Annotated in this window: 54 protein-coding genes (2 of these 54 only partly in view); 23 read left to right on the plus strand and 31 right to left on the minus strand. The window is 41.3% G+C overall.

The window, feature by feature from the left end:
* The 3 genes from BWD47_RS06370 to apbC form a co-directional block, all read right to left on the minus strand.
* Positions 1 to 2,263, minus strand: the 5' portion of a protein-coding gene (locus tag BWD47_RS06370) for a TonB-dependent receptor (protein WP_371915638.1). The gene continues 644 nt to the left of window position 1, outside the view; only the first 2,263 of its 2,907 coding nucleotides appear in the window; the start codon lies at positions 2,261 to 2,263; its stop codon lies off the left edge, out of view.
* Positions 2,264 to 2,389: 126 nt separating this feature from the next.
* Entirely contained in the window at positions 2,390 to 5,032 is a 2,643-nt protein-coding gene (locus tag BWD47_RS06375; RefSeq protein ID WP_075593656.1) for a glycoside hydrolase family 16 protein, read from the minus strand.
* Positions 5,033 to 5,342: 310 nt separating this feature from the next.
* The gene (gene apbC, locus BWD47_RS06380; RefSeq protein WP_075593657.1) at positions 5,343 to 6,431 is read right to left on the minus strand and encodes an iron-sulfur cluster carrier protein ApbC; all 1,089 of its coding nucleotides are present in this window, start codon (positions 6,429 to 6,431) and stop codon (positions 5,343 to 5,345) included.
* A gap of 178 nt (positions 6,432 to 6,609) precedes the next feature.
* Between apbC and metG the strand changes: the two genes are divergently transcribed.
* Positions 6,610 to 8,634 (plus strand): methionine--tRNA ligase, encoded by a 2,025-nt coding sequence (gene metG, locus BWD47_RS06385; protein WP_075593658.1) that lies wholly within the window; start codon positions 6,610 to 6,612, stop codon positions 8,632 to 8,634.
* 63 nt (positions 8,635 to 8,697) lie between these two features.
* Here the strand turns inward: metG and BWD47_RS06390 are convergent, their stop codons facing one another.
* A complete protein-coding gene (locus BWD47_RS06390) occupies positions 8,698 to 9,513 on the minus strand; it encodes a hypothetical protein (RefSeq protein WP_256719242.1) in 816 nt (271 codons plus the stop codon).
* 110 nt (positions 9,514 to 9,623) lie between these two features.
* Complete coding sequence (lepB, locus tag BWD47_RS06395) at positions 9,624 to 10,283, minus strand: signal peptidase I (protein ID WP_075593659.1); 660 nt, start codon at positions 10,281 to 10,283, stop codon at positions 9,624 to 9,626.
* Positions 10,284 to 10,467: 184 nt separating this feature from the next.
* On the opposite strand from lepB, the gene BWD47_RS06400 reads away from it, so the two are divergent.
* Together BWD47_RS06400 and BWD47_RS06405 are read left to right on the plus strand one after the other, a co-directional pair.
* The gene (locus BWD47_RS06400; RefSeq protein WP_036968948.1) at positions 10,468 to 10,926 is read left to right on the plus strand and encodes a hypothetical protein; all 459 of its coding nucleotides are present in this window, start codon (positions 10,468 to 10,470) and stop codon (positions 10,924 to 10,926) included.
* Positions 10,926 to 11,132 carry a helix-turn-helix transcriptional regulator gene (locus tag BWD47_RS06405; RefSeq protein WP_075593660.1) on the plus strand — a complete coding sequence of 69 codons (207 nt, stop codon included), beginning with the start codon at positions 10,926 to 10,928 and terminating at the stop codon, positions 11,130 to 11,132. Before BWD47_RS06400 ends, BWD47_RS06405 begins: the two co-directional genes overlap by 1 nt.
* 50 nt (positions 11,133 to 11,182) lie before the next feature.
* Here BWD47_RS06405 and BWD47_RS06410 read toward each other — a convergent pair whose 3' ends face one another.
* The 4 genes from BWD47_RS06410 to aceK all read right to left on the minus strand — a co-directional run bounded on the left by BWD47_RS06410 (position 11,183) and on the right by aceK (position 14,747).
* Positions 11,183 to 11,443 (minus strand): DUF2999 family protein, encoded by a 261-nt coding sequence (locus BWD47_RS06410; protein ID WP_036968953.1) that lies wholly within the window; start codon positions 11,441 to 11,443, stop codon positions 11,183 to 11,185.
* A 54-nt stretch (positions 11,444 to 11,497) separates the two neighbouring features.
* Positions 11,498 to 12,460, minus strand: coding sequence for a zinc-binding dehydrogenase (locus BWD47_RS06415; protein WP_036968955.1), 963 nt, complete (start codon positions 12,458 to 12,460; stop codon positions 11,498 to 11,500).
* Between the two features lie 8 nt (positions 12,461 to 12,468).
* Positions 12,469 to 12,861 (minus strand): hypothetical protein, encoded by a 393-nt coding sequence (locus tag BWD47_RS06420; protein ID WP_036968957.1) that lies wholly within the window; start codon positions 12,859 to 12,861, stop codon positions 12,469 to 12,471.
* Between the two features lie 77 nt (positions 12,862 to 12,938).
* Positions 12,939 to 14,747: a bifunctional isocitrate dehydrogenase kinase/phosphatase gene (gene aceK / locus BWD47_RS06425; RefSeq protein ID WP_075593661.1), complete on the minus strand. Its 1,809-nt coding sequence runs from the start codon at positions 14,745 to 14,747 to the stop codon at positions 12,939 to 12,941.
* Positions 14,748 to 14,852: 105 nt separating this feature from the next.
* On the opposite strand from aceK, the gene BWD47_RS06430 reads away from it, so the two are divergent.
* On the plus strand, positions 14,853 to 15,800 hold the full coding sequence (locus BWD47_RS06430; RefSeq protein ID WP_074988326.1) for a LysR family transcriptional regulator: 948 nt from the start codon (positions 14,853 to 14,855) through the stop codon (positions 15,798 to 15,800).
* Positions 15,801 to 15,910: 110 nt separating this feature from the next.
* Positions 15,911 to 16,354 (plus strand): hypothetical protein, encoded by a 444-nt coding sequence (locus BWD47_RS06435; protein WP_074988328.1) that lies wholly within the window; start codon positions 15,911 to 15,913, stop codon positions 16,352 to 16,354.
* 8 nt (positions 16,355 to 16,362) lie between these two features.
* On the opposite strand, the gene icd is transcribed toward BWD47_RS06435, so the two are convergent.
* The 6 genes from icd to BWD47_RS06465 form a co-directional block, all read right to left on the minus strand.
* On the minus strand, positions 16,363 to 17,625 hold the full coding sequence (gene icd, locus BWD47_RS06440) for an NADP-dependent isocitrate dehydrogenase (RefSeq protein WP_074988384.1): 1,263 nt from the start codon (positions 17,623 to 17,625) through the stop codon (positions 16,363 to 16,365).
* Positions 17,626 to 17,734: 109 nt separating this feature from the next.
* Positions 17,735 to 20,416 carry a 7TM diverse intracellular signaling domain-containing protein gene (locus BWD47_RS06445; protein ID WP_074988330.1) on the minus strand — a complete coding sequence of 894 codons (2,682 nt, stop codon included), beginning with the start codon at positions 20,414 to 20,416 and terminating at the stop codon, positions 17,735 to 17,737.
* Between the two features lie 35 nt (positions 20,417 to 20,451).
* On the minus strand, positions 20,452 to 22,716 hold the full coding sequence (locus tag BWD47_RS06450; RefSeq protein ID WP_083422848.1) for a TonB-dependent receptor: 2,265 nt from the start codon (positions 22,714 to 22,716) through the stop codon (positions 20,452 to 20,454).
* A gap of 143 nt (positions 22,717 to 22,859) precedes the next feature.
* Positions 22,860 to 25,088, minus strand: coding sequence for an NAD(P)-binding protein (locus tag BWD47_RS06455; protein ID WP_075593662.1), 2,229 nt, complete (start codon positions 25,086 to 25,088; stop codon positions 22,860 to 22,862).
* Positions 25,089 to 25,097: 9 nt separating this feature from the next.
* Positions 25,098 to 26,039 carry an acetoacetate decarboxylase gene (locus tag BWD47_RS06460; protein ID WP_143474478.1) on the minus strand — a complete coding sequence of 314 codons (942 nt, stop codon included), beginning with the start codon at positions 26,037 to 26,039 and terminating at the stop codon, positions 25,098 to 25,100.
* A gap of 47 nt (positions 26,040 to 26,086) precedes the next feature.
* Positions 26,087 to 26,659, minus strand: a complete 573-nt coding sequence (locus BWD47_RS06465; RefSeq protein ID WP_075593664.1) for a dienelactone hydrolase family protein — start codon at positions 26,657 to 26,659, stop codon at positions 26,087 to 26,089.
* Positions 26,660 to 27,288: 629 nt separating this feature from the next.
* On the opposite strand from BWD47_RS06465, the gene BWD47_RS20325 reads away from it, so the two are divergent.
* Positions 27,289 to 27,690 carry a hypothetical protein gene (locus BWD47_RS20325; RefSeq protein WP_305954738.1) on the plus strand — a complete coding sequence of 134 codons (402 nt, stop codon included), beginning with the start codon at positions 27,289 to 27,291 and terminating at the stop codon, positions 27,688 to 27,690.
* A gap of 45 nt (positions 27,691 to 27,735) precedes the next feature.
* Positions 27,736 to 28,152 carry a hypothetical protein gene (locus tag BWD47_RS20330; RefSeq protein WP_305954739.1) on the plus strand — a complete coding sequence of 139 codons (417 nt, stop codon included), beginning with the start codon at positions 27,736 to 27,738 and terminating at the stop codon, positions 28,150 to 28,152.
* Positions 28,153 to 28,173: 21 nt separating this feature from the next.
* Here the strand turns inward: BWD47_RS20330 and BWD47_RS06475 are convergent, their stop codons facing one another.
* The 5 genes from BWD47_RS06475 to BWD47_RS06495 form a co-directional block, all read right to left on the minus strand.
* The gene (locus BWD47_RS06475) at positions 28,174 to 28,752 is read right to left on the minus strand and encodes a YceI family protein (RefSeq protein ID WP_036968973.1); all 579 of its coding nucleotides are present in this window, start codon (positions 28,750 to 28,752) and stop codon (positions 28,174 to 28,176) included.
* Position 28,753: 1 nt separating this feature from the next.
* On the minus strand, positions 28,754 to 29,308 hold the full coding sequence (locus BWD47_RS06480) for a cytochrome b (RefSeq protein WP_036968975.1): 555 nt from the start codon (positions 29,306 to 29,308) through the stop codon (positions 28,754 to 28,756).
* Between the two features lie 183 nt (positions 29,309 to 29,491).
* On the minus strand, positions 29,492 to 30,325 hold the full coding sequence (locus BWD47_RS06485; RefSeq protein WP_268260788.1) for a segregation/condensation protein A: 834 nt from the start codon (positions 30,323 to 30,325) through the stop codon (positions 29,492 to 29,494).
* An 8-nt stretch (positions 30,326 to 30,333) separates the two neighbouring features.
* On the minus strand, positions 30,334 to 30,957 hold the full coding sequence (locus BWD47_RS06490) for an L-threonylcarbamoyladenylate synthase (protein WP_036968977.1): 624 nt from the start codon (positions 30,955 to 30,957) through the stop codon (positions 30,334 to 30,336).
* Between the two features lie 9 nt (positions 30,958 to 30,966).
* The gene (locus BWD47_RS06495; protein ID WP_075593665.1) at positions 30,967 to 31,806 is read right to left on the minus strand and encodes a PHP domain-containing protein; all 840 of its coding nucleotides are present in this window, start codon (positions 31,804 to 31,806) and stop codon (positions 30,967 to 30,969) included.
* A 437-nt stretch (positions 31,807 to 32,243) separates the two neighbouring features.
* On the opposite strand from BWD47_RS06495, the gene BWD47_RS06500 reads away from it, so the two are divergent.
* From BWD47_RS06500 to trpA, 6 genes are read left to right on the plus strand one after another with little or no spacing between them, the layout of a single operon-like run.
* Entirely contained in the window at positions 32,244 to 33,812 is a 1,569-nt protein-coding gene (locus BWD47_RS06500; protein WP_075593666.1) for an anthranilate synthase component 1, read from the plus strand.
* Positions 33,812 to 34,417: an aminodeoxychorismate/anthranilate synthase component II gene (locus BWD47_RS06505; RefSeq protein ID WP_075593667.1), complete on the plus strand. Its 606-nt coding sequence runs from the start codon at positions 33,812 to 33,814 to the stop codon at positions 34,415 to 34,417. The genes BWD47_RS06500 and BWD47_RS06505 overlap by 1 nt, the downstream gene beginning before the upstream one ends.
* A gap of 9 nt (positions 34,418 to 34,426) precedes the next feature.
* The gene (trpD, locus tag BWD47_RS06510; RefSeq protein ID WP_074988339.1) at positions 34,427 to 35,446 is read left to right on the plus strand and encodes an anthranilate phosphoribosyltransferase; all 1,020 of its coding nucleotides are present in this window, start codon (positions 34,427 to 34,429) and stop codon (positions 35,444 to 35,446) included.
* On the plus strand, positions 35,439 to 36,803 hold the full coding sequence (trpCF, locus tag BWD47_RS06515; RefSeq protein ID WP_075593668.1) for a bifunctional indole-3-glycerol-phosphate synthase TrpC/phosphoribosylanthranilate isomerase TrpF: 1,365 nt from the start codon (positions 35,439 to 35,441) through the stop codon (positions 36,801 to 36,803). The genes trpD and trpCF overlap by 8 nt, the downstream gene beginning before the upstream one ends.
* A 7-nt stretch (positions 36,804 to 36,810) precedes the next feature.
* Positions 36,811 to 37,995, plus strand: coding sequence for a tryptophan synthase subunit beta (gene trpB, locus BWD47_RS06520; RefSeq protein WP_036969276.1), 1,185 nt, complete (start codon positions 36,811 to 36,813; stop codon positions 37,993 to 37,995).
* Complete coding sequence (gene trpA / locus BWD47_RS06525; protein WP_036968988.1) at positions 37,992 to 38,804, plus strand: tryptophan synthase subunit alpha; 813 nt, start codon at positions 37,992 to 37,994, stop codon at positions 38,802 to 38,804. The genes trpB and trpA overlap by 4 nt, the downstream gene beginning before the upstream one ends.
* Before the next feature lie 215 nt (positions 38,805 to 39,019).
* Here trpA and BWD47_RS06530 read toward each other — a convergent pair whose 3' ends face one another.
* Positions 39,020 to 39,592, minus strand: a complete 573-nt coding sequence (locus BWD47_RS06530) for a type 1 glutamine amidotransferase domain-containing protein (protein WP_036968990.1) — start codon at positions 39,590 to 39,592, stop codon at positions 39,020 to 39,022.
* Between the two features lie 137 nt (positions 39,593 to 39,729).
* Positions 39,730 to 39,999 (minus strand): HU family DNA-binding protein, encoded by a 270-nt coding sequence (locus BWD47_RS06535; RefSeq protein ID WP_065979805.1) that lies wholly within the window; start codon positions 39,997 to 39,999, stop codon positions 39,730 to 39,732.
* Positions 40,000 to 40,191: 192 nt separating this feature from the next.
* Here BWD47_RS06535 and BWD47_RS06540 point away from each other — a divergent pair, with 192 nt between their 5' ends.
* Both BWD47_RS06540 and BWD47_RS06545 read left to right on the plus strand, forming a co-directional pair.
* Positions 40,192 to 40,779, plus strand: coding sequence for an inner membrane-spanning protein YciB (locus BWD47_RS06540; protein WP_036969278.1), 588 nt, complete (start codon positions 40,192 to 40,194; stop codon positions 40,777 to 40,779).
* Between the two features lie 58 nt (positions 40,780 to 40,837).
* On the plus strand, positions 40,838 to 41,476 hold the full coding sequence (locus BWD47_RS06545) for a CPBP family intramembrane glutamic endopeptidase (RefSeq protein ID WP_036968994.1): 639 nt from the start codon (positions 40,838 to 40,840) through the stop codon (positions 41,474 to 41,476).
* Between the two features lie 50 nt (positions 41,477 to 41,526).
* Here BWD47_RS06545 and BWD47_RS06550 read toward each other — a convergent pair whose 3' ends face one another.
* A complete protein-coding gene (locus BWD47_RS06550) occupies positions 41,527 to 42,951 on the minus strand; it encodes a sodium-dependent transporter (RefSeq protein ID WP_036968996.1) in 1,425 nt (474 codons plus the stop codon).
* Positions 42,952 to 43,126: 175 nt separating this feature from the next.
* Here BWD47_RS06550 and BWD47_RS06555 point away from each other — a divergent pair, with 175 nt between their 5' ends.
* The 5 genes from BWD47_RS06555 to BWD47_RS06575 all read left to right on the plus strand — a co-directional run bounded on the left by BWD47_RS06555 (position 43,127) and on the right by BWD47_RS06575 (position 46,249).
* A complete protein-coding gene (locus BWD47_RS06555) occupies positions 43,127 to 43,426 on the plus strand; it encodes a YciI family protein (RefSeq protein ID WP_075593669.1) in 300 nt (99 codons plus the stop codon).
* A 160-nt stretch (positions 43,427 to 43,586) separates the two neighbouring features.
* The gene (locus tag BWD47_RS06560; protein ID WP_036969000.1) at positions 43,587 to 43,838 is read left to right on the plus strand and encodes a PepSY domain-containing protein; all 252 of its coding nucleotides are present in this window, start codon (positions 43,587 to 43,589) and stop codon (positions 43,836 to 43,838) included.
* A gap of 2 nt (positions 43,839 to 43,840) precedes the next feature.
* Positions 43,841 to 44,515, plus strand: a complete 675-nt coding sequence (locus BWD47_RS06565) for a response regulator transcription factor (protein WP_036969002.1) — start codon at positions 43,841 to 43,843, stop codon at positions 44,513 to 44,515.
* On the plus strand, positions 44,509 to 45,846 hold the full coding sequence (locus BWD47_RS06570) for an ATP-binding protein (protein WP_036969003.1): 1,338 nt from the start codon (positions 44,509 to 44,511) through the stop codon (positions 45,844 to 45,846). Before BWD47_RS06565 ends, BWD47_RS06570 begins: the two co-directional genes overlap by 7 nt.
* The gene (locus BWD47_RS06575) at positions 45,833 to 46,249 is read left to right on the plus strand and encodes a hypothetical protein (RefSeq protein WP_075593670.1); all 417 of its coding nucleotides are present in this window, start codon (positions 45,833 to 45,835) and stop codon (positions 46,247 to 46,249) included. The genes BWD47_RS06570 and BWD47_RS06575 overlap by 14 nt, the downstream gene beginning before the upstream one ends.
* A 22-nt stretch (positions 46,250 to 46,271) precedes the next feature.
* Here BWD47_RS06575 and BWD47_RS06580 read toward each other — a convergent pair whose 3' ends face one another.
* On the minus strand, positions 46,272 to 47,309 hold the full coding sequence (locus tag BWD47_RS06580) for an AI-2E family transporter (protein ID WP_036969008.1): 1,038 nt from the start codon (positions 47,307 to 47,309) through the stop codon (positions 46,272 to 46,274).
* 160 nt (positions 47,310 to 47,469) lie between these two features.
* Between BWD47_RS06580 and BWD47_RS06585 the strand changes: the two genes are divergently transcribed.
* The 3 genes from BWD47_RS06585 to BWD47_RS06595 all read left to right on the plus strand — a co-directional run bounded on the left by BWD47_RS06585 (position 47,470) and on the right by BWD47_RS06595 (position 49,633).
* The gene (locus tag BWD47_RS06585) at positions 47,470 to 48,063 is read left to right on the plus strand and encodes a hypothetical protein (RefSeq protein WP_065979804.1); all 594 of its coding nucleotides are present in this window, start codon (positions 47,470 to 47,472) and stop codon (positions 48,061 to 48,063) included.
* A gap of 64 nt (positions 48,064 to 48,127) precedes the next feature.
* A complete protein-coding gene (locus BWD47_RS06590; RefSeq protein WP_065979803.1) occupies positions 48,128 to 49,033 on the plus strand; it encodes a M14 family metallocarboxypeptidase in 906 nt (301 codons plus the stop codon).
* A 183-nt stretch (positions 49,034 to 49,216) separates the two neighbouring features.
* Complete coding sequence (locus tag BWD47_RS06595; protein ID WP_036969014.1) at positions 49,217 to 49,633, plus strand: hypothetical protein; 417 nt, start codon at positions 49,217 to 49,219, stop codon at positions 49,631 to 49,633.
* 189 nt (positions 49,634 to 49,822) lie between these two features.
* On the opposite strand, the gene ccoG is transcribed toward BWD47_RS06595, so the two are convergent.
* The 7 genes from ccoG to BWD47_RS06635 form a co-directional block, all read right to left on the minus strand.
* The gene (ccoG, locus tag BWD47_RS06600) at positions 49,823 to 51,205 is read right to left on the minus strand and encodes a cytochrome c oxidase accessory protein CcoG (protein ID WP_036969016.1); all 1,383 of its coding nucleotides are present in this window, start codon (positions 51,203 to 51,205) and stop codon (positions 49,823 to 49,825) included.
* Positions 51,206 to 51,358: 153 nt separating this feature from the next.
* Entirely contained in the window at positions 51,359 to 52,768 is a 1,410-nt protein-coding gene (locus tag BWD47_RS06605; RefSeq protein ID WP_036969017.1) for a sigma-54-dependent Fis family transcriptional regulator, read from the minus strand.
* A 433-nt stretch (positions 52,769 to 53,201) separates the two neighbouring features.
* Positions 53,202 to 53,759, minus strand: coding sequence for a DUF1439 domain-containing protein (locus tag BWD47_RS06615; RefSeq protein WP_036969019.1), 558 nt, complete (start codon positions 53,757 to 53,759; stop codon positions 53,202 to 53,204).
* A 145-nt stretch (positions 53,760 to 53,904) separates the two neighbouring features.
* Positions 53,905 to 56,586 carry a DUF349 domain-containing protein gene (locus tag BWD47_RS06620; protein WP_075593671.1) on the minus strand — a complete coding sequence of 894 codons (2,682 nt, stop codon included), beginning with the start codon at positions 56,584 to 56,586 and terminating at the stop codon, positions 53,905 to 53,907.
* Positions 56,576 to 56,857: a YeaC family protein gene (locus BWD47_RS06625; protein WP_036969024.1), complete on the minus strand. Its 282-nt coding sequence runs from the start codon at positions 56,855 to 56,857 to the stop codon at positions 56,576 to 56,578. The genes BWD47_RS06620 and BWD47_RS06625 overlap by 11 nt, the downstream gene beginning before the upstream one ends.
* Position 56,858: 1 nt before the next feature.
* Entirely contained in the window at positions 56,859 to 57,185 is a 327-nt protein-coding gene (locus BWD47_RS06630) for a hypothetical protein (protein WP_036969280.1), read from the minus strand.
* A gap of 163 nt (positions 57,186 to 57,348) precedes the next feature.
* On the minus strand, positions 57,349 to 57,671 hold the 3' end of the coding sequence (locus BWD47_RS06635) for a sodium:alanine symporter family protein (protein ID WP_036969026.1). Its footprint extends 1,180 nt past the window's final position; the window shows 323 of its 1,503 coding nt (coding positions 1,181-1,503); its start codon lies off the right edge, out of view; the stop codon is at positions 57,349 to 57,351.

Below are 57,671 nucleotides of genomic sequence, written 5' to 3' on the forward strand. Positions count from 1 at the left end.
CTAAAATATCGTAAAGGCCATCGATTGTCGTTTCAGTGATTTGACGTTGAATAAAGTTATCCACGTCTTTTTTAAAGTAACCTACAGACGCATAACTGCCTTCGCCGTAGTAATATTCAATAGACACATCCAAGTTTGTAGACTCAAATGGCAACAGGTTCGTGTTACCTTGCCCACCCGTGCGAGCACCCGGTTTTGGACTGCCGGTCAGGCTTCGTCCACCCGCTAAATCGCCCAAAGGAGCTCGAGCCATCGTTTTACCCCACGAGACACGGCCAACGAGTTCATCGGTTAACTCTACTTTTACATCAATGTTAGGTAACCAAATATCATAATTGCCTTGTTCTTGGTAAAAGTTATCGGTGCCGCCAGCTTCATATTGCATGATCCACTCTGATTCACTCACCCAATTCACTTGTTGTTCAACACGTTGGCGTACCGTGCTGGTGACATCCGTTTCTTCATAGCGAAGCCCAGCATTAATTTGTACAAAGTGATTAGCGACATCAAATTCCCACAACGTATTCACGTAGACGCTTTGCGTTTTCTCTTCAACATAGCTTTCACTGTCAATGCCATCGAAAAAGGGATCGATTGAATAGTAGTTATCACCTAAAAGATCTTCGTTTAAGTAAGCGAGTTGACGGGCTAAAGCCTCTTCAAAACTGTAGGTATAGTAATAGTTCGGTTGTAAATCACTGCCTCCCCCCTCAAATTGATCTAACATGTCACCCGTTTCCTTGTAGGTGAACATGCCATCAGGAAAGATTTCTGTGAATGATGGGTTAAAGCCAGGACCCCCTCGCAAACCACTCCATGCAGTGAACCCACCCATGGTTTGTTTTGTATGTGCAGCACCAAATTTCACTTTTACCAATGGGATTTCAAAACGCTCATTAAACCAATGTGTATGCAACTGCGCTTGCTCAACGTTTGACTCACCCGGAGAGTAAATAAACTGGCTGAAATTTGAGTCAATCTCGCTTGGGTCTAGTACCGTAGTCCCGTTGTTCCAATTAACGTAAGCATGCGGGATCTCACCTGTACGGTAATCGTAAACCTTACTACGCAATTGATCTGAACCGAGGATGATTTGCCCCGATGAACCTAATCCGTCATCAGCACCGTTGTCTATTTCATTTTTAGAGTCGTGGTAGTCGAACTCTACTTCCCATTCATTGTTAATTTGCCACTCTAGGTTTAAACCAATTGAGCGTGCTTTAACTTCAGTGGTTTCTCGATTTGCTGTGAATGAGCCATCGTTGCCACTAATATCAGCGAATAATGCAGTACCGTTTTCATCCAGCTCATAGCGATTGATGTTACCACCGAACTCGTTCCAGATACCCCAACCAACGGTATTAACGCCTGTGATTGCTCGGCTTGCTGTGTAATCAAGCGTAGCAACAAAGTTATCAATGGGCGCATACTGCAAAGTCACTTGACCATTTGTACGTTCACGTTCGGCATCCGCAATGCTGTAGTTCATATCTTTCGGGAAGAAATGATTACCAACACGCTTACCTTCGCTGTCGACTGCACGCGGGTCGATAAATGCCCCCTCATCTAACGTCGGTAAATCGACATTGGCTTGCCAACCCTGAATATTGGCATTTTGCTGTTGAAAATCACGCTCTTGATGAGAAAACGATACCGCAAAACCAACAGAATCTTCAGCGTAGGTATTACTGTACATGGCAGAAAACTCAGGGGTTACATCATCACCTGCCTCGTTTGACGAATCGTGAATAGCCTTAATTGAGGAACTAAATTTTTCACCAGGGCTATTCAATGGGCGAGTCGTGATAATATTGACCGTCGCCCCCAAGCCACCACTTGGCACATCAGCTTGACCAGACTTAGCCACTTCAAGCGCACTGACTCCATCTGCGGCAATATTTTCAAGTGCGTAAGAGCGGGTATAACCCGTCCCCGGCATTTGACGTCCGTTTAACATGATAAGATTAAACTCAGGGCCAAACCCCCGTACTGTGATTTCACTCCCCTCGCCATTCGAGCGGCTGACAGAGACACCCGTTATACGTTGTAATGACTCGGCCAAATTGGTGTCGGGAAATTTACCCATTTCTTCTGCTGAGATGGCATCAATCACTCCCGTTGCGTCTCGTTTCATGTCCATGGCACGGATCATACTGCCACGAATACCTTTAATCTCGATGACTTCGATTTCTTTATCTACTTGCTGTTGCTCATCTTGAGCATACGCCATTGAGAGATTGCCAAACCCTGTTGTCAGGATCATTGCGATTGATACTGCAAGAGGTGTTTTAATTAATTTTGTGCTTTTCATGATTACCTGCTTTTGCAAAAAATTGTCATGTAAAATGGGTGCTGTTTTGTGTGCACCCTAGCCTGTTGTCAGATGAAATTATGGGTTTGTAATCACGGCATTATCGATACGATAGACCGCACCTTCTCCCATGCCCCACGAGGGAAATACCATGACAACGTCTATTGCACTAATATCAAGACCTGCACTGAGCAAGTCAGACAATGTATAGGTGTAAGTTTGCCATTCCCCGACCACAGGCTCGACGCCTTCTTGGCTAGCACTTAGCGCAAGCTCAACAGCTTGACCTGCATCATTCGATTCGATTTTGAACAACCACTGCGCATCTTGATTGCTGGCATTTGAAACCAGTTTCATTTCAAAACGAACAACCCCTTCAGAAACCATATGAGAAGCATCAAAACTCACGCCATCAGCAGCTAAAAAGCCCATAACAGTAGCTGTTGCACCTATTTTAAACTCAGCCACAGCACCATGCGCTTCATCATCCGTTTCAACTGTTGGTGTACTGCCTGCGCAGCAATCCCAAACACTCCATTGCTCAGCGACATTATCAGCAAATAATGTGAGATCAGACTGTGGTTCTGGTGCATAAATACGTGCATTATCTACACGATATACAGCCCCTTCACCTTGACCCCAAGCAGGGAAAATCATGATCACATCAATAGCGCTGACATCTAAGCCTGCTTGCAGCAACGTACTAATAGGGAAAGTATAGGTTTGCCATTCACCCGCAACAGGGTCAACCCCCTCAACACTGGTGTTCAGATTAACCTCCACAGCGGTTGTACCGTTGTCTGATTCAACTTTTAGCAACCACGCTGCCTCTGGTGTGCTCGACAGAGATATCACTTTCATTTCGAACTGCAACATCCCCTCGTCCACAAGCGCTGTCGCATCAAATTGTGAACCACTACCACCTGATGATGTCCGGTTGATAAAGCCCATAACTGTCGGTTGAGCACCGATAGAAAACTCTGCTGTTACCCCGTGAGCCTCATCATCCATGACTTCAATTGGCGTTGAGCCACCACAACAATCCCACAACGGCCAGTCAATGTTCGTTTCATCTGTGAATAACGTTAATGAAGGTAAAGAGGTCGATGCGCCGTTTGTAATTTCAACATTATCAACACGATAAACTGCACCCTCACCTTGACCCCATGCAGGGAAGATCATGATGACATCAATAAGTGACACATTTAATCCTGCATCTGCAAGTGCTTGCAGTGGAAAGGTGAAGGTTTGCCATTCACCGACAACTGGTTCAACACCTTCAGCACTCATGTTAAGGTTCATTTCGACTGCAGAACTGCCCTCGTCACTTTCTATTTTAAAAAGCCAAGGAGCATTTGGCGTGGCAGGTAATGACATGATTTGCATATCAAATCGTACGTAACCATCCTCCAACATAGCACTTGCATCATAAGGTGAAGCAACACCATTTTCGTCAGTGGTAAAGGCTTCACGACTAATAAATCCATTCACTGTTGGCTGCGCACCAATATTAAACTCAACTACTTCGCCACGCTCTACATCTTCAACAAGGGCGGGTGTAGAACCACCACAGCAATCCCATGCCGGCCAATTTGGATTGAAGCTACCATCAAAAATGGTCAGCGGCGTAACCGTGCCATCGCTTGGCGGCGTCGGGGCTGGTGCAGCACCTTCTACCAGTGCATCTTCTACGCTGTCATACCCTGGGCGGACAGTTTCACAGCCTTTACCCGTGTCTGGATTTTGAGCACACTCATAAACTCGTACATAATCAATTTCGAACGCTTGACCATTTTCGAATGCACTCGTATCTATGCCCGTCGCATTAACGTTTTCTGGCCAATCACCACCGACTGCAAAGTTTAATATCAAGTAAAACTCTTGATCATAGGGTGAAGCATCCCAAAATGTCGTTAGTTCACCCGTTGTTTGGTCGAAATATTCTGAATACCATCCTTTATGCTTTAGCGCTAGCGCTTCGCCGCTGGCGTTATAAAGCAGTTCAGACTTTCGCTGAGTCGCGTAGAGGTAGTCATCAACATACCAGCGAATTTCTCCCTCTTGCCATTCTATTGCATAGGTATGGAAATCATCTGCAGGGTTTGACGCCTGATCAAAGGTATACGCTTTGCCGCTTTGATCGTTATTTGGCCACTCTTTACCATAATGCAATGTTCCGTAGATGTTTGATTCTAGACCATCATCGGTAGGCACTTTAAGGTTCACGGCTTCAACAATGTCAATTTCACCAGAGCGGGGCCAACCGCCGTATACTTCGTCTGTGGGCATCATCCAAAAGGCAGGCCATGCACCTTGACCACTTGGCAGTTTAGCGCGCATTTCAAAGCGTCCGTATTTAAAATCAGCTTTATAGCGAGTATTTAGACGTGCTGAGGTATACGGTTTAGTCGCACCTTCCTCTGCGGGCAGTGCAACAATATTTAGAATGCCATTTTCAACAAAAGCATTATCTTTGCTGTCGGTGTAACATTGTTTTTCGTTATTACCCCCACCGGCACAATCAACTTCGAAGTTCCATTTACCATCGTCAATTGAATCGCCATTAAAGTCATCCTCCCATATCATCACCCAATCAGAAGTGGGTTCACTTGGGTTGATAGTGTCGATTTTTGTTTCTGTGGCAGAGCCACCGCAGCCAGCTAATGTCGCTACAGAAAGCGCCATCGCAAGTTGTGTTATGTGTGTTTTAATTCTGTTCATTACATTGAACCCTAACATGAGTGTTTGTTAGTACTCAGCTGATCGGTATAAGTATTTTTTTAATCAGCCAATTGTAAGCGCTTACATTTAAGAGCCAATAAAAAGCCAAGCAATGTAAGCGCTTACAAAAGCGTATGTCAGGGTTGTGAAAAGGTCAATAAAATATTAACAAAAATCGAACATTTGTGTCTTTTAAGTAGACAAAAAACACTCTAAAGGGCAGTGAATGCACTGATTAAGCACAAAAACACAAATACCTCATTGTCACAATGAGTAATAAACAACAAGAAATTAACATTTTTTTCTGTGTTTAATCTTCTGTTATCAGTATTTCTACCGAACTATTTTGTGTTTGCTGGTAATGCAAGCTGCTGGCTAGGACACGTGCAGCATTTTTGTAGGTAGCGCTAATTGATGCTGCATTATCTCGAGAAATTACCTGCCCCTGCTCCGAGCTTTCACGTATTTCAATCGCAAGAGGGATGTTGGCTAATACAGGCACACCATGGCGGTGGGCTAATTTTACAGCGCCATCTTTGCCAAATACATGATTGGGTTCGCCGCAATGACCACATAAAAAGTAACTCATGTTCTCAATAAGACCCAATACTGGAATATTGACCTTATTAAACATAGCAATCCCCTTTTGTGCATCAGCTAGGGCTAAATCTTGCGGTGTTGTAATAATTACAGCGCCACTAGCAGGTACTTTTTGACTCATGGTTAGTTGAATATCACCGGTGCCGGGCGGCATATCAACGATGAGGTAATCAAGTTCACCCCAATCGGTCTCATTCATAAGTTGATTAAGCGCCCCCGATGCCATGGGGCCTCGCCACACTGTTGCATCATCACTCGGCACTAAGAAACCAATTGATTGCGCTTTCAAATTATGTGCTTCAAATGGTAATAAGTTTTTATTATCCAGTGTTTTAGGCTCAGCACCCTGCAGACCTAAAAGTAAAGGGATCGATGGGCCATAAATGTCAGCATCTAAAATCCCCACTTTAGCTCCCTCTTGCTCAAGTGCTGAGGCAAGATTCACAGCCGTTGTCGACTTACCCACTCCCCCTTTGCCAGATGCAACAAGTACAATCTGCTTAATCTGCTTAATCTGCTTAAAGCAGCATTGGTTGGGTAATGACACCTCGGCGTCGATGCTCACCGATACTGAGAGCTTATTGCTAACAAACTCTTCGATTTGTGCTAATTCTCCCTTGCCAGCAAAGGGTAATTCCAGCTTAACCTTAAAGCTTTTGTCGGTATTTATTGTTATTTCTTTTACCCATTGGGCTTCAATCCCAATCGCAAATGCGCTGCTTCTATAAGCAGCTAACGCATCAAGTAGCGGTTCTTTTTCAGCCGATTTACCAGAGAATAATTTTGACAGTCCAAACATAGCAATAAAATAGCGTTTCTTTGATGAAAAGTGCTTCGGAATTATGTAACATTCAAGGCATTAAAACCAGACAATTAGATAATATCATTGCGTTGTTTTGTATATAGGCAACTCGCAATGAATTAAATAATGATATTCATGCATTTTTGCAACGAACTATCCTCAATTCGGAATGATTATGGCACAGCGAAAGATCCTGATTACTAGCGCATTACCTTATGCCAATGGCCCGACTCACTTAGGTCATTTATTAGAATACATCCAAACTGATATTTGGGCGCGTTTTCAAAAGCAACAAGGTCATGAGACCTATTACGTGTGCGCAGATGATGCTCACGGCACCCCCATTATGCTTAATGCGCAGAAACAAGGGATCACGCCAGAGGAAATGGTTAAAAATGTCAGTGTAGAACGCCAACGCGACTTTGCTGATTTCAACATAGAATTTGATAACTATCACAGTACCCACAGCGAAGAAAACAAGCAGTTAAGCGAGCTTATTTATAACCGCTTAAATGATGCGGGCCACATTAAGAAGCACACTATTTCTCAGCTTTTTGATCCAGAAAAAGGCATTTTCTTACCTGACCGTTTTGTAACAGGTACTTGCCCAACGTGTAAGTCTGAAGATCAAAACGGTGATAGCTGTGACGCATGCGGTGCAACATACAGCCCAACTGAACTTATCAATCCACGTTCTGTCATGTCGGGTGCGGAGCCTGTGTTAAAAGACTCTGAGCACTACTTCTTTGACTTGCCAGCCTTTGAAGACATGCTAAAAGAGTGGTTACACTCTGGCACTATCCAACAAGAAATGGCTAACAAGTTAGACGAATGGTTTGCAGATGGCCTGCAGCAGTGGGATATCAGTCGTGATGCACCTTACTTTGGCTTTGAAATCCCAGGTGCTCCAGGTAAATACTTCTACGTATGGCTAGATGCACCCATCGGTTACATGGCCAGCTTTAAGAACCTATGTGACAAGAAAGGCATCGACTTTGATGCGTTCTGGCGTGAAGACTCAGAAGCCGAACTTTACCACTTTATCGGTAAAGACATCATTTACTTCCACAGTTTATTCTGGCCTGCCATGTTAGAAGGGGCAAACTTCAGAAAACCAACGAATGTATTCGCTCACGGCTTTGTCACCGTAAATGGCGCAAAAATGTCTAAATCTAAAGGCACTTTTGTAAAGGCACGTACTTATCTAGATAATTTAGACCCTGAATACCTACGCTACTATTACGCGGCAAAACTTAACAACGGTATTACTGATTTAGATTTAAACCTTGAAGATTTTGCCCTGCGTGTAAATTCAGATCTGGTTGGTAAAGTGGTCAATATTGCAAGCCGTTGTGCTAGTTTCATCACCAAGAAATTTGACGGGAAACTAAGCGACACAGTGATGGATGAAGCGTTACTAAGTGAATTCCAAGCGGCATCAGACAGCATTGCTAATCATTACGAGAATCGTGACTATAGCCGTGCTATTCGTGAAATTATGGCGCTTGCAGACAAAGCCAACCAATTTATTGATGCTAAAGCTCCTTGGGTGTTAATTAAAGACGAAGCAAAACAACAAGAAGCGCATGACGTGTGCTCACTTGGTCTTAATATGTTCCGTGTGCTTATCACCTACTTAAAGCCTGTTTTACCAGGAATGGCTGCCAATGTTGAAACCTTTTTAAATGACGCATTAACATGGCAAGGTGTGCAAACAGCACTTGTGGGTCATGCTATTAATAAATTTAAACCGTTAATGCAACGCGTTGAAATGGATAAAGTAAATAAAATGATTGAAGAATCAAAAGAAAGCCTCGTCGCTGAAAAAGACAAGATTGATCCTAATAGCCCATTAGCGAAAGAGCCAATCAGCCCTGAAATCGAATTTGATGATTTTGCTAAAGTTGATTTACGTGTAGCGAAAATTGCAAAAGCAGAACACGTTGAAGGTGCTGATAAGTTATTAAAATTGACGTTAGATTTAGGTGGCGAAACTCGCCAGGTATTCGCCGGTATTAAATCTGCGTATGCGCCTGAAGACATCGAAGGCAAGCTGACCGTTATGGTAGCGAACCTTAAACCACGTAAGATGCGTTTTGGTATGTCTGAAGGCATGGTGTTAGCAGCAGGCCCTGGCGGCAAAGAAATCTATATTCTTAACCCTGATGAGGGTTCAGAGCCAGGCATGCGTGTCATGTAAGGTAAAACCTTATTGTAAAAAAACCGTTGTGTGCAAACACAACGGTTTTTTTATATTCGGCATTTATGTTGTTGGGCACGCGGGGTGTTCGGTTAATACTTGGGTAATAATTTGGCCAAATACTTGGTGCTGTTGCTCAGTAATAGGGAAAGAGGCGCTGTAAGAAAGCGTATCGGCAAGCTCTCCGGTAATAATTTCATAAAAGGTCATCGCAGTTAGCAAATGCCCAGCATCCGAGGCATGATTACCGTCACTATGGTATAGATTCACTTCTGGTAATCTTGCTATCGCGTTGTCCCACACTAAACCGATGGGCGCAACACAGCTCGTTTCTTTATCACTAATGGATAAATGTAACTTATAAACCGCTTCACCTTCTTTACTATCCCCCCTTTGTGGGTGTTCAGGGAATAGAATTGGCGTGATTCCCAGCACTTTTGCATTCGCAATTAGACGCTCGGTTTCTGCCGTAGAATAATTTACAGATCCCGATTGAGAATACTTTTGCCCTTGAAAAATCGCATGACTCCACTTGTTTTGTTTTAGCTTTTCGATATTCCCGGGGGAGTTAACTATTTCATCCAAAAAACGGCCACTCACCGTGAGGGTCACAACCTGACTATTACTTAACTCACTCGAAATTAACTGCTCAAGCAAGGTCGCAAGTTTTGCGCTATGACTATTGCCATAAATGATAATGTTATAATCAGCACTTGCGCTATTATCAACAATGCCGGTGCTATTATTAGGAAGTGAGCTGTCAGGCTCGGTTGCGATTGGGTTTTCAGTCTTTGAACTCGAACCACATGCAACTAACCCAACAAAACTCATCAATAAAAAGTAAACAATAAAAGGCTTAAATCGTTTGCTGTCCGTCACTGATTATTCCTTATTTAGACGTATTATTTTTCATGTAGTCAATATTGAGACACAAAACGATAAATAGCCAATTATTATCTGACGCTTACTCACACTTAACTATTTCATCTTCAGGGTGCTAAATATAAATCTTTAAGAAACCGCTCTTTGCGGGGTAAGTAATGATCATCATAATCAAGCGACACCAGCACCCTTTCTGCTTTTCCTAACAGCTCACTACGCGGCACTAAACCGATTACACGCGAGTCTGCACTGTTATCACGGTTATCTCCCATCGCTAAATACATATCTGCAGGGATAACCACTGGCGCAAAATGCTGCATCACAGAGGGGGTCTTCGACACCTGAATTGCATGTTTAATACCCGCAAGATTTTCTAAATACGTTTGCTGTCCTGCTTCATCATCCACTAGCGAGTAATCAAGTACTTGACCATTAATAATCAATTTATTATCAACTAAAGTAACCGTATCACCCGGCACAGCAATCACACGTTTGACTAAGCGGTTATTAGCAGCAGTTGAATCAAATACAATGATATCGCCCGCTTTTGGCTCATCAAGGCGCACCAGTGAGATATGACTAAATGGTAACCGTAAATCATAGGCCATTTTATCGGTTAAAATGCGGTCTCCTTCAACAATTGTCGGTTTCATAGACCCTGTGGGTACTTCATACCAATCGGCAACAGCACTCCTAAATACACTCATTAAGCAGATGAATACAATCAATGAACGGTTATTTTTCCATACGTTAGCAAGCCAATTCATATTCGTTCCTTGTGTTGTTAGTTTCATTAAGAGTCTTTGCCGTTCAAATTAGTTCTTAGCTAAATGTAACGAAATACTTCAAAGATAAAAATATCATACATGGTGTTAAAAATATTTGACACAACCAGCAATGAGTAGTTTACTTAACACTAAGTCAAATATTTTTTACACTGGATGATAAAAGATGAGCTACAAAGAACTGACAATTTGGGGCACGTTGGGAGTGACTATTGGTTTGTTAATTTATTACCTTACTGGTATTAACTCATTACAAACAAACGGAAACCTAAGCCAAGATACAATGGTTTCTTACTTATATAAGGTCGTAATTACTGCGGTGATACTCGAAATTATTATGCAATCAGTGCTTGCAGGCATTAAGCACAAAGAAGCAGATTTAGGTGATGATGAGCGCGATAAACTCATTGAACTTAAAAGCGCTAAGCTTGGCCATTGGTTAACTTCAGCAATTATTTTAATGTGTGTATTTTTAGCCACTCAGATAGAGCGTGTATCTGGTCGCATGTTATTACCTGAAGTTTCAGATTTATATAATATAATGCACTACCTCATTATAGGCTTTTTGATCAGTGAGATTATCACGACAGCCAGTAAGGTGTATTTCTATCGAAGAGACAGCTAATGAAAAAACAGCTCAGTAATACTATTCGAGAATTACGATTTCATCACGATGAAATGACGCAGCAAGCTCTGGCCCAAGCCGTCGGTGTTTCAAGACAAACAATTGTCGCCATTGAAAAAGGCAAATATTCCCCTTCACTTGAAGTGGCTTTTAAGATTGCTCAATTGTTTGATAAGAAACTCGATGACGTTTTTTCTTATCAATAGCACGCTTGCAATAAAAAAGGTTAGCATGCAGCTAACCTTTTCTATTCTATTTAAGACTGTTGATTTTTAAACTGTGCTTTCGCTTGTTCAACTTCGTCATTACTGATACCTACTGACTCAGCCGCTTCTTTTATTAAATGCGGTTGTGTCATAACCAACGCCATCAGTTGTTGAAGTTTTTCGGGCGGGATCCCGAGTTGCTGAACTAAGCCCATAGCCATCATTGGGTTTTCCATAAATGCTTGAAAAAGCTCACGTACTTTTTCGTCACTCACGTTATGCTCTTTCAGCATTGCGATAATTGGGTTCATACTAACCTTGATTAATTTACTGCTAATAAGCTCAATAATGTGGGCAATTTTTCGTTATTCAACCAGTAGCACCACTTTACCCGAATTTTCATTATTATCTAAAATGCGGTGAGCCTCAGTTGCATCCTGCCAATGCAGGGTTTTATATATATTAAAGTCAAATTTACCCGCAGCGAGTTCGCCATAAAAGCGAGCTATAAACTGTGCTTTTAGTTCACGTTTAAAAGCAATAGAGCGGTTTCTAAGTGTAGAAGCATGAAATGAAATACGTTTACTCAGCAAACGTGCGAAATCAACCTCAGCAAAGCGCGCATCTAAAAATGCCAACATCACAATTTGGCAATCCATTGCAGCAACAGCAGCATTTTTATTTAAATAATGCCCTGCAACGGGGTCGACAATTGTATTTGCTTGTAACTGATGTGTCTTCATATACTCCACAAAGTCGGTGGTTTTATAATTTATACAGTGATCGGCACCCAACTTTTTTGCATGCGCGCATTTTTCATCGCTCCCCGCAGTAATGACTACCTGAGCCCCAATAGCTTTTGCCATTTGAATAGCGGCACCACCCACACCACTTGCACCAGCGTGTATAAGTGCGGTTTGCCCAGCTTCAAGCTTGCCAAATTGAAATAACGCCGAAAATGCAGTGAGATAAACTTCGCTCACCGCAGCCCCTTCTGCCATACTCATTGAGTCAGCAAGCGGCATCACCTGTGCTGCATCTACCGCAACATACTCACTGTATGCGCCTCCGGCACACAAAGTAAAAACGGGTTTATTAAGCCAATCAACCTCAACGTTTTCACCTTGTGCGACGACAGTGCCTGCACACTCTAGACCTAAAATCTCACTGTCGCCTTTAGGAGGTGGGTATTTATCTTGCCTTTGTAAACAGTCAGCACGATTAACGCCTATTGCGGCGACCTTAATCAGTACCTCATCGTGTTTAATATTCGGCTTTTCAATTTCTGCAAACGTTAACTGTGAATTTTCATGCTTAATATAACGCATAACACCTTCTATTTAATTCGCTGCCAGATTTCAGCTTCCACCAATTTACCATTTTCATATAAAGTATGATGCCATAAATCACCGTCTACTTTGTAATCAAATGCCATGGTTTTACCTTGTAATGAAGGCACATTACCATAAGAAAAAGTCTCGATAAATTGCTGGTCTTGCAAAACATATTTGCCGCCACCCGCATAATGAAAATTGCCATTTTTCTGCGTAATATAACTAAAATGAGTATCGGTAATTAGCTTTACCGAGGTTAATTCGGGTGCTTTTGCCGTAACATACCCTTCCTTTGTCGCATACTTTCCTTCAACAAACTGCCAACTCCCCACCAGCGGGTTCGCATTCGCGAATGAGGCTAGCAACAAACTTGAAATGCCGAATATTTTTAGCATAGTGTACTCCCTTGATTGTTCGTATTAGCATACGCCAATACCGGATCCCGATGAAGGACTACGTGGTTGAGATTTTTTCACCCCTGTTTTGCTCTCATTTCACTAAACCGCCACGATTGTTTATACGGATACACATCCAATAATTGTCCCTCATTAATAGCCGCTTGCAGTCGCTGCCACATAGCAACACTGAAAATGTCGTGATGCACAGCATTAAAAAATGAAAAAGCCGTTTTATTTGCACTGAAAAATACCTTGAATTGGCTCGGAAACACATCGTTTTCAGCAATATCAAAGTAACTCTCGCTGCTTAACTCTTCTAACGAGTCAGCACTTTTTGGTAACTCTCGAAATTGACACGCCGTCATCGGGCAAATTTCATCGTAATCATAAAACACCACTCTTCCCCAGCGGGTCACACCAAAGTTCTTCATCAACATATCGCCTGGAAAGATATTTGCACCTGCCAGCTCTTTGATAGCTTTACCATAATCAATCATAACAAGTTCAAGTTTTCGTTCATCACACTGATTAATATATAAATTAAGCGGTGTCATTTTCCGTTCAACATACACATGACGCAAAATAAGCGCATTACCCGATATAATTAAACTGTCGCCAATTTGGCGCTGCATCGTAGTGAGTAATTCTTCACTAAATCGACTTAAATCAAACGCTAAATAACGAAATTCATGGGTATCAACCAAGCGCCCCACGCGATCGGCTTGCTTTACAAAGTCGTATTTCACCATGACATGTTGTTTAGTGGCGGTTTTTGGTGCGCTAAATTTATCTTTAATCACTTTGTACACATAATCAGAGCCAGGTGTCGTAAATACCAACATCACCATGCCAGGCGTACCTGGGGCAATAATGTATTTATCATCAGGAGGGCTATTTTTAGTGGTATCAACTTTATAGCGATAAAACTCGGTTTTGGCATGCTTGATAAATCCTATCGCGTTAAATAACTCAAAACGTTGCTTATGGGGCATCAGCACGCTGAGGTAATCAACGTAACGCGCAGGTTGGTCGGTGTCGACCATAAAGTAGGTTCGCGCAAACCCAAATAGCAGACTAAGTTGATCGGCGCCCATCATGACGGCATCAATGTGCAGCCCTTTTTCACTATTTAGTAAGGCTATGGCAAACGGCATATTATCACCGTTTTTAGCAATGCATCGCCCAATGATGTAACACGCTTTATTTCTAAAAAATAATGAATTAGCGTATTCGATATAACCATCATTCAGTGCTAGCAGCTCATAAACCTGTGGGCACTGTTTTTTTGCTCCTGCGATTAAAGTACGCTGCAACATGTCAATATCATCAGTGAAATGTGCATAATCGGAGCGAAAAACATGACGACTCACAAGGGTTTTTATCGCATTTTCAAAACCACTTTGTAACGAGATCCGACTTACCAGAGAATCAAACGGACGAGGCCCTAAGCGATACCGTGCCTTTAAAACAAACAAATGAACATTACGGATTTTACGTGAGTCCCAAATAGCCCCAAATGTAGAGTTGAAAAACGTATGTGCAATGGGCTGGTTTTCGTGATTTTGCACCATTTCTGCATAAATTTGTTTTGCTAATAACCACAGAGCAGGATCGTTAACTTCGCTGTAAGCTATGATCTTTACTGCTTCACTTACTTTTTTTACTTGGCCTTCGTAAACCTTTAACCGTAACTTCATTGCTGTTTGCACTTGATGCCATTGACGTTGTTCAAACCGGCTTTGTGCCCCTAAAGTGATATTCAAAAACTCTGCAAACATGGCCTCAAACCCTGCATACACTGCGCGGGCTAGTTTCGTGGCAATAATATTCTTTAGTTGTTCCGACTCTGTTTTTTTACGAAAAATTGCATCGTGTTGAGGCATTATTGATATCACTTATGCTGATTATTTTAGTTGCCGTGTTTACACACAATAGCAAGCACGCTTTAATTTAGGTAATTAATAAAGATAATAAATAAGATTGATCAGATGAATATTAGGCACGTCGACCTAAATCTATTGGTGTATTTAAATGTACTGATAGATGAGCAAAATGTATCAAAAGCAGCCAATAAACTTGCCTTAACGCAGCCTGCGATGAGCAATGCATTAAAACGGTTACGTGATTTATTTGACGATCCCTTGCTCGTTCGAGCCGCTGGCACAATGACACCCACAGCCAAAGCGCTGAGTCTCAAGCCTGAAATTGAAGCACTGCTAAAAATGGCCGAAGAAATAACGCAACCAAGTGAACTGTTTGACCCAAGCACTGCAAATATAACGTTTCGGATCATGGCAAATGATTATCTAGAATCAACCTTAATAGCCCCTTTTATCACCCAACAACTGGCGAAAAGCCCCGGCCTTAATTTTGATATTTTGAGTCCAAGCGACGTCAACTTACAAGATATGGAAAAGGGCACAATCGATTTAGCTATAAACCGCTTTAATGGTTTACCCCGTTCATTTCACCAAGCCAGTGTCTGGCGCGATAACTATTGCTGCTTAAGTCACCCTGACAATCCTTATCTACAACAGCAAACGCTTGAGAACTACCTTGCAAAAGAGCATATTTGGGTAAATAGGGCTGGCTGGGGGGTTGAAGCAGCGGTGACTAATAAATCCGGAAGTCAAAAATTAGGCTGGGTAGATGAAGCATTATGGCAGCTCGAACAAACGCGTAATATTCGTGTATTCACTCGCCATTACATGGTCGCAAGCTTGCTCTGCCAATCGCCTAAATTGATAGCCACGCTGCCTCGTCGTCAAGCGATGTTGCTCGCAAAACACACCGATTTAGTCATAAGTCCAGTGCCATTTCAAATTGTTCCCATTGAAGTAAAAATGCTGTGGAGTCCATTATTACACCATGCAAACCCGCACCAATGGCTGCGTCGAGAACTATTAGCTTTTGCAAATACAGTGGCCGACAGGTAACAAATTAACAATATTGATAAAATCAATATCAGTTATTGAAAACAACAATTTCATTAATAATGAGTGTCAGGCTAGAGTGAAGTTAAGCACATAAACAAAGAGAACTTGATATGGAAACTTCAGCACAATTCACTCAACAAGACGGCCTTTACATTAATGGTCAATTACATACTCTTATTGAACAGCAACTTTGTAAAAAAAGCGAAATTGCGTGTGACGAGATATACCAGATTCTTGCAACACTGGTTGATGAATTTGGGTGTCAGTGTCGTAAAACGAAACACCAAGCAGATGATGTTTTACCAACCGAAACACTGTTAACTGCCTACAGCTCTGTACGCACTCATCCACATTGTCATGTAGATGCTCAAACGACGCCGGCGGTACTTGATGAGTATTGCTGCCAAGTACCGGCTATTTTAGTAGTTGCTCTTATGGATACGCTAACAGGTATTACAAGCGACGAGCCTGGTGCAAAGCACATTTACCAACGTGCCGCAGCACTGACAGGTAAACCATGCGTCTACGCCATTAATAGCGCACACGCTGCTTAATATGCGCATTACTTTGAGTTACTTATTCGAGCGATGATGCTTTTTGCAAAATCACTGCAATTAAGCATCGTCGCACCGGTGACATAGTCAGCCAAATCAAAGGTAAGCTCTTTTGCCAATAATGTTTCTTCCAGAGCTGACTCAATTTTTTGTGCAGCCTCCTGCCACCCCATAAAACGCAGCATCATTACTGCACTTAAAATACTACTGCTTGGGTTCGCCGTGTTTTCACCCGCTATCCGGTTAAAAGTGCCATGTGTTGGCTCAAAAAAAGCCACCTCATTATTTAAATTTGCTGCTGGCATTATACCAACGCCACCGACTTGTGCAGTCAACATATCGGCCAAATAATCACCATTTTGATTGGTGGTTACGACTACATCAAATTGTTCTGGTGTAAGCAACGCCTGCTGAAGCATATTATCGGCAATCACTTCTTTAATGACTAAATCGTCCTGATTGTCACGCTTTACTAGCAACCAACGGCCATTCTCATGGGCAACAGCATTAAACTCTTGCTCTGCAACCGCAAAGGCCCAGCGTTTAAACGCCCCTTCTGTAAACTTTAATACATTCCCTTTATGCACCACAGTTAAAGATTTACTTTGTTGTTTTAGTGCATAATTGAGTGCATATCGCATCAAACGCTCGGCCGCTTCTTTTGAACTATTTTTAATGCCAAGCCCACACTGGGTATCAAAACGTAATCGTGTCACCCCCATTTCTTGACATAAAAAGTCGAGCATTCGCTCGTTGTCAATACTGCCAGCTTGCCATTCAATACCCGAGTAAACATCTTCTGAACTGTCGCGAATAACGGTTATGTGGGTTTTTTCAGGCTCTTTTAATGGTGAGGGTAAATGCGGATAACTGCGGATAGGCCGCATATTAACGAATAAATCCATTTCATGGCGAAGTGCGACGTTCAAAGAACGAAAGCCCCCACCCAAAGGAGTGGTTAGAGGACCTTTTATGGCAATTTTAAATTGCCTTACGGCATGGAGTGTTTCTTGTGGAAACCAATCTCCGTCGTAGAGTGCGGCCGCTTTTTCACCGTTAAACACTTCCATCCAGTGAATCCGACGCTCTCCTTGATAAGCCGCCTCAATAGCAGAATCAACGATACTTCGCATAACGGGGCTAATATCTTGCCCAACACCATCCCCTTCAATGTAAGCGATTACTGGATTGTCAGGAATACACCACTGGCCATTTTTATCGATGGTGATTTGTTCACCCTGCTCTGGCACTGAAATATGTTGATACTGCATCATAACGTTTTAGCAACTAGTCGGTTGAATATGCTTTGTGAGTATCTATTAATACCAAGATTTGTCTGCACTGTCTGCGTATGTATGGAAATACCCATTATTCAAATCATTAATGACACACTTTGTCTATTTCGTCTTCCATGGCCTTGAATAGCGAGGCAAACAACTGCGTGTCTAGCGTTACGGTGTCATTTTTTAATGCACTATCAACAGCAAGTGCTTTGATATAAAGCGTCTCACACTCAAACATGTTGGCTGCGCCCTTTAACATGTGCACATTTCGACTTAAGCCTTCGATATCCATTTTTTTATATTGCGTACGCATATCGGCATATTGATTTTTAAGTCCTTTGATATAGTCATCCTTAAGCAGTTGGAATTCGTGTTCAGGTAGCTTTATATCAGCCAACTCATCGCAGTCTAGGTAACTGGCAATTTTATGACTAAATGCATTACGGTCTATGGGCTTTGCAATTAAATCGGTGAAACCTTGGTTCATGTAACGCTCTACCTCATGCTTCATCGTGTTCGCGGTTAAAGCAATAATGGGCACCGAGATCCCCGTCGCATGCATCATTTTCAGTGCTTCTTGACCATCCATAATTGGCATTTGAATATCAAGTAATATTAGGTCAAATGTGTTCTCAAGCGTTTGCTGCACGGCATCTTTACCGTTTTCAACCGTTGTGACTGTTAGCCCCATACGCTCTAAAATACGTGCAAATAAACGTCTGTTGTCAGGGTGATCTTCAGCGAGTAACACCCGACCTTTTAAATTTTCTGGCGCATCAAGTTTACTAAACGGAGAGGTTTCGACTAATCTAACTTCACTCATATCATTGAGCCAACGCGTATTGTCTGTTGTGTACACAGCGATTGTTAAAGTAAACTCACTACCTGAGCCAACGTAACTTTTTACACTGATATCACCATCCAGTTTTAGCGCTAAACTTTTAGAAATATTAAGACCCAAACCTGTGCCACCATACTGACGAGAAATACTCGAATCCGCTTGGTAAAAGGCACTGAATAACGACTTTTGTTCAGAATCTGTCATGCCAATACCGGTGTCTTTCACACTGATCGCTAAGGTATTATTCTCACAACTCACCGTAAGCGTTATTCGCCCAACCTGAGTAAATTTTAGTGCATTGGTCGTCAAGTTTAATAATATTTGCCTTAATCGGCTAGGATCGGTCACGATGTAATCAGGCAGAGGGAATTGATAATCAACGCTAAATTTTAAGCCTTTATCACGTATTTGCTTACCAATAAGTGATTCAATATTCGCTATCGTGGCAAATAAATCGGTTTCAATTAGATCAATTTCAAGCTTATTCGCCTCTATTTTCGACATATCCAAAATATCATTAATAAGGCCGAGTACATGGCGACTATTTTGTAAAATGACACCGATGCCATGATTTCGTTCATGAGGCTTAATATCACCAAGCATAATGCCATCAGCATAGCCAATAATCGACGTCATGGGTGTGCGTATTTCGTGGCTAATATTGGCTAAGAAGCGACTTTTAGCTTCATTTGCGTCTCGTAATTCATCGGCTAATTCTTCAAGTTCAAGTGTTCTTAACTGTACTTTTTGCTCGAGATTTTTATTAAGCTCAACATTATCCTCATGCAACAACCTAAATTTATCAGCGACAGCAAACGCTAGTAGCATAGCATCCATCGCGGTGCCAATCAGTCCTAATAAATATAAATTCATCGACGTGGCAGGCAATAATCCTAAGTTTGTAAGATTACCCACCATGTTAGGCACCATCATGGCAACATAGGCCAGTACAAAATAACGTGCAGGTTTGAAGCCAATCAACATACAACGTACACCGATATACAAGCCTAAACACAAAGCGACACCCGTTACTAATGTTGACCAATAAAAACCAAAGCTAGGCCACACAACACAAAATGGGATCCCCAATGTTGCGATAACCCCGACAGTCAGAGACAGCTGCGATAATTTCGGAAACGTTTCCTTTAACTTAAGGAGATTATTGTAAAATAAAATGTTGGTCAGTGGCGTGAGTGCAAAACCTAGCCAATGTAAGTGCGGGTTATAATACCCAAACAATTGATCCGAAATATGAAAGAAATGACTCCATGCGAACACCCACGAAGCGGTGAATAAAGCATAATATAAATGCGTGACGTCTTTAGACACTAAATAAATTAACAGGTTATACAAACCAAGCGCTATACCGACCCCAAAACACAGCATGATGATTACATTTTCGAGCGTGATAATTTCGAAATAATCTTGATACGGCGTTAAGATTAACTTTGCAGGAGTATAAAAATAATCGCTTTCAAAATGTGTGATCAACGTATAGCGCTTGCCTTTTTCAAGGTTTAGGCGGTTTCCATAGTGAAATGCAAATTGGTTTTTTTCGACGCCACCTGTCACAAAACTTCGTACAGGTTGAGAAACATCGGTTAGGTCATAAATCCGACTTTCTATTTTTGAAACCAAGGTATTGTAGGGGTACAGGACAAGGTCTTCGATATCACTTTGATTTTCTATATCGACAATCAACCAGTAACCGCCCCCAATCGAACTGATACGTGATTGTGGCCTTTTTGTGGCACGCCAGCGTTTAATATCAGCCGCAGATTGAGGAAATCGATTGTCTCTCGCAGCTAATATTTGCCCGACATCATGTAGGTTCTGCTCAAAAGATGCGTCTGTATATATAAACGCTTGTTCGGCGCACACTGAATATGTTGAATAAAATAGAAAAAGCAAACTGCCTAAGAATAGCTTTAACCGCATTCACAGCGCCCCTAATAAACAAAAGTCATAAATCATCAAAATTGAAAAGCCACATCAAAGCCATAACGTCGCCCTTCTCCTTTAAAGTCTTCTAACATACCCAGAAATGAGCTCAAATCGAATTTTAACTGACTGTACTCTGTATCAAATAGATTTTTTCCCCATAATATAAACGACCAGTTATCTACATCATATTTAAAGTGTGCATTAACAAGGCTGTAGCTTTCTTGACGGGCGTACGGGTTCATATTTTGATCAAAGTAAAATGCTGACTGATAGTCAACCATCACATTGGCTGAAAACGGGTTATTCATTAACCGCGTATCATACTGCAACCCTGCCGATACATCCCATTTTGAAGTAAAAGGTAATTGATTATCGGTGATACTATTACCCAATGGATCGACATACTCTTCGTACTCGGCATGAGGAATATAGCCCACTGATAACTGCATAGCGAGTTGTTGGGTGGGCTGATAATTTATTTCACTTTCGAGACCATAAATTATAGAGTCGGCTACATTTTCAAGCAATTGAACAGGCGGCATTTGCGGTGTTTCAGAGGCTTGATTCATAAACACTTGCTGGTCATTATAATCATAATAAAACGCAGCCCAGCTCATTCGTAACCGTTGTTCCGGCCAATACGTTTTCAGGCCAACCTCATGGGCATTTAAACGCTCCTTGCCGTAATCAGCTAAGATTGCTTGTTCTTCAGATGATAAAAAGCCGCCATTATACCCGCCACTTTTGCTGCCATTAGCAAAACGATAATACAGGTTCGCTGTGTCAGAATACGTATAATTGAGAGCAAACTGACCGGTAATGCCATTATCGGATTGCTTATCAGAAACCGTGTAAAATGGCACTAAAACCCCTGCTAAATCATTGGGGTTGACTACCACATTTAAGGTTGATGTAGAGCTGTATTCAAGTGATTCATAATCGTAACGTAGACCCGCAGTGAGCAACCAACGCGTGGCTAATGGCACTTCAATTTGGCTAAATAGCGCTACGTTTTGTGTATCGATATGATTATCGTAATAAAATGTGGCCGTTAAATCTGCAGGCAAAATACCACGAAAGTCGCGTAAAATATCATTGATGTTATCTTGCTTAATCGTTTCATCAGCAAAATACACCCCACTGGTCAGCGTGTAATGAGTAAATTCATTAAGGACCCTAAACTCTTGACTGAATAAATGGGTGTCTAAACCTAACACTCCTTCGCACAACCTAGCTGGTGAGCCATCGCAATTAAATGCATGGCTTCGCTCTAAATTATTAAAACTACTTACGGAGGTCACCGTTGTGTTATCACTCGACTGCCAATTTAATTCGCCGATAAAGCCATAGCCGTCTGATTTATGCGGTGAGTCATTATTAACACTCACAGTAAAAAAGTCGTCACTCCCATCGTTAAACCCAAAGCTATCAAAGCACCGTGTTGAACCCGCATCGGCTGGCGAACATAATTCACCCGTTAATGGGTTTGCTATAATACCGATACTCCCCACTGGCTGCGAAATGCCATCCCAATCTTCAATATGTGCTTGCAGGTAAAGCTCTACGTTATCCCATTGACTTAACAGTGACAGCCGTGCATTTTTTTGCTCCATGCCCGCGGTCGGTGATGCAGAAAAATTATTTTGTGTCGAATAGTCATAATCTTGATAATTGAATGCTAACCGCATCGCCGTTTCATCGCCCAGCGGTTGGTTCCACATCCCCTCTAAGCTACTGGCGTTATTGTTGGCAATACCCAGTGTTAACGACCCTGCTTGCTCAAACTCAGGCCTATTTGTGCGGATTAAAATTGCCCCACCGGTTGAGTTTCGACCAAATAACGTGCCTTGCGGGCCACGCAAAATATCAACATGCTCTACGTCATACAGGTTAATAATTTGGTTATTTGCCGAACCAACCGCCACGCCATCAAGGTACATAGCTACAGGCGATGTATTCGCAGTATTATAATCAAGTAAGCCAATTCCCCGAATACTGACGGCGGGAGGTGTGCCCTCGGCCGCGTTTTGCGTTATTTTCACGTTCGGTGCAAATAACCCTATTTCGGTTGAATCTTTAAAATGCTGCGTTTTTAAAAGTTCGCCATTCACTTGGCTTACCGCAACACTGACGTCTTGAATTGATTGCGGACGCTTCTGTGCATAGACACTAATAACTTCCATGTCCTTTTCAGCCTCTGTATTTTGCGCTGAGGCATTACCCATGACACATGCCGCTAAGCAGCTACTCGCAAGCATAGTGAGTTTAGGATTGAATTGATAAGGACGTTTCATTCGTTTTTAGACCTTAAAAAGAGGGACGTATGTTAAATTATTGTAATTTCCAGTAAGTATAGACCAAACAACGCTGTAAAGTCGCATAAAAAGCAGAGGGTTAACGGCTTTTATGTCACATTAAAGTCGCTGTTGACTAAACATTACCCTTTTTCAAAAGCGTGTTCGCCGCTAATTTGACTTGGAAAGCCACAGAGTGAGCGTGACGTTTGCATGCCAGCCATCACCGCCGCTTCAACACAGCCAGCATTAACGCCTGTTTTTATCCAATCGCCAGTAAGGCGTAAGTTTTTATAGTGGCTGCCATCAGTCGCTAATCTAAATTTGCTCGACCCTGTAACAGAGAGTACATAACGCTCACTGGGATCAATATTTACCCGCCAATACTGTTGCTCTAAAACAGGCAAAATACTGTGTGGATCTTGGTAAAACACCTGCCAGTCAAACTTATTATTGGTATAAGCGTGCGGCCACAATGCTTGCATATCAACGCTGAATAAATACTGCATATTATGTTTCACCTCAGCTTTCATTTGCTCAGGAAAATGATGTGCCGTAGCGGGTGGATAATGCTCACACGTAAAAGCGCTACAAAAGTAGGCAATATTAACGGGCGGATCACTGTCTGGCCACGCCTCTTTGTCAACGAGATTGCTCATTGCAGCCCATGTATCGAAGGGTTCAAAAAAACCACTTAATATAGGCCCTTCTTGAGCCGAATTGGTATCGGTAAAGCCGAGTTGTTGATCAGTTTTATTCAACCAAACTTGGCAAGCTTGTGTCGCAACACTCTTCACTTTACTTGCTTGTAAAGCAAGGGCATTATCGTCGCTAAGCAAATCTGCCGCCACATGCTCAAGCGAAGCAACAGATACCCCCAATATTAGGGTATCAAAATCAACTCCATGCACTAACGTAAGACTTGGAAGTGGCTGCTTAAAATGCGCTTCATATACTTCTGGCCAGTCACTCCAGAACGACTCTAAATTAACCTGATATTCTTGCAACAAATGCGCTTGTAGCGGGTTTATTTGGTCTAAGAGCGGCTCACTTGGCCAACAAGGCAGCTGCTTTACATTGATAAGCGGCGCATATTCACCCGAATTTAAGCTGACCTGCTGACGCAGTTCAATATGCGATACCACAGCTTGCCCATGAGAATCTTGACCCGGCGTTAATTGTGTAAGCTGGTGGAAAAATTTAAATTTTACACCGCGTTTTTTGAGTAGCTCATAAATAGGAGCAAAAATGACATCTCCCATGCCTGCTTGCATTTTCCACATCACTCCCCCTTTATAACAAAGGCCAATTCTTAGCATGGCAAGTGCTGCAACACCGGCCTCAACATTAGGCTTGTTAAAGTCGCCATTGGGGTATGCAAACACCAAGTCATAAAAACCTCGTACAGGAGCAGAATTAACGCTATAGGCTCTATTTGCACCATTTTTTTCGAGCCATTGACGAAAATCATAACAATTAATTACCCCAAAACCATCGCGATAAACTTTATCTTTTATCAGACCTGTCAGCATAGCAATAGCCAGATCGGCACAAATATATAGCCTGCGCAGTTGTGCATTATCATCCAGTAACTCTATTACTTGCTCTTTAAACCAACGCTTTAATTTGCGAACGATATACCAAATCACTAAACGATCAGCTTGCTTGTCTGTGTGGGTTGTTTGCTGTGCGGTAAACTGTTGTAAGTGCGTAAGTAAAGAGCGAGGAGTGGAGATAATCTCGGCCGCATCCGATTCAATGTCATCAATAAACTGTTTTGCCGAGGTAACCTGAGTATCAATATTCGCTTTTATTTGCTGATAGAGGTGCTTTAGTAAAAACTGATCTCGTGGCTTTTTAGTAACTAATGTGGTTTTTGCGTGTTGCTCACAGACATCTTCAATGTCTTCGGTCCATTTTTTCAGCCAAGCCAGTGTCATCGTAACAAAATCCCACACTGTAATATCCAAGCTTCCATCTGCTGGATTACCCGCAACGGTTGGGAAATCTATCGGCCATGTTTGCCACTCGTTATCGATAAACTCTTGTAATGCAATAAAACTATGCGGCTTAAACGCCTGTTGCCAAGTTGCAAGCGGGGAACTCGCTGGCCTGTCCAAATTATTGTAGACCCCTTGCAAAGTGCGAAAGCTATTTACATAAGCACCAAACCACACATGCAAGCCATGCTCTTCAATACGTTGACCAAAGTGCTGATTGCGACCACTTGCGCCTTTACCTCCTAAGCGCCACCCTTGTTGATAAACGGTTATTTCGCGATGTTGCTGCCAATCTTCTTGCTCGGTTAAATACACCGCGGCAGTCATTGCAGCAACGCCACCCCCTACGATTGTGATTTTTTCTTTGCTCATGGTCATCCTTTACGCAGGTAAAACCTGGCTTGCGCCAAGTTGATCAAAGTCCATATTGATGTAAAAAGGCAAATGTACCGCTTGGCTTCCTAATTGAATACCAAACATATCGTGCAACGGAAAACTCGCTACTGACTTCACATCAAGGGTAAAATTATTAGTTAACAACTTAAGTTGGTGAATTTTTTTTATCACTGATGGAGAATGCACAACAGAGCGATAAACGGCACTTGTACCCTCTCCATCTGGGAATTGCTTAAACAATATTTGATCCATTTGCGGGTGAATAAACCCCTCAAACAGTTGCTTAATTAATGAAAAATCCACGCCTTTAACTTCATCATCAAAAAAATCAGCCACTCGCTTCGAAAAAAGAGCAAGGTTATCTAATAAGTTTTCTGATGTGTTGATATTGTCTTGTTCAATTGATAATAGTTCATGCATTGCAAGCTTTGAATTAGCCGAGAACACATCAAAACACGGCAATGAAATTGAAAAACGTGATGTTTTGTTCGCCGGTGTGGGCATGTCATAGTCACATAAATATTTGTTGTAACCCCATACCTCACGCCCATTTATTAGCGCATAAATATTATTCACACTAATGAAGGCGGGATACCAATACAGGTGGGCAATATCACCATTAACCACTTTAGAAACAGGTAACCAAATAATAATGTCGGTTTCTTGCATCCAGCCCTGTTCAGAAAACGGAGGGGTCAGAGACGATATTTTTTCAATATCAGTAAACGTGAGTAAACACACACTGCCTAACACATTGAATGACACAGAATCATTTGCAACTGTATTGAGTGTCGCATCGACATATTGCTGCATTTTTTGCTCACAAGCAGACACGAAAAAACCATACATTGCCGCGTTAATCATGCGGCATGGCGGCTTAGCAACGGGGTTTGATAAAAAATGGCAGTATTTATATGGGTTAGTCATAGTCATTAACTAAATTGTTGTTTACTCATGACTATAGACTAGTTTTACTAGTTCGTTACAAGTTGTTCATTGCATTTTTTGGTGAAAAGTTGCTCTATATATGCTTGGTAACCAGCATGATCAAAATTATCAGATAACGGGTTCATAAAACCATGGGCATACTGTGATACTTCACAGCTGACATTCGGTTTATCTCTGAGTGTAGCCACCACCGGTTCAATATCAAAATGTGCTTCACTGTGCGCAAAAATAAACTGACAAGGCACTGTCGCCGATAAATCAAGGTGATTTCTAACTTGTGATGGGTAAAATGCAATAATTTTCTTTATGTAGGGGTTTTGTAATTCTGCTTGCGCTCGCCAAACTGCTGATGCTCCCGCACTAAAGGCAATGATCGTAGTTGGTCGCTTAACAGCGGCCATTTTAATGTAGACTCGCTCAAGATAGGTGTCGTGACCACACTGATTCAAAAAGTGTTGATATTGAACGTGCTCAGAAACCGGTGTTTGTATTTCTCCTAAATAAGGTTCACACAAACTGACTTTGCCACTAAGCTGCTGCGCAAGCTGTGATAAATGTGCTGTATTTCCGAATATATCTGACACCAAAAGGTAGTTCATTTATGTACTTCTGTGTTGTTATTATTGTGCCCGTAAAGAATACGCGTGTTTCTAATAAACATCCAGAAAAATAATACTTGCGTTTAAATATTTATTGCAGTAGTCTACTCGTCTGGTTTTTATAAACCTCGCGGTTAACCCCTTACCTTGATCCAGTAATTCCCGCATATTCGTATAAATATTTGCACCTGTGTGACTCAATGACATTTTGATGAATTTTAAAATTATCACCAAACTGTCACAAATATAGTCAACACTGTAGGCAAGACAACAAATGTCAGTCTGTATTATAAGTTCCCTTACAAAGCTCTACAGAACACTGACAAAAAGAAAGAGTGAGTTTTATTATGTCATACAAATACAATGGATCTTTGATCCAAATAGCACATCCAGTGCAATCAATTTCGGTTAACAAACAGCGTGTAATTTTTAGCGACACGCAAGGCCTAAAGAATGCCATCTTCCAAAAGGCGAGCGATGCACGCCAATTTGTAAAATGGTTAAAGGCCAACTAAACCCAAACCGAAAAAGCGCCAGCATACCACGCTGGCGTTTTAGTTTTTAACTTTCGTACGCTTATCTAAATTCCTGCTACACTTATATTTTTAACCTACGAATAGGTAGTGAAAATGCGTTTGGCATGGTTTTTTTTACTATTTTTTTTGTGCCCTTTTGCAAATGCAACTAATCAATCTAAAACGATTGAATGGATCGTAGTTGATTTTGCCCCCTACTACATAATGAATGACCGTTACGAAGGCATGGGACGTGACGAAAGTGTCATTAAACTGCTTAAAAATGCTCTACCCGATTACACTTTCACACGCACTTTATTGCCTGCTAGTCGTGCCATTCATGAGCTATCAAATCCACACAATAATTACTGCATGTTGTCTCTATATCAAAGCGAACATCGCAAACAACACATTGCATTTACAACACACACGTCCACTGTAGGTTTGTCACCCTCCTTTGCGATTCGTAAAGAGCTAATTGAAAAACTTAATTTAGATCCCTCTAAGCCGGTATAACTAAAGTCATTACTTAACGACAAACACCTTGCATTAGGTGTATCAATGAGCCGCTCATTTGGCAGTAATATAGATAACGTAATTAACTCAAGCCATGATGCAAATATTATCTCAAGACCAGGCCGCGATACCCTTGCAAGCTTAACTTATATGCTACACAAAAAGCGCATTGATATTTTATTAGGATACCCAAGTGAACATTATTATTTGGCGCACTCGATGGGATTCGAGAATGAACTAACCCAACTAACACTCTCTGAAGCGCCTAAATTAAGTGTTGGTTATATTGGCTGCACAAACAATGAACAAGGCCATGCAATGATTACCTTGTTAGATAAAGCGCTGGAGGAAATAGCGCATACACAAAGTTTTGAAGATATCTTAGTACGATGGTTGCCAGATAACTTAAAACCAATCTTAGAAAAAAGGTTAAGAGATAGAAATGAAAGTGCCGCCCATTAAGCGGCACGTTTCGTGTAGTCGTTACTTACGAATACCTTCGATAAACAGGCCAATATCAACATGAGTTGATGCTGGGCCTAAGTTGTAATCAATACCATAATCAGCCAGTTTTAAACTTGTTTCACCTTCAAAACCAACACGGTAACCACCCCATGGATCTTTACCTTCGCCAATTTTATCAATTTCAAAAGTAATCGTTTTTGTTACACCGTTAAGTGTAAACTCACCAGTGACATCGGCTTCATCGCCTTCTTCATCAAACTTGATTGATGTGCTTTTAAACGTCGCTGTAGGGTATTTATCTACATTTAAGAAATCTTTACCACGTAAGTGCTTATCACGTTCAGCATGGTTCGAATCGATACTTTTTGTGTCAATAGTGACATTGATCTTTGATGCATCCGGTGCTTTGTCATCGTAACTAAAATCACCTGAAAACGTATTAAAACGACCGTGTAACCAGCTATAGCCTAAATGTTTGATTTTAAATGTAACAAATGCGTGAGCACCGTCTGTATCAATCACATAGTCTGCGGCATTTGCATTCGCTGTAGATAAAAGTGCAGCGCTTAGTGCTGTGCTTAATAATAATTTTTTCATATTAATCATCCTTCAATGGTTTGATCATTCTAATTAAGGTTTTATCTTTATCGATAAAATGATGTTTTAGTGCCCCTAAAGCATGTAAAACAACAACACCTATAAGCCCATACGCGGCATAAAAGTGAATTTTACCTGCAATATCTTCTTGATTAGCCACCGACTCGGGTAAAGCCGGAACAGCAAATAAGTTAAATACGTCGATCGCACGGCCGTCAGCCGTCGAAATTAAGTAGCCAGATGTAACAATGACAATAAGGGCTAAATAAATTAATTTATGTACAGAGTGCGCAGCCATGTTTACCGCTTTAGAGCTTCCTGCAACAGGGTCTGGTTGCGTGCCTAATAAACGCCAGCCAAATCGAAACAATAATAAAGCAGCTAAGGTAATGCCAACGCTTTTGTGTAAATCAAGAGAGCCTTTGTACCACGTATCGTAATAGGTTAACTCAACCATATAGACACCTAAGCCAAACAGACCAAATACTCCAAGTGCCATTAACCAGTGAAGTAAGATAGCTACCCAGCCGTAACTTGACTTTGAATTCTTTAACATACTCATTTCCCATGAGAACCATGAAACTAAACACAGCTTAGCTCAGCTGTAATACAATGAAAATAGCGTAAAACAAACAGCTTCTGTGCGTATACGCACAAGTAACATTAGAATAGTCAGTGGTTAGTGGATTAAAAGCTTCTCTCAGTAAAACGGGTGTCTAAACTCTGACAGCTTTAAACTTTAACTTTCTTCCACCAGCCCTACGTAAATCTGGCTATTGGCATCAACTTGAAAGCAGCTTATGAGGTTTTCTTTTACCAGCTCTAGCATAGCGATAAAGCTTACAACGACACCGCTTCGGCCTTCTTCAACGGTAAACAGCGTATGGAATGGTAATTGTGATTGGGCTTCGGATAGCTTGTCTAAAATTAAGCTCATGCGCTCACGAGTAGACAGTGCTTCTGCGGTGATATGATGATGTTCAAATGTTTTAGCACGTGCCATTACATCGCTTAATGCAAGTAATAAGTCTTTCATTTCGACGTCTGGTAATAGCGCTTCACGCTCGCTAAACTCGGGGGCTAATGCCTCTGCTACAAAAATATCACGACCTTCTCGAGGGATCTCGTCAAGGTTTTCTGCTGCTTTTTTAAATTGCTCGTATTCTTGTAAGCGTCTGACTAGCTCTGCGCGCGGATCGTCGTCTTCTTCCAGTTCCTCATGTTTTGGTAACAGCAATCGTGATTTAATTTGTGCTAACAAGGCTGCCATCACTAGGTATTCACCCGCAAGCTCGAGTTGAAACTCACTCATCATTTCAACATAGCGAACGTATTGTTCCGTAATACTAAAAATCGACAGCTCTAGTACATCTAATTTATGCTTTTTAATTAAATACAAGAGTAAGTCGAGCGGACCTTCAAAGGTCTCTAAAATAACCTCAAGTGCATCGGGTGGAATGTATAAATCTTCAGGCTTGTCGACCACCGCTTTACCATGCAAAAAAGCCAGTGGCAGCTTTTGCTGCACTGGCTCTTGTATGTCGTTTGGGGCATTACGCTCTGAGCTTGTCAATGATGTCTCTATATTTCAAACGGTTTAGTATCGCCACAACCAACACGTAAAATTTCGATATCATCATCTGATAAATCAATCACTGTAGTGGCCTGTTCAGGAAGATAACCACCATGAATAATTAAATCAACTTGCTTTTCGATGCGATCACGAATTTCATCGGGATCAGCTTCGGTGAATTGCTCACCCGGTAAAATTAAGGAACACGACATCAACGGCTCCCCTAATTCAGCCAATAAGGCACATGTAATCGGGTGTTCAATAACGCGAATACCAATGGTTTTTTTCTTTTCGTTTAGTAAACGTTTAGGAACTTCCTTGGTTCCTTTAAAAATAAAGGTGTACGGTCCTGGTGTGTTATTTTTAATCAGCCTAAACAGCTGATTGTCTACACGTGCATATGTTGAGAGCTCAGATAAATCGCGACATACCAAGGTAAAATTATGGTGTTTTTCAATGCCTCGAATACGTTCTATGCGCTCTTTTGCTTGTTTATTACCAATACTGCAACCAATCGCATAACCCGAATCAGTTGGGTACACGATAACTCCACCTTGTTTAATAATATCAACAGCTTGACTAATTAATCTCGGTTGTGGATTATCTGGATGGATATGAAAAAACTGACTCATTACACACTCCTATTGCCCTTCCCACGCTTGCCAAACACCTTGGCAATCTTTGGGTAAGTATAAATTTTTTCCCAGCTCCAACCAGCTTGTAGGAAAATGAAAGTCTGACCCCTGTGAGGCGAGTAAATCATATTCTCTAGAAAGCTCACCTAAAAACTGGCGTTCACTCGGTGCTTGCTGGGGTTGTGCAACTTCCATTGCATCGCCCCCCGCGTTTTTAAACTCGACTATCAACTTACGCAACCACTTATTCGACATTTGATAACGACCAGGATGCGCCAGAACAGCCACCCCACCCGCTTGATGAATAGCCGCTATCGCCGTTTGCATATCGCACCAGCAACTTGGTACATAGCCTGTTTTGCCACGGCCTAGGTATTTTTTAAAGACACCTGGAAAGTTTTTGGCTACGCCGCGCTCAATGAGTGCGCGAGCAAAGTGCCCGCGGGTAATTTGGGCATTGTCGGCAAATGCTTTCGCTTCGTCATAAATACCTTCAAAGCCATTTTTTGCGAGGCGATGACCTATCTCGATAGCACGCTCTTCACGCTTCGCCTGTTGCGAGCTTAATAGCGAAATCAAGGCTTCATTCTCATCGTCGATATTTAAACCAACAATATGAATTTCAAAGCTTTCCCACTTAGTTGACACTTCAACACCGGCAATTAATTTAAGCGGTAAATCGTCATTCGCAATGATGTCACGTGCAGGGGCTATCGCCGCCAATGTGTCGTGATCGGTAATTGCGAACACATCTATATTTTTTTCAACCGCGCGGTGTAATAGTTGCTCGACTGATAGCTGACCATCAGAATATGTGGTGTGGCTATGTAAATCGTATTTTATCAAAGGAAAAGACTGCTTAACGTAAGTTCTTGAATCATTGATAGGAGTATAACAAAGATTTTATACTAATTGTTGTAAATTAATGCTTGACAGTATCGGCTCAGGTACGCTTTACTGTATGCACTTTAAGACACGTTGAAAAAGAAATAACAATGAACAAAACAATTCAAATCACAATTTGGTGGTGGCACTCGTAACTAGCGGGTGACGAATTGTCGTGTCTATACGATTTCAAAACCCGCTCATGTAGCGGGTTTTTTTATATCTAAATTTTAAGGTTTTATAAATGAATAACATAGCAACTCTTACACATCATTGGTGGTGGCGCCTGGCTTAGCGGGACGGTAAGGGTCTATCTAATTTATAGACATTATTATACGAACCCCGCTTAAGCATCGCTTTGCGGGGTTTTTATTATTGGGAATGAGGGAGAATAAGGTTTGATTTTTAGTCATATAACAACGACACCGGGTGAGGTAACCAGTATCACTCAAGTGCGTGACTACATTAGTAGCCCACTTGCGTTATACAGTTTACTCGATAAACCTAATTCACTGCTGTTAGAGTCTGCAGAAATTGACTCTAAAGACAGTGTCAAAAGCCTAATTTTGGTTGACTCAGCGCTACGTATTGTTTGCCATGGTAAACACGTCACACTGACAGCACAGTCAAATAACGGCAAACAATTACTACCTTATTTACAAAGCCATGTGCAAAACTGCGATGCAGTGCTTATTGAAGACACACTCACATTGACCTACAACGAAGTAGCGAGCGATATTGACGAAGCCAGCAAACTAATTGCCGACAATGCTTTTAGCGCTCTTCGTAGCTGTATAAACAGTATAAAAAGCACCACAGACAACCCTTTTTCAGTCTTTCTTGGCGGGGTGTTTGCCTACGACATGGTCGCAAATTTTGAAACGCTGTCTGACGTACCTGAAGGTGAAAACAGCTGTCCAGACTATGTTTTCTATTTAGCCGAAACACTTGTGATAATTGACCATCAAGCCAAAACCACCGAGTTGATTGGTAATGTGTTTAACGGCCCAGAAGTGCACGCCAACTGCTTCGAAGTCGGTCAGCAGCTAGAACGCTTGAACAGCGTATGTGACAACGCAGCGCAATACCAAGGACAAAAGCAAAGCGGTGCAAGCCCTGTCTCGGTTGATGTCAGCGATGAGCAATACTGCGAGCATGTCATCAAATTAAAAAAGAACATTGTCGATGGCGATATCTTCCAAGTCGTACCATCACGTACTTTTTCTCTTGCCTGCCCAGATTCACTTCATGCCTACAGCCAACTTAAGCAACAAAACCCCAGTCCTTACATGTTTTACATGCGCGACGAAGAGTTTGTGTTATTTGGTGCATCGCCTGAGTCAGCACTTAAATATTGTGTTGATAGCAAGCAAGTTGAAGTGTATCCAATTGCAGGTACTCGCCCACGCGGTAAATTTGCCAATGGACAAATAAACCCAGATTTAGACAGCCGCATTGAACTTGAACTACGTAACGACCAAAAAGAGCGCGCTGAACATTTAATGCTGGTTGATTTAGCCCGTAACGATGTCGCCCGCATAAGCGTGCCGGGTACACGCCATGCCAAAGAGCTATTAAAAGTAGACCGCTACTCACAAGTGATGCATTTAGTTTCACGCGTGGTCGGTACATTAAAACCTGAACTTGATGCCCTGCATGCGTATCAAGCATGTATGAATATGGGCACCTTAGTCGGTGCTCCCAAAGTACGAGCCGCTGAACTTGTACGTCAAACAGAACAAAAGCGCCGTGGTAGCTACGGTGGTGCAGTTGGTTATTTAACCGGTGATGGTGCGATGGACAGCTGTATTGTAATTCGCTCAGCCTTTGTGAAAAACGGCATGGCTTATGTACAGGCAGGTGCTGGCGTGGTGTTTGATTCAGACCCGCAGTCAGAAGCCAATGAAACGCGCGCTAAAGCACAAGCAGTGATTACCGCAATTCAATCGACTTATGAGGCACAATAATGAACACACCATCAGCCTATAAAATCTACTTTTTAGATAACTTTGATTCATTTAGTTATAACTTAGTCGATGAACTTTCTATGTTAGGGTGCGAGTTAGTGGTATACCGTAACAATATCAGTGCACAAAGCATTTATAACAAAATGTGCCAAGAAACTGTGCCAGTATTACTCGTGTTATCACCTGGGCCGGGAGCCCCCTCAGATGCGGGCTGCTTAATGGCATTAATAGAGCTTTGTAAGGGACGTTTCCCAATGCTAGGTATTTGTTTAGGCCAACAAGCATTAACACAAAGTTATGGTGGCGTGATTGGCCATGCAGGTGAAACCGTACATGGTAAATCGTCGATTATTGCGTTGTCTGATCACCTTGTATTTGCAGGGATGGGTGAAAAAATGCCAGTAGCGCGTTATCACTCACTCATGGCAACTAAAGTGCCAGACGCAGTCGATGTCATAGCCTCGTATGAAAATATTCCAATGGCAATTTATCACCCGCAAGATAATGCACTTGGTTACCAGTTTCATCCAGAATCGATTTTAACGCCAAACGGCGCCTTGCTATTACAGCAAAGTATTGAGTTTTTAACCGCACGCGTGCAGTAGAGGAATAACATGGAAGCAACAACCCTATCCCCGTTAAACCAATTATTGGCCAATCAACACTTATCGTTTGAGCAATCAAGTGCCTTATTCGATGCAATAATGAATGGCCAATTAAATGATATAGAGCTAACTGCTGCACTTATCGCGTTAAAATTTAAAGGTGAAACGAGCGACGAAATCGCTGGCGCTGCAGCATCTATGCGCGCCAACGCAGTGCCATTTACCACCAGTAAAACACTGTTAGCCGATAGCTGCGGTACCGGTGGCGATGGCTCAAATACGATTAATATAAGTACCACGGCTGCCATTGTTGCCGCAGCCGCGGGTATCAATATGGTAAAACATGGCAACCGTAGCGTATCGAGTAACTCGGGGTCAGCTGATTTACTAAAAGCCTTGGGCATCAATATTGATATGAGCCCAGAGCAAGCTGCCACATGCTTAGAAAACACTGGCTTTGCATTTTTATTTGCCCCGCATTATCACAGCGGTGTGCGTCATGCGATGGGGGTACGTACTGCCCTGAAAAGCCGCACTATTTTTAATATTTTAGGTCCGCTTGCCAACCCAGCCGCCCCCCACGTGCAATTGCTTGGTGTCTACGATGCATCTCTTTGCTTACCGATGGCCGAAACCCTAAAAACCCTCGGCACGCAACGCGCTATGGTAGTGCATGGAGCCGGTACCGACGAAATTGCGCTACACGGCGAAACCAACGTCGTTGAGCTCAATGATGGCAAGCTAACCGAGTACACGCTGACAGCAAACGATTTTGGTCTTGCAAACTATTCACTTGAACAATTAGCAGGTCAAGGCCCAGAATATAATGCGAAAGCCAGTTTAGCGATTTTACAAGGCCAAGGGGAAGACGCTCACAACGCAGCCATTATTGCCAACGTTGCAGCGCTACTTTACCTAACAGGCAAAGCAAGCGACTTAAAAACAGCCGCAAAACACGTAACCGAGTTGTTAGCATCTGGCAGCGCGATGAACACATTGAACGCAATTATTGAGGTAAGTCATGGCTAACGTATTAGACAAAATTGTTGCCGACAAACGTATCGAACTTGAAACCAGAAAAGCACAGCGTCCACTTACATCATTCATTGCGGATGTTGTGCCAACCACCCGTGATTTTGAAGGTGCGCTGGCAGCAAAAGGCACACAATTTATTTTAGAATGTAAAAAAGCATCGCCTTCTAAAGGGCTTATCCGTGAACCGTTTAACTTAGATGAAATTACAGCGGTCTATAAAAAATACGCAACCTGTATAAGCGTATTAACCGACGAGAAATATTTTCAAGGAAGCTATCACTACCTTGAGTATGTGCGCAGTCAGGTTGAGCAACCGATTATTTGTAAAGACTTTTTCATCGATGAGTACCAAGTGTATTTGGCACGGTTATCAGGCGGTGATGCCATTTTATTAATGCTGTCAGTACTCAATGATGATCAATACTTAGCACTGCATAACGTCGCAGATACTTTAAATATGTCGGTGCTGACTGAGGTTAGCAACGAAGAAGAAGTGAGCCGTGCACTTGCACTGAATGCTCGTTTGATTGGCATTAACAACAGAGACCTGCGTGATTTAAGTACGGACTTGGCAACCACTGAACGCTTACGCACCTTAATACCAAACGACAAAGTAGTTATTTCAGAGTCTGGTATATACACACACAACGATGTAAAACGCCTTGCTCCTTTATGTGACGGTTTTTTAATTGGCAGTTCACTCATGGCTGAACGCGATTTAGACGCAGCTTGCCGCAAGGTGATTTTAGGTGAAAATAAAGTGTGCGGTTTAACCCGTTCACAAGATGCTGAGGCTGCTTATCAAAGTGGTGCGGTGTATGGAGGGTTAATTTTTTACCCTAAATCGCCTCGTTATGTTGATATTGACTGCGCAAAACAAGTGACACAAAGTGCCCCGCTTGCCTATGTTGGCGTGTTTGTTAACGCACCACTTGAACAAGTCGTTGACTACGCACAAAGCCTAAAATTAGCCGCCGTCCAATTACATGGTGATGAGAATAGCGAGTATATTCAAAGTCTCAGAAAGCAGTTGCCACTTGGCTGTGAAATTTGGAAAGCGCAAGCGGTAAATGGCACATTACCAAAACCACTTGAAGGGGTTGACCGCCACTTATACGACACATACAGCAAAACCCAAAAAGGTGGCACTGGCGAAGCCTTTGATTGGTCAATATTAGACACAGCCACAGTGCCATTTATGTTAGCGGGCGGCTTAAATCCAGAGAATATTCATGCAGCGCTTTATCGCGGTGCCAAGGGGCTTGACCTAAATTCTGGCGTAGAAGCGTCAGCAGGTAAAAAATGCCCAACAAAATTACACAATGCGTTTTCGCATATCAGAAATTATTGAGGTTAGAATGCAAAATCCAGCTTATTTCGGTGAATTTGGTGGTATGTTCGTACCACAACTGCTTGTACCAGCACTTAAGCAATTAGAAGCAGAGTTTAATAAATCACAAAACGATCCTGCTTTTCAGGCAGAATTTGAAAAATTATTGAATGAGTACGCAGGTCGTCCAACGCCATTAACGTTAACCCGAAACTTAATAAAAAACCCCAAGGTTAAATTGTATTTAAAGCGTGAAGATCTCCTTCACGGTGGTGCACACAAAACCAACCAAGTACTGGGCCAAGCGTTATTAACAAAACGCATGGGTAAAAAAGAAGTGATTGCAGAAACAGGGGCTGGTCAGCACGGTGTTGCAACAGCACTTGCGTGTGCCCTACTTGGTTTAAAATGCCGCGTTTATATGGGTGCAAAAGATGTTGAGCGTCAGCAGCCTAACGTGTTTCGTATGAAGTTAATGGGCGCAGAAGTTATACCTGTTACAGCCGGTTCTGGTACGTTAAAAGACGCAGTAAACGAAGCACTTCGTGATTGGTCTGCAAACTACAAAGATGCCCATTATTTGCTAGGTACAGCAGCAGGTCCGCATCCATTCCCGACCATGGTTCGCGAGTTCCAAAAAATGATCGGCGAAGAGGCAAAACAGCAAGTATTAAAAGCAGAAGGCCGTTTGCCTGATGCCGTATTAGCCTGTGTAGGGGGTGGCTCAAATGCCATTGGTATGTTCACTGATTTTATCGATGAGCCAAGTGTAAAACTCATTGGTGTAGAGCCTGCGGGTAAAGGCTTAGATACCCACCAGCACGGTGCTACTTTATGTAAAGGCACGAAAGGTATTTTACACGGCACCTATACGTACATTATGCAAGATAATGATGGCCAAATTGAAGAGTCTTACTCTGTTTCTGCTGGCCTTGATTACCCTGCGGTGGGTCCTCAACACGCTCATTTACATGAAACAGGCCGAGCTCAGTACGTCGGTATTACCGATACCGAAGCACTTGAAGCATTTCAGCTCCTTGCTAAAAATGAAGGGATCATCCCTGCGCTAGAATCGAGTCATGCACTGGCTTATGCACTGAAATATGCCGAGCAACAAACCGAAGACACAATTTTAGTGGTTAATTTAAGTGGCCGAGGCGATAAAGATTTGGCTCACGTTCACAGTGTTTTATCAGAAGGAGGCGCGCTATGAGCCAAACTAATCGTTACGGACACATGTTCGCCACATTAAACGAGACAAACCAAGGTGCGTTTGTGCCCTTTGTCACCATTGGCGATCCTAATAAAGAGCTCAGTGTTGAAATCATCAAAAGTTTGATAGATGGCGGCGCAGATGCGCTTGAGCTAGGTATCCCGTTTTCAGATCCAATTGCCGATGGCCCAGTTATTCAAGCAGCGAACATTCGCGCACTTGATGAGAACATAAATACCCAAGACTGTTTTGATATTATTAAACAAGTACGTGAATACAATGCCGACATTCCCATCGGTTTATTACTGTATTCAAACCTTGTGTTTAAACGGGGCATCGAAAAGTTCTATCACGATGCAAAAGACGCCGGTGTTGATTCAATTTTAGTGGCTGACGTGCCGCTGCACGAATCAAAGCTGTTTCGTCAAACGGCGATGAAAAATGGCATTGACCCAATTTTTATCGCAACCCCGAATGCCGATGACGACACCTTACGTCAGTGTGCATCTTATGGCCGTGGTTATACCTACTTGCTTTCACGCGCGGGGGTTACGGGCACTGAAACCAAAGCACAAATGCCTGCTGATTCATTGGTTAAAAAGTTAAAAGAGTACCATGCAGCCCCTGCTTTGCTCGGCTTTGGTGTATCAACACCTGACGATGTGAAATCGGCGCTTGAATCGGGTGCTGCTGGTGCAATTTCAGGCTCTGCGGTTGTAAAAATCATCGAAGCAAACCTTGACGACCAAGCAGCAATGCTAAGTGGTTTAAAGGCGTTTGTTGCCAGTATGAAAGCGGCAACGAAGTAATACCATTCCGCTTAATTAAGTGGTCTATTTTGAGGCAATAAAACCGCGTTGATAACAAGGCAAAAATTTAGTTATTTAGTTGTTCTAAATCAGAAATTTTTAACGTAGGTAGCGACTGGTTTAATCACTCAAAATGATTAAGTATTTTTGCGGAATGGTATAACGCGCAACCAATATTAAAAAAGGGCCCTGTGGCCCTTTTTTGCTGCTTATGACTAATGATGACGATGAACGCCTTCTTTTATTTCCTCAATAAACTTACGATTGAACGCCTCTAAGTCAGCAGGACTGCGGCTTGTTACAATCCCTTCGTCGACACACACTTCTTGGTCAACCCAATTGGCACCAGCATTGATTAAGTCGGTTTTAATGCTCGGATAAGAGGTCACTTTCCGATCACGTAATTTGTTAATCTCGGCTAATAACCATGGGCCGTGGCATATCGCCGCAATCGGTTTGTTCTTACCGGCACTGAAGAAGCCATCCACAAATGCTTTTGCATCGCTATCTTGTCGTAACGTATCTGGATTAAATAATCCACCTGGCAGTAATAACGCGTCATACTCCGTTGAATCAGCTTCACTCACAACACGGTCTACAGTGACACGCTCCCCCCATTGATTTTCATTCCAGCCTGTAATATCCCCACGTTCAAGAGATACCACTTCGACTAGCGCCCCAGCTTCTAATAAAGCGCTTCGTGGTGACAGTAGTTCGCTTTGTTCAAAGCCATTGGTGGCTAGAATTGCAATCTTTTTACCATTAAGTTGGCTGTTTAAATCTGACATGTTACCTCCTTATTACTGTGAAACTACACCAGTAAAAGCAGACAACATGCCAAGCTTAATGCATTGATATTATTGAAATTAAATTCAATGAGTTGCGACAAGCTCTGTAAATACTACAGTGCCTTTGCAAATCCTACTTAAAGGATATCCTTTAAGGCTTTAGCAGGCTTAAAAACAGGTTTATTTGCGCCTTCAATTTCAATTTCTTCACCCGTTTGTGGATTGCGGCCTTTACGTGCTGGGTAATAACTTAAAGCAAAGGTACCAAACCCGTTAATTTGTACTTGATCACCTTCTGAGAGTGATTTTTCAATGGCATTTAACATACTATTCAGCGCTGCTTGGGTGTCTTTTTTAGTTAATTCACTGTGGGCTGCCATTTGTGACACTAAGGCGGCTTTATTCATAAACTGCTCCAAAATACGCCGCTTAATCATCTAAGGTTAAGCGGAAAAAGATAAGGTAAAACAACCTAAACACGGGTTTAGGTTAAATTGGCTCGGCAGGCTAAGCGTTAAGGAAAGCTAAGTCAACCTTGTATCTTAGCCAATATATTGATACAACCCATTATCTTTTTAAATGAGAGCATTTTAAAATCTATGCATGCAATTATTGAATATATTCCGCTGATTCTGTTTTTTGCGGTTTTCAAACTCGTTGATATTTACTGGGCAACAGCAGTACTTATGCTAACTACCTTGATACAAGTTGCGTATTGTTATTTTAAGGAAGGTAAAGTACCGACTCGCCACTGGGTCTTTTTTGCTATTGCCGTCGTGCTAGGAACATTAACGTTAGTTTTCCATGATGAGCAATTTGTAAAATGGAAAGCCACAATTGTATACGCAATTTTAAGTTTCACCTTATTATTTAGCCGTTATGTACTTGGTAAAAACCTCGTAAAAAAAGCATTGAGTTCAATTTTAGAAAATGCCTCAGAAAGTAAACAAGAAGTCATTGTTCCCGACTCCTTGTGGAATAAACTAAATTTATTCTGGGTGGCTGTTACAGCGGGTATCTCAGCACTTAATATTTATATTGCTTATAATTTTTCACTCGATTTTTGGGTTAACTTTAAAGTATTTGGTTTAATGGGTATCACCTTTGTTTGCGTACTTGCGACCATTATCCTGCTGTTCAAATACTTACCCGAAGATGACGAAAACACCGATACGAAAGAACTGTAATGTCATAAAACTGTCGTCTTAGCTTGGTAACGTAAACAAAAAACGCGCTGAGACGACATTGAACGCCAATCAATACCGCTGGTTTGAATTTACCCTCATATTTGTTTCGCTTCCGCTTTTAGGCTTCTTGTTACGCGCACACCTTGCGAATTGGCTGATACCCGCCCTAATCATTTTAATGAGTGTCTGCGGGATGTTACTGTTATCAGACCCCCACTTTAAGCGCTTTCGTTTAACCAGTCTTGGTCAATTTAGTGCCGTTAAGCGCAGGCTATTTAGCTTTTTCTTTTTAGGTGCACTCTTTTCAGGTATGTTTTACGGCATCATAAATCAAGAAAATTGGTTTTCATTACCCCGAAACTCATTCAACGACTGGCTGTTATTGTTGCTGCTTTATCCTATTTTATCTGTGATGCCACAAGAGCTGATTTTTAGGACGTATTTTTTTCACCGTTATAAACGCATTATGCCAAGCAAAACAGTGCGGATTTTTGTGAGTGCTTCAGTCTTTGCCCTCGCTCATATTGTCTATGCCAATGTACTTGCGGTACTGCTTGCCTTTATGGGCGGCCTGTTGTTCTCCTATACATATGCGAAAAGCCGCTCCACTTTTGTTTGTGTTATCGAGCACAGCTTATGGGGGCTTTGGATGTTTACCTTGGGACTGGGTGATGTTTTAGATGCAGGGGCTATTTAGCGAATATAAAAAAGCCGCGCAAGGTGCGCGGCTCAATAACGAACGGTTTTTTAAAATCCGAAAATACTAAATGCAAAGAACTTCGTTGCGACAGTATTTACAAATATAAGCAATAAAATAGCCGGAATAAATGTTGATAAAGAGAAGTTCACATACTTTTCTGTAAAGCTGCCTATATAACCTTCACAACCTTGGCTTAACTCTTCAGATAGATTTGCTTTTTTCCAGCGATACATAACGAACAAGCACACCATTAAACCATTCAGCGGCAAAATAGTATCGTAGAACACGTCATAAACAATATCGAATAAGCTTTTATCTGCGCCACCATAATTTACAAACGACGTTAACGACTCCACCATACCAAACGACATAGTGCATAAAACCGTTAAAACACCTGTTGAAAGCGTTAAAATAGCTAACGCTTTTTTACGGCTAATACCTTTACGATCGCTTAGCGTTGCTGTTGGTACTTCAACAATTGAAACTAATGACGTAATTGCGGCAAAAAACACCAATAAGAAAAATACAAAAGCAACGACCGACGCACCAAAGTATCCGATGTCAGCTTGAAGAGCTAATAGAATTTTTGGTAAGTACACAAAAATCATTGATACTGATGAATCTGATAACGTACTTGGATCTGTATTTGGGTTAAAACTAAAAATAGCAGGTAACACCATAAGACCAGCAATAAATGCCACTAATGAATCCGTGACCGCGACCATTTTTGCACTGCCAACAATGTCATCTTTCTTAGAAATATACGACGCATAGGTCATTAAGATACCCATACCTAACGATAAAGAGAAAAACGCTTGAGCCAATGCCCCATTTAATACGCTAGCATCCATTTTACTGAAATCTGGAACGATGTAATATTTAACACCCGCCATAGCATTATCAAGGGTTAATACATAAACAACTAAGGCCGTTAAAAGTACAAAAAGCGCTGGCATCATAAACTTCGCGGCTTTTTCAATACCTTCTTTAACACCACCCACCAGAATTAAATTTACAATAATGGCGACAACAGCCATGTAACCAAACACAGTATAACTGTTTATAAACGTGCCAAAATTATCTGGCTGAGCGAGTGCATCTAAATTACCCAATGCAGTTTGCGATAAATAACCAAAAATCCACACTGTGATTACCATATAAAAAACAGCAATCATAAATGGCGTTAATACTGCTAAAAAGCCTGCAAAGTTCCATTTAGGATCATTACCCGCTAAAAGCTTGTACGAACCAAGGGGATCTTTTTGCGCCTTGCGACCCATTGCCATTTCGGCCATCATTACCGGTAAACAAATAAAAATGACAAACAGTGCATAAACTAAAAGGAAAGCGCCACCGCCATTTTTAGTTGCCGAAACTGGAAAACCCACTAAGTTACCAATTCCTACAGCAGAACCCGCTGCCGCTAAAATAAAACCGAGGCGGGAGCTAAAATGCTCGCGTTTTTCGCTCATTTAAAAACCTTATTATTATTTTTTCAATCCCGCGACTCTACCAGTGTTACACCGCGTATTTCAAGCTTTATAAGTTAAAGCTATATGCCCAGCTGTAAAGATTATTACGCGAATAACTTCTCGTCTATTGACGAGAATATGCTACTATTTTCAAAAATTACTTTGGGAACACACCATGTTGTATATGATTTATTCAACAGATGTTGAAAATAGTTTAGAGGCACGTAAGTCTGCACGTCCTGCTCACTTAGCTCGCCTGCAAGAGTTAGCCGATCAAAACCGATTATTCACTGCGGGCCCATTGCCAGCAACTGACAATGAAGATCCTGGCGAAGCTGGATTTACTGGCTCTTTAGTCGTTGCAGAGTTTGAATCATTAGAAGCGGCTCGCGAATGGGCAGCCAACGATCCTTATATCGCTGCGGGCGTTTATGATAATTCTATGGTTAAGCCGTTTAAAAAAGTATTTGGTTAAGCCCTTTTAGGCCTGAACTTAACTGAAGCAACAATTCAGTGTTTGTTCACTGCTTATTAACTAAAATTTGCTCGTTGAATCACTTAATTTAACGTTTTTACTTGAGTTTTAGTTAATTGGTTAATTAAACTAAAAGGGTCTGGTTTAGGAGTTCCCCATCATGCGCGTATTGTTAGCCTTCAGTTTTAGCCTACTATTTGCACTTTCAAGCTATCAAGCTGCTGCAAATAACAAGCAACCTGCTGAGGTGACTAAAAAGCAAGCTGTTGTTATAGCTAAAAAAGCTGAAGATGGCCGAACCCTCAAGATCACAGAGCAAGAAAAAATATATACCGTGAGAATTTTAAAAACGAACGGCCATGTGGTTGATGTCCACGTGAACAAAAAAACTGGCGAAGTGAAAAAGGATTAAGAATGCGAATTTTAGTAATTGAAGATGATTTACATTTAGCAGACAACCTTCGTAATGCTCTAGAAAAAGAGCGTTATAGTGTAGACCTTTGTCACGACGGTGAAGCTGGTTTATTTCATATTACAGAGTACCCGCTTGATATGGCTGTGGTCGATCTTGGCTTACCAAAAATTGATGGTATTGAGCTAATCAACAAAGCACGTGCTCAGGGTATTACAATCCCTATTTTGATTTTAACAGCACGTGACCGTTGGCAAGATAAAGTAGAAGGCTTAGATGCTGGCGCAGATGACTATTTAACAAAACCATTTCATGTTGAAGAGTTAATTGCCCGTTGTAATGCACTTATCCGCCGCAGTGCAGGTAAAGCAAACCCAGAAATGACAGCCGGCCCGATAAAAATCCATACCCGCTCACAACAAGTCTGGGTTAATGACAGAGAATTAAGCTTAACGGCATACGAATACAAAGTGTTAGAGTACTTGATGGTTAATCCGCAAAAAGTGATCTCAAAATCTGAGTTAACTGAGCATATATACGACCAAGACTTTGACCTTGACTCAAACGTTATCGAAGTTTTTGTTTTACGTTTGCGTAAAAAGCTTGACCCTGAGGGTACATTGAACCCTGTTGAAACATTACGCGGCCGTGGTTACAGGCTTAAAAGTCAGTGGTAGCATCGCAAATTCCGCTTAAAGTAAGGCAAGGATTTATCCTTGTCTTTGTTTTATTGGTCGCTTTACCCATTTTATTTTTCTCAATTGGTAAAGCTTATTATGCCTCCCTAGTCGAAGCGACCGAAAAAACCCTTGAAGCTCACCTTTACTCATTGATCTCTGAAGTTGATTTCACCGAGCGTGGTATTGTGATGCCAAGCACAATTTTAACGCCAGAATTAAACCGATTAAATTCAGATACCTATGCAATGATTTACCGAGGTGATTTACCCGTCTGGTATTCTGAGTCAGCCACAAATATTAATTTTATTCCCGATAACTTTGAAGCGCCTGCAGGCTCCGCTGATTTTCGCCGTGTAGAGTACAATAATGTTGTGTACTGGCAATTAACGCTCACCGTTATATTAGAAAACATCGATCAATCAGAGCATGCTCGCTTCATTTTGCTCAAACGCAACGACGCTCTATTGCGTTTAATGGATGGTTTTAAACAAACACTCGTCAATTGGATGTATGTAATGGGGGTAGCCATTGCGGCATTGATGGCAATCGGCTTTGTTTGGAGTGCGCGACCTTTACAACGGTTAGATAAAGAAATTAAAGCGATTGAATCGGGTGATAATCAACAAATAAAAGGGCTTTACCCTGTTGAGCTACAAACAATCAAAGCTGATTTAAACCTTTTGCTTGAATCACAGCAGCGACAAAAAGAACGTTATCGTGCTTCACTCAGCGACTTGGCGCATGCCCTAAAAACACCGCTGGCTGTATTAAAGTCGAGCCCTTTAGCCAATGACGCAGATGCACAAGAACAGCTAGACCGCATAAATGTGATGATCGAACATCAATTAAAACGCGCTGCAACGGGAGCATCTGACACGTGGAAAAAGCAAACCCACATCAAACCTGTTATTGATTCTATCCTAAGTGCAATGACTAAAGTGTATCGTGATAAAGATATTATTTTTACTTCAGAGGTGAGCGAAAAAGATTACTTCTTAGGGGATAAAACTGATTTAATGGAGCTACTTGGGAATTTAATTGATAATGCATGTAAAGCCTGCCGTTCTCAGGTCGATATAAAGGTTATACAAAATAAAACGTTAACGGTGAGTATCTGTGATGACGGCCCGGGTGTCCCACACGATAAGCGTGAATCGTTATTAACACGTGGCACACGTCTAGACACTTACGAGAGCGGTCATGGGGTGGGTATGGCCATCGTTTCCGATTTAGTAAACTCCTACAATGGCACACTAACAATCAGCGATGCTGAAAAACTAGGTGGTGCAGAATTTATCTTAGAGTTTAATTATCATGATAAAAAATAGACCTTCTTTAATCAGTTCATCAGCCCTAATAAGCTTACTCGCCCTCAGCTCGCATGCAATCGCAGATCAAAACTGTGTGCTTAAAGGCAATCATCCTGATGAAACTAGGCATTATATTCAATGCTTAGATCAAACCATTGAAGATTTACAACGTGACCATAAAATGTGGGTCAACAAACTTACAATGGATATCGAAAAAATTAAAGAAGAGACAGGTAATAGTCAACTTTTGCCTATTTTTCAGCGTAGTTTAAAAAACCAAGAACGTTATTTAGAAGACAGCTGTCGTTGGCGCTACTTACAAAAAATGCCAAATGCAACAACAGCGGCAATTACCTATAAACACTGTGAGATTGAGATTTTAGAAAATCATATTAAAGTTTTACAACGACCATTAAATTAAAAAAGGCGCTTAAGCGCCTTTATTAATCTTCTAGTTTTAACTCTTCACCATTACCAAGCAAAGTAGCAAGCCAGCGCCCTTCTTGACTTGTCTCTAGCGCAATTTTAACGATCATCGTAAGCGGTACCGACAACAACATACCTACAGTACCCATGAGCCATCCCCAAAATATTAATGATAAAAAAACCACCAGCGTTGATAAACCAAGGCCTTTACCCATAAATTTTGGTTCAACAATATTTCCCATTACAGTGTTAATAACGAGATAACCACCGGCAATAAAACTGGCCACCAGCGGGCCTTGGGTTATCAGCGCCAATAATACTGCAGGTATCGCGGCAATAATCGACCCTATATTAGGAATGTAGTTAAACATGAAAGCAACAACACCCCACAGCACAAAATAATCAACATTAAGCGCCCAAAGCATAAAACCAGCCAGCAGACCCGTGCCTAGGCTCACCATCGTTTTTATGGCTAAATAGGAGTTAATAGAGTCTAAGAAACGGTCAATTTGCTTCATTTTCATTTCGGGGTCATCTAATGCCAAATGTATCTTTTTGCCCAACATAGGGCCTTCAAACAGCATGAATACTACGGTTAGGATAATCAAAAATAGATTTGCCATTACACCACCCAGCCCCGTTAGCATGTTAGTAGCAACATCGATTATTTTACCTGGATCAAACAATGATATTATTTGTTCTTTGTCTATCAAAATGTTGTAACGCGCGGCAACATTGACTACCCACACAAATTCTTCTTTTAATTGCGCTTTATATTCTGGGAGATTTTTCGAGAAATCTGTCATCGATTGCCCAACCAACCCGGCAAGACTGATCCCCACACCAACAATTATCATCATTACAAATATCACTGCTATCGCTTTGGGGATGCCGTACCGGGCAAAAAAACGAATTAAGGGATTACATATAATGGCAATAAATGCCGCCAAGACAAATGGAATAACAATCACACTTGCAGCTTTAATTCCTGCTAGAACAATAACTAATGCAGCAAATATCACTAAACTCTTATTAACACCCGTCAAACTCGACAAAATAAAATCCTTGTAAACTATTTCCCCCAGTGTAAGTGAAATGAGCAACAAAATAAATCACAACGCACTTGGCATAATAAGTGCTTAGCATATGTACGAAATTTGTACAAATTATAATATTGAGTTACCATGCGTTGAAGGCGCTTAAAAGGAGTTATAAATGTCACATTTATCAGAACAAGAGCTCTCTTTTTTCAACAGCCTATTTGAGGCAGAACACGGTGTAAAAGATTTAACAACCGACACTAAAATATCTGTTAACTTTAATTTACCCGACAAGCTGAATGGTCTGTTAAACAATGCCAAGCTAACCTTACTTGCTGAAGTGGGTATTTATCAATTGTGGTTTCCACTTGAGTTTATTGTTGACGACAAAGGGCAAGTTACCCCCACGTTAAGTGCCCCCGAAGTGATCGATACAAAAGGAATTGAACGCAGCTGGCGTACCCCCAACCTAGAATTGCAAACAGAACAATACCTGATTATTTCACTGTCTAGCACGGGCGTATTGTTGCAACCCAAAAATGCTGAGGAAACGCTCGATAAAGAAATTTTACTCGCTTTTAATCTGCCGAATAATGAGCATGTCGTCATTAGTGCAAAACCTGTGCGTGTCACAAGTAATGGCGTTGCAGCTAAAATAGAAAAAATTTGCGAAGGTGAAGACGCTATGCGTCAATACTTGTTTGATATTCATAAGCATCATCATGCAAAACTGTATGAAGAGGAAAATATTTCCACTGACCTTATCTAGTTGCAGGCTATGCTGAGCTTCGTTAAGCTTGGCTTTTTTGCACCTAAATCCAAAAAGGTATTTTATGAATTATCCTATCGGAACCCCTGGTAAGCCATGGAACGACGCAGATAAAAAAGCATGGCTTGAGTTACAATCTGTCAAGCGAAGCTACCAAGATGATGTTGTTTCACAATTAGACGCTTTATCAGCTCACTTCGATATTGAGCAGTATGGTGCACTAAGTTATGACACCGAAAACTACCCTCTTTACATTCTAAAAAGTAAGCATTGGCAAGCAGATAAACCGTGTGTGCTGATAACCGGAGGTGTTCATGGCTATGAGACAAGTGGCGTTCATGGTGCACTAGCCTTTGCTAAAACAAAAGCAGCTGATTACCTTGAACATTTTAATATTTTGGTTGCACCGTGTATTAGCCCATGGGGTTATGAAACAATCAACCGCTGGAATCCGAACGCAACAGATCCTAATCGTTCATTTTATAAAAATAGCCCCGCAGAAGAATCAGCAGCTATTATGTCTTTTTTAGCAGAGCATGATATCGCGCCGTTAGTGCATGTTGATTTGCATGAAACAACCGATACCGATAACAGTGAGTTTCGTCCAGCGCTGGCAGCCCGAGATGCAAAAACCCACGATAATTGGAACATTCCTGATGGTTTTTACCTTGTTGCAGACAGTGAACGACCACAGGATGCCTTTCAAACAGCAATCATTAAAGCCGTTGAAAAGGTAACACATATTGCTCCAAGCGATGAAAACAACCAGCTCATTGGTGTTGTACAAACTCAATTTGGCGTCATAAATTACGAGGCGAAAAAACTGGGTTTATGCATGGGTTTAACCAATGCAAAATATGTTACTACCACAGAGGTATACCCTGACAGCCCACACGCTAACGATACAATTTGCATCAATGCTCAAGTCGCTTCTATTACCGGAGCACTTGATTACGTTGTTAATAATTAGTTGGTTATAAATCAATTATGTTGCATATAAATTATACACATATGGACGTAATACAGGTAAATTATTAATTAAAATAAACAATAGCGAAAAAGTTATGCTTTTTCGCTATTGTTCAAAAAATCGCTAGACACGCACTGCAGATTGTATAAAATTCGCGCTCTTTTAATTAGATAGGGAAGCAAATTGAATTTTAAGAATCACTATGGCAGTGTCGCTATAATCACTGATGGCCCCATTATTATTGGGCAATTTTCTGGTAATATTAATGCACGTTTGGTCAACGACTTCGCGGCTGGATTAAAAAAACATATTTGCGATTTAGCTGGAAAACCGTGGGCATACATTAGTCATTCAACAAATTTATATGCAACTACCCCAGATGCTGAGCACGGTTTTGTCAGCTTATTAAAAGAGTTGAAAGATACCAATTGTAAAGCCACCGCGTTTATATTTAGCTCATCCATTGTGCTAAACCAAATGAAGCGTGTAATTGCGCAAGCACAATCACCGATTCAAATTCTAGACTGTTTATATGATGATTTAGACAGTGCAAAGGCCTATGTTCTAAAACAACTAGAGTTAGCAGAAATGGCTTGTTAAAAACAAGCCATTTAATACCAATGTGCAAAAATACTTAATCTTTTTGAGTGATTAAACCAGTCGCTACCTGCGTTAAAAATGTCTGGTTTCAAACAACTAAATAACTAAATTTTTGCCTTGTTATCAACGCGGTTTTATTGCCTCAAAATAGACCACTTAATTAAGCACAATGGTATTGGTAGCCACTGTTTAATCTCTGTAGAATTTACTTTCTTTCGTTATGCCAATACTCGCATCTTCCAGTGCTTGTATATGAAAACGAATTGATGTCACTTTTGATTTTAACCCATAGCCATCTGCAACAACGGTCACTGGCACTCGCTTCATTTTACCGGCTTCAATTAAAATTGACTCTGGTACTTGCAACACTGCCCCATCAATTCCTGAAATGCCAATCGTATAATTTAACGGCTGCTGTGTTTTATTGATAATCGACAACGTGTAAGGATTCTCAACTAGCCCTTCAAAGTTAACCCGATATAAAGCGTTTCTATCCCTTATCACTGATGCTTCGATTGGCGTACGCATTGCTGTCCATACAACCATAGCTAAAATAAACAAAGCTGTTAGACCACCATAACCAAGTAGCTTCAACCTAAATGGATTTGTCGTTTCACCATCCATTTGCTTTTCAGAAGCATATTTTATTAACCCTTTTGGATAGTTAAATTTTTCCATAGTACTATCACAAGCATCAATACATAACCCACAGTTGATGCACTCGTATTGCAAGCCATTACGAATATCGATGCCAGCAGGGCAAACTTCAACACATAAATTACAGTCAACACAGTCACCTAGCCCAAGTGCTTTAGGGTCGGCTTTACGTTTACGTGCACCACGTGTTTCTCCCCTTTGTTGGTCATAAGTTACCACTAACGTGTCTTTATCAAACATCACTGATTGAAAACGAGAGTAAGGACAGGCGACAGTACACATTTTTTCACGTAAAAAACCCGCATTGCCATACGTACAAAATGCAAATAAAAACACCCAGAAGCTTACAATACCTGACATTTCAAGCGTAAATAAACTCATGTATAACGACTTTGCAGGAATAAAGTACGCCATAAAAGACATCGATGTGATTAATGAAATAAGTAACCACGCAGCATGTTTAATCACTTTTTTTTGTACTTTTGTTGCCGACCAAGGTGCCTTATCCATTTTTATACGTTGGTTTCTCGATCCTTCTATTTTTTGCTCAACCCATGTAAACATTAACATCCAGATTGTTTGCGGACAGGTGTAGCCACACCATACTCGCCCTAACCAATTCGTAACGAAAAACAAGGCAAATGCACCAGTCATAAATAACATAGCTAAAATCATAAAGTCTTGGGGTAATAGCGTTAGGCCAAACAAGCTAAACTTTTGACTCGCAACGTCTAATAGCACTGCTTGGTGACCTTTATAAGGTATCCATGGAATCGCTATAAATATAAGCATTAAAACCCATCCAAGGTATCGACGAATACGTTGAAAACGGCCTTTTTGCTCACGAATATAAATGGGACCCTCTTGATTATAGGGCTTGATGATTAGGTCTTGCTCTTTGATTTCTAATTTCATTTTGCTACTTACTGTTAGTCTCGGTTCTAACAAGTAAGAGCAACAATCAGGCCAACAACAAAACACACATAACACATTGAAAAATAACGATATTAAATATATAGGACGCCTTAATTTCGTGAAATACCGCGAGCTTGCGTGATATTTCGCGCCTTAGTATTTAATACCTAGCTTTTTCATTTTTGAGCGCAGAGTACTTTCTGGCAACTCAAGTAATGTCGCAGCACCATCCTCACCAGAAATTTTGCCATGACACTGCTTGAGTACAGTACAAATATGCTGTTTTTGCGCGGCATCGAGTGAAAGTACCACACCAGAAGCAGGGTCTTTATCACTCAACGCAGATGATAATTGCAGAACATTTTGTTTTGATAGAATTGCTTCACGCTCAAGTATGTTTTGTAATTCACGAATGTTGCCAGGCCACTCGTAGTTAGCAAGCTGTGCCAAGGTTGTTTTTGTAAGACCTTTAAAGTGTTTGCCAAGACGCTTATTAAGCTGGTTAATAATATTAGCAGCAAGCAAGGGGATATCTTCTTTTCGCTCACGCAATGCTGGTACGCGAATAGGAAATACATTTAATCGGTAATAGAGATCCATACGGAAACTTCCCTGCTCTACCATCTGCCATAAGTTTCGATTTGTGGCTGCAATAACACGAATATTCACAGTTAAAGTGTGTGTTCCCCCTACGCGCTCAAACTCATGTTCTTGTAATACTCTCAAAAGTTTACTCTGTAATTCAAGCGGTAGCTCTGCTATTTCATCTAAAAAAAGCGTTCCGTTATCAGCTAACTCAAAGCGACCTTTCCTGCGTTCATTCGCGCCTGTAAACGCCCCTTTTTCATGACCAAATAATTCAGATTCGATCAAATTTGCTGAGAATGCTGCACAATTTACTTTGATAAAAGGTTGCTCAGCTCTCGTACTCAAACGATGTAAGTTACGTGCGACAAGTTCTTTACCTGTGCCATTCTCCCCCAAAATAAGCACTGTGCTGTTTGTTTGGCTGACAAGGGTAATTTGTTCAAGCATCGTTTGAAATGAGTGACTTTTTCCAACAAGACCCGAATCTTGCCAATCTTCATTTAACTCAGAAATAAGATAAGCATTCTCTTCTTGTAATTGTTCAGATAAGTGCTGTACTTGCGCCAATGCATCACGCAAAGCGAGTTCGGTTTGCTGTTGTTTTGAAACGTCGCGAAAAATCGCGACAGCCCCTATCAGCTCACCATTCTTATAGACAGGTGTTGAGGTGTATTCTACTGCAAAATGGCTTCCATCTTTGCGCCAAAACACCTCATCGGTTACATGCCGGTGCTTGCCATCAAACATGGTGCAATATATCTGACATTCGTCGGCAGGATAAGGCGAGCCATCTTTTCTAGTATGATGATGATATTGGTGAATTTTTTTACCTAATAACTCATCGGCATGCCACCCCGTCATGCGCTCTGCGGCAGGGTTAACAAACACCGCATTGCCCGATAAGTCAAAGCCATAAATCCCTTCACCTACCGCATTGAGTAATAATGTTGGGTCGTTTAAAAATTCCTTAATCATACATAGGTTCCACTCGCGAAATATCACGAGCATTATGACAAGCTTTTGATTAGCAAACAAGTAAAGTAATAAAGGACTGTTATACCAATTGGCTTAATTAAGTGGTCTATGTTTAGGCAATAAAACCGCGTCAATAATAAGGTAAAAATGTCGCTATTTAGTTGTTTTCGGCAATTGCTCCTGCATTGCTCTACCTCCTGCATCCATGCAGTCGTAAATCAGACATTTTTGTCGCAGGTGGCACAGGTTTTATCACTCAAAATGATTATCTATTTTTACGGATTGGTGATAGTCAGTTGGCGACTAAGTTTGACGTTTACAAAATTACACTGACGTTTTTAGAAAAACGACTTAACTATTTTTAAATTGACGCACTCAATACATTAAAAAAGCGGCATTTTGCCGCTTTTTACACTGCTTGCTAATACCCTTTCTAGAGAGTAGGTACTAAGAGAATTTCACCCTGTGATACTTTCATATCCAAAGGTAACTTACTTAGTAGTGCCACTTTAGGGTCATTCATATTTAGTTTATAAACTGGATTAACGGCTAAAAAGCTATTTATAACTTGCATCGCTTGCTCATCTAGTAAGTTTAAATTACCTTTAAACCCAGCAGTATCGACCGTGGTGTCTATTAATTTCACATTACGAAGAAACACCGCTTTTTTCTCACTGTCATAGAAAGGACTGCCTTCGATTTTTAGTTTTAATCTTACTGGGTATTTAAGTGCAAACGCTTTAATCACTGCACTTGAGTCTGCGCCTAAAACGACTACGTCGCGTTTATCTGGACCAACGTTAACACTTAAGTCATTTACTGAAAAATCAACTGGCAAACCCATCAACTTAATTTGTTCACTGAGTTTTGGTAACTGATTTGCAAGTGCAGTTTCTATTTCTGAATTTGTAAATGAATAAACAGAGACACCTTGATCTGTGCTCTTACACGCCCCTAAAAATAAACACGTAAGTAATATTAAAATTCTCATTTTTTTCCTCAAAAAAGCCGCTTTAAAAGCGGCTTAAATCAACCATGTTAACTTATTTAATCTTTCAATAATCAAGATAAGTAGGATATGACACCCCACTTATCTTGAGAGAAAACTAAATACCTTAATCGATTGCTATTAATCGTTAAATTGCGAATATAACTTTAAGCCTAGCTAGTGTGTCAGGTGAAACTGAACCTTCACTGACCGCTAAAAGTTGTTTTAGATAGTAGTAAACATCAGCCTGTTCGCCACGATGCTTATCATCAAGCATTGCAACTTGCTCTGTCATACGTAATTGGCTATCGGCTGATTCAACCCCTGCTAAAATTTCAATACGTGTCAACAACTGCTGCGCAGTTAATGCTGTTGTTAACGAAGCCTGAAATTGAGCCGGTATAGTACTGCCCTCTTCTAGGGCACTAAACAAAGCAGCTAGCTTTGATTGTTCAGCTTGTTTACCAAGCACCTCTGTTTTCGCCGCAATGGCACTTTCTAATTGCGCAACTCGACCACTAAGTGATTTAGAGTAGTCTAATGCCGATAATTTAGCCGCTAAGTCTTTAAGTTGTGCTAAGTGAACCACACTGCCTAACGCAGACTCAAGCTCGGTTAATTCCACTGCAGCGACTTCATCATTCTGCTGTTGAGCTTGCTTTTGTATTTCAAACTCTGCGCTACGCTTTGCAAATGTCTCATCGTTGACACGTCTAAATTGCTGCCATAACGTGTTTTCTGCTTTCATGCCAGCAAAACCAATTGTTTGCCATGTTTGTTGCAATGCCTTTAATTGCTGACATGCGGTTGCAAGGTCGTCAGATTGAGAAAGTAGTGTTGCCTGCTCAACGAGGGCACTTTTCTGTTCCGCATTGGCTTTGTGAAATGCAGCTAACTTCGCATTCACTTGCGACTGAACCGTTTTGAACTCGCTGTGTAATTCACGATACGTTTTAGGGTCTACATTACCCGCAGAACGCCATGATTTACTGATGCGGTTATACTTACTTTCAAACTGTTTCCAGTCAAAATCATCGGTCTGTGCATCAAGCTCAGCTAATTGCTGCATTTGTGCAATAATATCTAAACGCTGTGTTTTTGCGTGCTCGCGCAACTGCTCTTGCTCTGCAAAATACTCACGACAAGGCGTGAACAAAACTTCAATGTGTTGATCAAAAAGTTCACCCTGCTGTTTTTCAGCATCAGTATCTAAGCGACCTAATTCATTCCAACGACGGCGTAATTGTTTAACTTGCTCAGCACGCTGTTTAGGATCGGTACATGGCGTTGCAACAAGCTCACTGACCTCTTGTAAAATAGCGTCGCGCTTCGGCGCCGATGCATATTTTTGCCAGTCTTTCGCTTCTGCTAGCTGTGCCTCAAGATCTGCTTTTAATGTATTTAATGGCTGCTTATAAGACTCGGTTAATGTCTCATATAACTCTTCAAATCCTTTAAAAACACCAAAGGCAACATTAAAACGACCTTGATCAATCAAACGTTTAACATCACGTGCTTTGCGCTTCGCGGCTTGTTGGTTTTTGTCAAACTTACTCGTTAATGGCAACATAGCATGTTGCCACGCTTTCACACATTCCGTTAAGTTAGCTTTAAAGCGCCCTTGTAGGCGAGACGGGATATGCGAGAGTTTTTTTCGCGCGAATTTGCTTTTCTGCTCAAACTCTTTATTTAGCGTATCAAACTGTGTTTCATCGTCGCTTGTCGTAACCGCAGATAAAGCATCGAATGCCGCTTTATAGTCAGCAATCGCAGCAACTAACTGTGGTAACTGCTCCACTTGTTTAAACAAATTCGCTAAATGCTGTTTCACATCACGTACATTTTGATTGTCAGCAAGCTCAGTCTCAGCAAGTGCCTCTTTTGCTTGACTTACTTTCGCTTCAAGCCAATCTTGCTGTATTTGTTCTGGGGTCTCTAGACCGAGCTGTAATGCATTTTCAATTTCTTCGCCTAGCGCTTCTAAAGTAGCCAGTGCCAACACTTGACGCTGTTGCTCTGCAAGCTTTTGCTGCTGCGCCTCATGCTCTTTGCTAAGTATCGCAAGATGTGTATCTAACTTTGCGATAATGGCTGAGTATTTTTTATCTAATAAGTTGACTTGTTCATCCGTTAGCCACTTTAACTCGATGGCCTGCCATTGCTGTAGTAAATCAGCATGTTGCTGAGATACTAGGTTGAAATCACTTTTTTCACGCAGTGCATTAAGTTTAGCAAGTACAATTCGGGTATCAGCTTCAACTTTAGCCGGCATTTCAGCGGCTAAACGCTCATTTTCTAAATGGGCAGCAAGTTGCGTATGCGCTTCACCTTTAGCATGTTTCAAAAGTGTTTTAGACAGTTGGTGTTGAATTACAAGTTCAACTAATTTGAGCTGTAACTCTTCGCTTCCTTCTTTGAAAGCTTTATCAACTAGGTTTGGGTTAGCTAAGCGTTTTAGTAACTTAACACGCACTTGAATTTCTTTTTCTGCAAACGCGAGTTTTTCAAGTGTTTTAACGGGTGCAAAACGTTCAATGAATTCGTTTTTTATGCTCTCATCAAGCTGACTGTCGGTGTTTAACACCGCTTGATTTATATGCTGTTCGGCAATCTCTTTTAATGCCTGATCTTGTTTATATACTTGCCACCATAAAACAATATCATTTACTTTATTCAATGCTTTTTTACGGATTTCTGCTGAACTGTCTTCAAGCGCGATGCTATTCAAAATGTTGACATCACGTTCTGAGTCAAGGCGTTCAACAGCAGCCAAACGAACTTGGCTCTTAGGGTGTTTCCATTTCGGTGTAAATAGGTGTTTAAAGATCATTTTCACTAAACCTAGCTATTTCATTTTCAGATGCGAATTCTTTTTGCAATTGAGCTTTGCTCTTTTGCACCATTTCACCATTGGCACCAATGGTAAACTGCTCATTGGTCTGCGAAACTTTAGCTTGATAAAGCATCACGAGTTGAACGGTTTGTTGTTTTTGCTCTTCAGTCAATACCGTGCCATCAGGCCATTTGCCTGTTGATGCGCCATACTGAAGACGTTCAAATACTTCTGGGGTGATATTCTTAACGATGTGATCAATATTCATGTTACTTTTTCTTTTTTAAAACAACTAAATAGATACGGCTTACAATATACCATACAAAGCCTACTGCCATGGCTGCCGAATAGGCATACCACTCTAAAGATTCTGCTTCAGGGTGAATAAAGTAATAACAGAAAAAGCCCCCTAAAAATAAAATCAGTGCGAGGAAAGAATGATTCATAAACTTTTGCTGTTTACGAATGCGCGTTTCTTTTTGCATTTGCTGCAACTGCTCATTGCTCAGCTCAGTGACTTGGCACTCACAATGAGGACATTGTTTATGTTTGTCAGATATTGATTTTGCACATTGCGGGCAACTAATAATCGCCATATCTTTCTCCATACTACGCATAAAAAAGGCGCCTTTAGGCGCCCTTTATTGTACTTGTTTTATGAGTCGATGTCTTTTTCGAATTGCATTCAATCGTGAAGATTCGAAAATAGTAATAACTAAGACGCTCTAACCCACACTTTAAGTTTATTGCTTTAGCAACTTATGATTTATCTTTTGCCTTTTGTTCAAGGCGTTTTTCCCAGAATGTGGCATTTTTAATCCCTAACTTAATAGGGTCGAATGTAATTTCGCCACCGGCTTTCTTTTGCTCTTCATAATCGCGTAAACAATTAAGCGCAGGCTTAGCCACGAAAAAGATAGCTAAAATGCCCACAATATTAATCCACGCCATTAAGCCAACACCGATATCACCAATAGCCCAGATATACCCAGAGCTATTAACCATACCGTATGCCACCATAAACATAATAACGAGCTTTACAAGAACAAGTGGAATGCTCCCCTTGAAATAACGATTTAAGT

This window comes from Pseudoalteromonas sp. PAB 2.2 (genome assembly GCF_001938575.1).
Classification (GTDB): domain Bacteria; phylum Pseudomonadota; class Gammaproteobacteria; order Enterobacterales; family Alteromonadaceae; genus Pseudoalteromonas; species Pseudoalteromonas lipolytica.

What these genes read in the sequence shown, in the direction of transcription:
- BWD47_RS06615 (WP_036969019.1), bottom strand. Translation starts at nt 53,759, where the DNA reads ATGAGAATTTTAATATTACTTACGTGTTTATTTTTAGGGGCGTGTAAG.
- BWD47_RS06475 (WP_036968973.1), bottom strand. Translation starts at nt 28,752, where the DNA reads ATGAAAAAATTATTATTAAGCACAGCACTAAGCGCTGCACTTTTATCT.
- trpCF (WP_075593668.1), top strand. Translation starts at nt 35,439, where the DNA reads ATGGCTAACGTATTAGACAAAATTGTTGCCGACAAACGTATCGAACTT.
- BWD47_RS06450 (WP_083422848.1), bottom strand. Translation starts at nt 22,716, where the DNA reads ATGAAACGTCCTTATCAATTCAATCCTAAACTCACTATGCTTGCGAGT.
- BWD47_RS06605 (WP_036969017.1), bottom strand. Translation starts at nt 52,768, where the DNA reads ATGATTAAGGAATTTTTAAACGACCCAACATTATTACTCAATGCGGTA.
- BWD47_RS06575 (WP_075593670.1), top strand. Translation starts at nt 45,833, where the DNA reads ATGATAAAAAATAGACCTTCTTTAATCAGTTCATCAGCCCTAATAAGC.
- BWD47_RS06620 (WP_075593671.1), bottom strand. Translation starts at nt 56,586, where the DNA reads ATGATCTTTAAACACCTATTTACACCGAAATGGAAACACCCTAAGAGC.
- BWD47_RS06625 (WP_036969024.1), bottom strand. Translation starts at nt 56,857, where the DNA reads ATGAATATTGATCACATCGTTAAGAATATCACCCCAGAAGTATTTGAA.
- BWD47_RS06530 (WP_036968990.1), bottom strand. Translation starts at nt 39,592, where the DNA reads ATGTCAGATTTAAACAGCCAACTTAATGGTAAAAAGATTGCAATTCTA.
- BWD47_RS06410 (WP_036968953.1), bottom strand. Translation starts at nt 11,443, where the DNA reads ATGAACCCAATTATCGCAATGCTGAAAGAGCATAACGTGAGTGACGAA.
- BWD47_RS06565 (WP_036969002.1), top strand. Translation starts at nt 43,841, where the DNA reads ATGCGAATTTTAGTAATTGAAGATGATTTACATTTAGCAGACAACCTT.
- BWD47_RS06505 (WP_075593667.1), top strand. Translation starts at nt 33,812, where the DNA reads ATGAACACACCATCAGCCTATAAAATCTACTTTTTAGATAACTTTGAT.
- BWD47_RS06435 (WP_074988328.1), top strand. Translation starts at nt 15,911, where the DNA reads ATGGAAACTTCAGCACAATTCACTCAACAAGACGGCCTTTACATTAAT.
- BWD47_RS06465 (WP_075593664.1), bottom strand. Translation starts at nt 26,659, where the DNA reads ATGAACTACCTTTTGGTGTCAGATATATTCGGAAATACAGCACATTTA.
- aceK (WP_075593661.1), bottom strand. Translation starts at nt 14,747, where the DNA reads ATGCCTCAACACGATGCAATTTTTCGTAAAAAAACAGAGTCGGAACAA.
- icd (WP_074988384.1), bottom strand. Translation starts at nt 17,625, where the DNA reads ATGCAGTATCAACATATTTCAGTGCCAGAGCAGGGTGAACAAATCACC.
- BWD47_RS06400 (WP_036968948.1), top strand. Translation starts at nt 10,468, where the DNA reads ATGAGCTACAAAGAACTGACAATTTGGGGCACGTTGGGAGTGACTATT.
- metG (WP_075593658.1), top strand. Translation starts at nt 6,610, where the DNA reads ATGGCACAGCGAAAGATCCTGATTACTAGCGCATTACCTTATGCCAAT.
- BWD47_RS20330 (WP_305954739.1), top strand. Translation starts at nt 27,736, where the DNA reads ATGAGCCGCTCATTTGGCAGTAATATAGATAACGTAATTAACTCAAGC.
- apbC (WP_075593657.1), bottom strand. Translation starts at nt 6,431, where the DNA reads ATGTTTGGACTGTCAAAATTATTCTCTGGTAAATCGGCTGAAAAAGAA.
- BWD47_RS06490 (WP_036968977.1), bottom strand. Translation starts at nt 30,957, where the DNA reads ATGAGTCAGTTTTTTCATATCCATCCAGATAATCCACAACCGAGATTA.
- BWD47_RS20325 (WP_305954738.1), top strand. Translation starts at nt 27,289, where the DNA reads ATGCGTTTGGCATGGTTTTTTTTACTATTTTTTTTGTGCCCTTTTGCA.
- BWD47_RS06415 (WP_036968955.1), bottom strand. Translation starts at nt 12,460, where the DNA reads ATGCGTTATATTAAGCATGAAAATTCACAGTTAACGTTTGCAGAAATT.
- trpB (WP_036969276.1), top strand. Translation starts at nt 36,811, where the DNA reads ATGCAAAATCCAGCTTATTTCGGTGAATTTGGTGGTATGTTCGTACCA.
- ccoG (WP_036969016.1), bottom strand. Translation starts at nt 51,205, where the DNA reads ATGAAATTAGAAATCAAAGAGCAAGACCTAATCATCAAGCCCTATAAT.
- BWD47_RS06375 (WP_075593656.1), bottom strand. Translation starts at nt 5,032, where the DNA reads ATGAACAGAATTAAAACACACATAACACAACTTGCGATGGCGCTTTCT.
- BWD47_RS06445 (WP_074988330.1), bottom strand. Translation starts at nt 20,416, where the DNA reads ATGCGGTTAAAGCTATTCTTAGGCAGTTTGCTTTTTCTATTTTATTCA.
- BWD47_RS06540 (WP_036969278.1), top strand. Translation starts at nt 40,192, where the DNA reads ATGCATGCAATTATTGAATATATTCCGCTGATTCTGTTTTTTGCGGTT.
- BWD47_RS06430 (WP_074988326.1), top strand. Translation starts at nt 14,853, where the DNA reads ATGAATATTAGGCACGTCGACCTAAATCTATTGGTGTATTTAAATGTA.
- BWD47_RS06480 (WP_036968975.1), bottom strand. Translation starts at nt 29,308, where the DNA reads ATGTTAAAGAATTCAAAGTCAAGTTACGGCTGGGTAGCTATCTTACTT.
- BWD47_RS06630 (WP_036969280.1), bottom strand. Translation starts at nt 57,185, where the DNA reads ATGGCGATTATTAGTTGCCCGCAATGTGCAAAATCAATATCTGACAAA.
- lepB (WP_075593659.1), bottom strand. Translation starts at nt 10,283, where the DNA reads ATGAATTGGCTTGCTAACGTATGGAAAAATAACCGTTCATTGATTGTA.
- BWD47_RS06420 (WP_036968957.1), bottom strand. Translation starts at nt 12,861, where the DNA reads ATGCTAAAAATATTCGGCATTTCAAGTTTGTTGCTAGCCTCATTCGCG.
- BWD47_RS06460 (WP_143474478.1), bottom strand. Translation starts at nt 26,039, where the DNA reads ATGACTAACCCATATAAATACTGCCATTTTTTATCAAACCCCGTTGCT.
- trpD (WP_074988339.1), top strand. Translation starts at nt 34,427, where the DNA reads ATGGAAGCAACAACCCTATCCCCGTTAAACCAATTATTGGCCAATCAA.
- BWD47_RS06555 (WP_075593669.1), top strand. Translation starts at nt 43,127, where the DNA reads ATGTTGTATATGATTTATTCAACAGATGTTGAAAATAGTTTAGAGGCA.
- BWD47_RS06550 (WP_036968996.1), bottom strand. Translation starts at nt 42,951, where the DNA reads ATGAGCGAAAAACGCGAGCATTTTAGCTCCCGCCTCGGTTTTATTTTA.
- BWD47_RS06455 (WP_075593662.1), bottom strand. Translation starts at nt 25,088, where the DNA reads ATGAGCAAAGAAAAAATCACAATCGTAGGGGGTGGCGTTGCTGCAATG.
- BWD47_RS06590 (WP_065979803.1), top strand. Translation starts at nt 48,128, where the DNA reads ATGAATTATCCTATCGGAACCCCTGGTAAGCCATGGAACGACGCAGAT.
- trpA (WP_036968988.1), top strand. Translation starts at nt 37,992, where the DNA reads ATGAGCCAAACTAATCGTTACGGACACATGTTCGCCACATTAAACGAG.
- BWD47_RS06585 (WP_065979804.1), top strand. Translation starts at nt 47,470, where the DNA reads ATGTCACATTTATCAGAACAAGAGCTCTCTTTTTTCAACAGCCTATTT.
- BWD47_RS06535 (WP_065979805.1), bottom strand. Translation starts at nt 39,999, where the DNA reads ATGAATAAAGCCGCCTTAGTGTCACAAATGGCAGCCCACAGTGAATTA.
- BWD47_RS06405 (WP_075593660.1), top strand. Translation starts at nt 10,926, where the DNA reads ATGAAAAAACAGCTCAGTAATACTATTCGAGAATTACGATTTCATCAC.
- BWD47_RS06560 (WP_036969000.1), top strand. Translation starts at nt 43,587, where the DNA reads ATGCGCGTATTGTTAGCCTTCAGTTTTAGCCTACTATTTGCACTTTCA.